The 56,041-nt window shown below is 72.2% G+C and carries 55 protein-coding genes, 1 rRNA gene, 1 pseudogene and 1 riboswitch (1 of these 58 cut by a window edge); of the genes and pseudogenes, 37 read left to right on the top strand and 20 right to left on the bottom strand.

All coding sequences use genetic code 11. The annotated features are described in order from the left end of the window. Positions 1 to 157: 157 nt before the first annotated feature. The 11 genes and pseudogenes from rrf to ACF07N_RS00055 all read left to right on the top strand — a co-directional run bounded on the left by rrf (position 158) and on the right by ACF07N_RS00055 (position 10,806). A 5S ribosomal RNA gene (gene rrf, locus ACF07N_RS00005) occupies positions 158 to 274 on the top strand. Between the two features lie 109 nt (positions 275 to 383). Next, entirely contained in the window at positions 384 to 992 is a 609-nt protein-coding gene (locus ACF07N_RS00010; RefSeq protein ID WP_094057766.1) for a CDP-alcohol phosphatidyltransferase family protein, read from the top strand. Between the two features lie 115 nt (positions 993 to 1,107). Further along, the gene (locus ACF07N_RS00015; RefSeq protein ID WP_383333023.1) at positions 1,108 to 3,603 is read left to right on the top strand and encodes a sugar phosphate nucleotidyltransferase; all 2,496 of its coding nucleotides are present in this window, start codon (positions 1,108 to 1,110) and stop codon (positions 3,601 to 3,603) included. A 98-nt stretch (positions 3,604 to 3,701) separates the two neighbouring features. Continuing rightward, the gene (locus tag ACF07N_RS00020; RefSeq protein ID WP_392106337.1) at positions 3,702 to 4,616 is read left to right on the top strand and encodes a DUF881 domain-containing protein; all 915 of its coding nucleotides are present in this window, start codon (positions 3,702 to 3,704) and stop codon (positions 4,614 to 4,616) included. Continuing rightward, positions 4,613 to 4,945, top strand: coding sequence for a small basic family protein (locus ACF07N_RS00025; RefSeq protein ID WP_003988855.1), 333 nt, complete (start codon positions 4,613 to 4,615; stop codon positions 4,943 to 4,945). The genes ACF07N_RS00020 and ACF07N_RS00025 overlap by 4 nt, the downstream gene beginning before the upstream one ends. 5 nt (positions 4,946 to 4,950) lie before the next feature. Then, complete coding sequence (locus ACF07N_RS00030) at positions 4,951 to 5,883, top strand: DUF881 domain-containing protein (RefSeq protein WP_392106340.1); 933 nt, start codon at positions 4,951 to 4,953, stop codon at positions 5,881 to 5,883. A 61-nt stretch (positions 5,884 to 5,944) separates the two neighbouring features. Further along, positions 5,945 to 6,898: an FHA domain-containing protein gene (locus ACF07N_RS00035; RefSeq protein ID WP_383333017.1), complete on the top strand. Its 954-nt coding sequence runs from the start codon at positions 5,945 to 5,947 to the stop codon at positions 6,896 to 6,898. Between the two features lie 51 nt (positions 6,899 to 6,949). Continuing rightward, positions 6,950 to 7,696, top strand: coding sequence for a MerR family transcriptional regulator (locus ACF07N_RS00040; protein WP_392106344.1), 747 nt, complete (start codon positions 6,950 to 6,952; stop codon positions 7,694 to 7,696). 84 nt (positions 7,697 to 7,780) lie between these two features. Continuing rightward, the gene (locus ACF07N_RS00045; RefSeq protein ID WP_026253112.1) at positions 7,781 to 8,254 is read left to right on the top strand and encodes a bifunctional nuclease family protein; all 474 of its coding nucleotides are present in this window, start codon (positions 7,781 to 7,783) and stop codon (positions 8,252 to 8,254) included. 215 nt (positions 8,255 to 8,469) lie between these two features. Continuing rightward, entirely contained in the window at positions 8,470 to 9,153 is a 684-nt protein-coding gene (locus ACF07N_RS00050) for a MerR family transcriptional regulator (RefSeq protein WP_383333013.1), read from the top strand. Positions 9,154 to 9,243: 90 nt separating this feature from the next. Further along, positions 9,244 to 10,806: pseudogene (locus ACF07N_RS00055) on the top strand (DNA polymerase IV). Here ACF07N_RS00055 and ACF07N_RS00060 read toward each other — a convergent pair. Further along, positions 10,722 to 11,099: a PRC-barrel domain-containing protein gene (locus ACF07N_RS00060; RefSeq protein ID WP_383333009.1), complete on the bottom strand. Its 378-nt coding sequence runs from the start codon at positions 11,097 to 11,099 to the stop codon at positions 10,722 to 10,724. The pseudogene ACF07N_RS00055 and the gene ACF07N_RS00060 overlap by 85 nt on opposite strands. A gap of 113 nt (positions 11,100 to 11,212) precedes the next feature. Further along, positions 11,213 to 11,308, top strand: a riboswitch (glycine riboswitch). A gap of 177 nt (positions 11,309 to 11,485) precedes the next feature. Between ACF07N_RS00060 and gcvP the strand changes: the two genes are divergently transcribed. The 5 genes from gcvP (at position 11,486) to ACF07N_RS00085 (ending at position 18,937) form a co-directional block, all read left to right on the top strand. Beyond that, positions 11,486 to 14,371, top strand: coding sequence for an aminomethyl-transferring glycine dehydrogenase (gene gcvP / locus ACF07N_RS00065; protein ID WP_392106348.1), 2,886 nt, complete (start codon positions 11,486 to 11,488; stop codon positions 14,369 to 14,371). A gap of 308 nt (positions 14,372 to 14,679) precedes the next feature. Then, positions 14,680 to 15,972: an extracellular solute-binding protein gene (locus ACF07N_RS00070; protein ID WP_392106351.1), complete on the top strand. Its 1,293-nt coding sequence runs from the start codon at positions 14,680 to 14,682 to the stop codon at positions 15,970 to 15,972. 6 nt (positions 15,973 to 15,978) lie between these two features. Next, entirely contained in the window at positions 15,979 to 16,977 is a 999-nt protein-coding gene (locus ACF07N_RS00075; protein WP_383333003.1) for a carbohydrate ABC transporter permease, read from the top strand. A 74-nt stretch (positions 16,978 to 17,051) separates the two neighbouring features. Continuing rightward, complete coding sequence (locus ACF07N_RS00080; RefSeq protein ID WP_383333041.1) at positions 17,052 to 17,816, top strand: carbohydrate ABC transporter permease; 765 nt, start codon at positions 17,052 to 17,054, stop codon at positions 17,814 to 17,816. A gap of 56 nt (positions 17,817 to 17,872) precedes the next feature. Then, on the top strand, positions 17,873 to 18,937 hold the full coding sequence (locus ACF07N_RS00085) for an endo-1,4-beta-xylanase (protein ID WP_392106354.1): 1,065 nt from the start codon (positions 17,873 to 17,875) through the stop codon (positions 18,935 to 18,937). A 297-nt stretch (positions 18,938 to 19,234) separates the two neighbouring features. Here the strand turns inward: ACF07N_RS00085 and ACF07N_RS00090 are convergent, their stop codons facing one another. From ACF07N_RS00090 to ACF07N_RS00100, 3 genes are all read right to left on the bottom strand, one after another. Next, complete coding sequence (locus ACF07N_RS00090) at positions 19,235 to 20,269, bottom strand: LacI family DNA-binding transcriptional regulator (RefSeq protein WP_392106357.1); 1,035 nt, start codon at positions 20,267 to 20,269, stop codon at positions 19,235 to 19,237. Between the two features lie 209 nt (positions 20,270 to 20,478). Then, positions 20,479 to 20,685 (bottom strand): DUF5999 family protein, encoded by a 207-nt coding sequence (locus ACF07N_RS00095; protein ID WP_392106360.1) that lies wholly within the window; start codon positions 20,683 to 20,685, stop codon positions 20,479 to 20,481. A 399-nt stretch (positions 20,686 to 21,084) separates the two neighbouring features. Further along, on the bottom strand, positions 21,085 to 21,669 hold the full coding sequence (locus tag ACF07N_RS00100) for a hypothetical protein (RefSeq protein WP_383332995.1): 585 nt from the start codon (positions 21,667 to 21,669) through the stop codon (positions 21,085 to 21,087). A 549-nt stretch (positions 21,670 to 22,218) separates the two neighbouring features. Between ACF07N_RS00100 and ACF07N_RS00105 the strand changes: the two genes are divergently transcribed. Beyond that, a complete protein-coding gene (locus ACF07N_RS00105) occupies positions 22,219 to 23,736 on the top strand; it encodes a glutamate-cysteine ligase family protein (protein ID WP_392106363.1) in 1,518 nt (505 codons plus the stop codon). 68 nt (positions 23,737 to 23,804) lie between these two features. Further along, a complete protein-coding gene (locus tag ACF07N_RS00110) occupies positions 23,805 to 24,605 on the top strand; it encodes a CPBP family intramembrane glutamic endopeptidase (protein WP_392106365.1) in 801 nt (266 codons plus the stop codon). A 48-nt stretch (positions 24,606 to 24,653) separates the two neighbouring features. Here the strand turns inward: ACF07N_RS00110 and ACF07N_RS00115 are convergent, their stop codons facing one another. Beyond that, positions 24,654 to 25,472, bottom strand: a complete 819-nt coding sequence (locus tag ACF07N_RS00115; protein WP_392106368.1) for a PhzF family phenazine biosynthesis protein — start codon at positions 25,470 to 25,472, stop codon at positions 24,654 to 24,656. Between the two features lie 187 nt (positions 25,473 to 25,659). Here ACF07N_RS00115 and ACF07N_RS00120 point away from each other — a divergent pair, with 187 nt between their 5' ends. The 4 genes from ACF07N_RS00120 to ACF07N_RS00135 all read left to right on the top strand — a co-directional run bounded on the left by ACF07N_RS00120 (position 25,660) and on the right by ACF07N_RS00135 (position 29,241). Then, entirely contained in the window at positions 25,660 to 26,286 is a 627-nt protein-coding gene (locus ACF07N_RS00120; RefSeq protein ID WP_383332987.1) for a PadR family transcriptional regulator, read from the top strand. Positions 26,287 to 26,426: 140 nt separating this feature from the next. After that, positions 26,427 to 26,975, top strand: a complete 549-nt coding sequence (locus ACF07N_RS00125) for a Clp protease N-terminal domain-containing protein (protein WP_383343540.1) — start codon at positions 26,427 to 26,429, stop codon at positions 26,973 to 26,975. 88 nt (positions 26,976 to 27,063) lie between these two features. After that, positions 27,064 to 28,068, top strand: a complete 1,005-nt coding sequence (locus ACF07N_RS00130; RefSeq protein WP_392106373.1) for a DMT family transporter — start codon at positions 27,064 to 27,066, stop codon at positions 28,066 to 28,068. Positions 28,069 to 28,299: 231 nt separating this feature from the next. After that, complete coding sequence (locus tag ACF07N_RS00135) at positions 28,300 to 29,241, top strand: DMT family transporter (protein WP_392106376.1); 942 nt, start codon at positions 28,300 to 28,302, stop codon at positions 29,239 to 29,241. A 56-nt stretch (positions 29,242 to 29,297) separates the two neighbouring features. Here ACF07N_RS00135 and ACF07N_RS00140 read toward each other — a convergent pair whose 3' ends face one another. Beyond that, entirely contained in the window at positions 29,298 to 29,984 is a 687-nt protein-coding gene (locus ACF07N_RS00140) for a pyridoxamine 5'-phosphate oxidase family protein (RefSeq protein ID WP_392106379.1), read from the bottom strand. 37 nt (positions 29,985 to 30,021) lie between these two features. Between ACF07N_RS00140 and ACF07N_RS00145 the strand changes: the two genes are divergently transcribed. Further along, positions 30,022 to 31,353: an aminotransferase class I/II-fold pyridoxal phosphate-dependent enzyme gene (locus ACF07N_RS00145; protein WP_392106382.1), complete on the top strand. Its 1,332-nt coding sequence runs from the start codon at positions 30,022 to 30,024 to the stop codon at positions 31,351 to 31,353. On the opposite strand, the gene ACF07N_RS00150 is transcribed toward ACF07N_RS00145, so the two are convergent. Beyond that, positions 31,344 to 32,294 carry a DMT family transporter gene (locus tag ACF07N_RS00150; protein WP_392106384.1) on the bottom strand — a complete coding sequence of 317 codons (951 nt, stop codon included), beginning with the start codon at positions 32,292 to 32,294 and terminating at the stop codon, positions 31,344 to 31,346. The two genes, ACF07N_RS00145 and ACF07N_RS00150, sit on opposite strands and share 10 nt — an antisense overlap. Positions 32,295 to 32,368: 74 nt before the next feature. Here ACF07N_RS00150 and ACF07N_RS00155 point away from each other — a divergent pair, with 74 nt between their 5' ends. Then, complete coding sequence (locus ACF07N_RS00155; RefSeq protein ID WP_392106387.1) at positions 32,369 to 33,271, top strand: LysR family transcriptional regulator; 903 nt, start codon at positions 32,369 to 32,371, stop codon at positions 33,269 to 33,271. Positions 33,272 to 33,298: 27 nt separating this feature from the next. Here the strand turns inward: ACF07N_RS00155 and ACF07N_RS00160 are convergent, their stop codons facing one another. Further along, positions 33,299 to 33,769 carry a pyridoxamine 5'-phosphate oxidase family protein gene (locus ACF07N_RS00160; protein WP_383584401.1) on the bottom strand — a complete coding sequence of 157 codons (471 nt, stop codon included), beginning with the start codon at positions 33,767 to 33,769 and terminating at the stop codon, positions 33,299 to 33,301. Between the two features lie 207 nt (positions 33,770 to 33,976). Continuing rightward, entirely contained in the window at positions 33,977 to 34,468 is a 492-nt protein-coding gene (locus ACF07N_RS00165) for a Rieske (2Fe-2S) protein (RefSeq protein ID WP_392106390.1), read from the bottom strand. Between the two features lie 201 nt (positions 34,469 to 34,669). Between ACF07N_RS00165 and ACF07N_RS00170 the strand changes: the two genes are divergently transcribed. Continuing rightward, the gene (locus ACF07N_RS00170; RefSeq protein ID WP_392106393.1) at positions 34,670 to 35,425 is read left to right on the top strand and encodes a HipA family kinase; all 756 of its coding nucleotides are present in this window, start codon (positions 34,670 to 34,672) and stop codon (positions 35,423 to 35,425) included. Next, positions 35,422 to 35,835 carry a DUF3037 domain-containing protein gene (locus ACF07N_RS00175; protein ID WP_383332965.1) on the top strand — a complete coding sequence of 138 codons (414 nt, stop codon included), beginning with the start codon at positions 35,422 to 35,424 and terminating at the stop codon, positions 35,833 to 35,835. Before ACF07N_RS00170 ends, ACF07N_RS00175 begins: the two co-directional genes overlap by 4 nt. Before the next feature lie 54 nt (positions 35,836 to 35,889). Here the strand turns inward: ACF07N_RS00175 and ACF07N_RS00180 are convergent, their stop codons facing one another. Beyond that, a complete protein-coding gene (locus ACF07N_RS00180; RefSeq protein WP_392108694.1) occupies positions 35,890 to 36,375 on the bottom strand; it encodes an excalibur calcium-binding protein in 486 nt (161 codons plus the stop codon). Between the two features lie 230 nt (positions 36,376 to 36,605). On the opposite strand from ACF07N_RS00180, the gene fabG reads away from it, so the two are divergent. The 5 genes from fabG to ACF07N_RS00205 all read left to right on the top strand — a co-directional run bounded on the left by fabG (position 36,606) and on the right by ACF07N_RS00205 (position 41,303). After that, complete coding sequence (gene fabG, locus ACF07N_RS00185; protein WP_392106397.1) at positions 36,606 to 37,367, top strand: 3-oxoacyl-ACP reductase FabG; 762 nt, start codon at positions 36,606 to 36,608, stop codon at positions 37,365 to 37,367. Between the two features lie 12 nt (positions 37,368 to 37,379). After that, positions 37,380 to 38,138, top strand: coding sequence for an SDR family oxidoreductase (locus ACF07N_RS00190; protein ID WP_383332960.1), 759 nt, complete (start codon positions 37,380 to 37,382; stop codon positions 38,136 to 38,138). A 191-nt stretch (positions 38,139 to 38,329) separates the two neighbouring features. Continuing rightward, entirely contained in the window at positions 38,330 to 39,925 is a 1,596-nt protein-coding gene (locus ACF07N_RS00195) for an ABC transporter substrate-binding protein (RefSeq protein ID WP_392106400.1), read from the top strand. A gap of 90 nt (positions 39,926 to 40,015) precedes the next feature. Next, positions 40,016 to 40,699: a uracil-DNA glycosylase gene (ung, locus tag ACF07N_RS00200; protein ID WP_392106403.1), complete on the top strand. Its 684-nt coding sequence runs from the start codon at positions 40,016 to 40,018 to the stop codon at positions 40,697 to 40,699. 112 nt (positions 40,700 to 40,811) lie between these two features. Then, positions 40,812 to 41,303, top strand: a complete 492-nt coding sequence (locus tag ACF07N_RS00205) for a hypothetical protein (RefSeq protein ID WP_383584412.1) — start codon at positions 40,812 to 40,814, stop codon at positions 41,301 to 41,303. Between the two features lie 17 nt (positions 41,304 to 41,320). Here ACF07N_RS00205 and ACF07N_RS00210 read toward each other — a convergent pair whose 3' ends face one another. The 3 genes from ACF07N_RS00210 to ACF07N_RS00220 form a co-directional block, all read right to left on the bottom strand. After that, the gene (locus ACF07N_RS00210; protein ID WP_392106407.1) at positions 41,321 to 41,854 is read right to left on the bottom strand and encodes a hypothetical protein; all 534 of its coding nucleotides are present in this window, start codon (positions 41,852 to 41,854) and stop codon (positions 41,321 to 41,323) included. A gap of 112 nt (positions 41,855 to 41,966) precedes the next feature. Next, the gene (locus tag ACF07N_RS00215; protein WP_392106410.1) at positions 41,967 to 42,479 is read right to left on the bottom strand and encodes a DinB family protein; all 513 of its coding nucleotides are present in this window, start codon (positions 42,477 to 42,479) and stop codon (positions 41,967 to 41,969) included. Positions 42,480 to 42,522: 43 nt separating this feature from the next. After that, positions 42,523 to 43,113: a TetR/AcrR family transcriptional regulator gene (locus ACF07N_RS00220; protein WP_392106413.1), complete on the bottom strand. Its 591-nt coding sequence runs from the start codon at positions 43,111 to 43,113 to the stop codon at positions 42,523 to 42,525. A gap of 81 nt (positions 43,114 to 43,194) precedes the next feature. Here ACF07N_RS00220 and ACF07N_RS00225 point away from each other — a divergent pair, with 81 nt between their 5' ends. Continuing rightward, positions 43,195 to 44,379 (top strand): FAD-dependent monooxygenase, encoded by a 1,185-nt coding sequence (locus ACF07N_RS00225; protein WP_392106416.1) that lies wholly within the window; start codon positions 43,195 to 43,197, stop codon positions 44,377 to 44,379. 13 nt (positions 44,380 to 44,392) lie between these two features. After that, positions 44,393 to 45,298, top strand: coding sequence for a Gfo/Idh/MocA family protein (locus tag ACF07N_RS00230; RefSeq protein ID WP_392106419.1), 906 nt, complete (start codon positions 44,393 to 44,395; stop codon positions 45,296 to 45,298). Here the strand turns inward: ACF07N_RS00230 and lnt are convergent. Further along, positions 45,222 to 46,796: an apolipoprotein N-acyltransferase gene (lnt, locus tag ACF07N_RS00235; protein ID WP_392106422.1), complete on the bottom strand. Its 1,575-nt coding sequence runs from the start codon at positions 46,794 to 46,796 to the stop codon at positions 45,222 to 45,224. The genes ACF07N_RS00230 and lnt overlap by 77 nt on opposite strands. Before the next feature lie 231 nt (positions 46,797 to 47,027). On the opposite strand from lnt, the gene ACF07N_RS00240 reads away from it, so the two are divergent. Continuing rightward, a complete protein-coding gene (locus tag ACF07N_RS00240) occupies positions 47,028 to 47,630 on the top strand; it encodes a DUF4291 domain-containing protein (RefSeq protein ID WP_392106425.1) in 603 nt (200 codons plus the stop codon). Positions 47,631 to 47,655: 25 nt separating this feature from the next. On the opposite strand, the gene ACF07N_RS00245 is transcribed toward ACF07N_RS00240, so the two are convergent. From ACF07N_RS00245 to ACF07N_RS00255, 3 genes are all read right to left on the bottom strand, one after another. Then, positions 47,656 to 47,835, bottom strand: a complete 180-nt coding sequence (locus ACF07N_RS00245; RefSeq protein ID WP_392106428.1) for a hypothetical protein — start codon at positions 47,833 to 47,835, stop codon at positions 47,656 to 47,658. A gap of 96 nt (positions 47,836 to 47,931) precedes the next feature. Then, positions 47,932 to 48,807 (bottom strand): undecaprenyl-diphosphate phosphatase, encoded by an 876-nt coding sequence (locus tag ACF07N_RS00250; RefSeq protein WP_383343493.1) that lies wholly within the window; start codon positions 48,805 to 48,807, stop codon positions 47,932 to 47,934. Positions 48,808 to 48,966: 159 nt separating this feature from the next. Beyond that, on the bottom strand, positions 48,967 to 49,437 hold the full coding sequence (locus ACF07N_RS00255) for a winged helix-turn-helix transcriptional regulator (protein WP_383332935.1): 471 nt from the start codon (positions 49,435 to 49,437) through the stop codon (positions 48,967 to 48,969). A 93-nt stretch (positions 49,438 to 49,530) separates the two neighbouring features. Between ACF07N_RS00255 and ACF07N_RS00260 the strand changes: the two genes are divergently transcribed. Then, positions 49,531 to 50,700, top strand: a complete 1,170-nt coding sequence (locus ACF07N_RS00260) for a thiolase family protein (RefSeq protein WP_392106430.1) — start codon at positions 49,531 to 49,533, stop codon at positions 50,698 to 50,700. A 21-nt stretch (positions 50,701 to 50,721) separates the two neighbouring features. Here ACF07N_RS00260 and ACF07N_RS00265 read toward each other — a convergent pair whose 3' ends face one another. After that, positions 50,722 to 51,513 (bottom strand): TVP38/TMEM64 family protein, encoded by a 792-nt coding sequence (locus ACF07N_RS00265; protein WP_383343487.1) that lies wholly within the window; start codon positions 51,511 to 51,513, stop codon positions 50,722 to 50,724. Positions 51,514 to 51,847: 334 nt separating this feature from the next. Between ACF07N_RS00265 and tuf the strand changes: the two genes are divergently transcribed. After that, positions 51,848 to 53,017 (top strand): elongation factor Tu, encoded by a 1,170-nt coding sequence (tuf, locus tag ACF07N_RS00270; protein ID WP_392106433.1) that lies wholly within the window; start codon positions 51,848 to 51,850, stop codon positions 53,015 to 53,017. 85 nt (positions 53,018 to 53,102) lie between these two features. Then, positions 53,103 to 53,948 carry a spermidine synthase gene (locus tag ACF07N_RS00275; RefSeq protein ID WP_392106435.1) on the top strand — a complete coding sequence of 282 codons (846 nt, stop codon included), beginning with the start codon at positions 53,103 to 53,105 and terminating at the stop codon, positions 53,946 to 53,948. Here ACF07N_RS00275 and ACF07N_RS00280 read toward each other — a convergent pair. Both ACF07N_RS00280 and ACF07N_RS00285 read right to left on the bottom strand, forming a co-directional pair. Then, positions 53,910 to 55,235: an MFS transporter gene (locus ACF07N_RS00280; protein WP_392106438.1), complete on the bottom strand. Its 1,326-nt coding sequence runs from the start codon at positions 55,233 to 55,235 to the stop codon at positions 53,910 to 53,912. The genes ACF07N_RS00275 and ACF07N_RS00280 overlap by 39 nt on opposite strands. 25 nt (positions 55,236 to 55,260) lie before the next feature. Further along, positions 55,261 to 56,041: the 3' portion of a hypothetical protein gene (locus ACF07N_RS00285; protein ID WP_392106440.1), read on the bottom strand. 230 nt of this gene lie beyond the right edge of the window; the window shows 781 of its 1,011 coding nt (coding positions 231–1,011); its start codon lies off the right edge, out of view — the gene reads right to left on this strand; the stop codon is at positions 55,261 to 55,263.

Here is a 56,041-nt window from a genome sequence, read left to right on the forward strand (position 1 = left end):
GTTGATAGGCCGGATCTGGAAGCCAGGTAACTGGTGGAGGTGACCGGTACTAATAGGCCGAGGGCTTGTCCTCAGTTGCTCGCGTCCACTGTGTTGGTTCTGAAACCACGAACAGCCCCACGTGCCACACGTGGTGCGGCTGACAGTTTCATAGTGTTTCGGTGGTTATAGCGTAGGGGAAACGCCCGGTTACATTCCGAACCCGGAAGCTAAGCCTTACAGCGCCGATGGTACTGCAGGGGGGACCCTGTGGGAGAGTAGGACGCCGCCGAACTCCTTTTAGAGCTCCGGCTCTTGGGCATCACAGCCCGAGAGCCGGAGCTTTTTTGCGTTGAGGTAAGGTCAGGGGGCATCGTTGGCACGTTCCCCCAGGAGGCACCCGGGTGGAGGTTCAGGAGACTCGCGTCCAGACGGACCGTGTGCTCACCATCCCGAACATCCTCAGCATGGCGCGGCTCGTCGGCGTGCCCCTTTTCCTGTGGCTGATCCTGAGGCCTGAGTTCGGTGGGCCCAAGAGTGACGGCTGGGCTCTCCTGGTGCTCGCCCTGAGCGGCATCAGCGACTACCTGGACGGCAAGCTGGCGCGGCGCTGGAACCAGATCAGCAGCCTCGGCCGGCTTCTCGACCCCGCGGCCGACCGGCTGTACATTCTCTCGACATTGGTCGGCCTCACATGGCGTGAGATCCTGCCTCTCTGGTTGACCGGTGTACTTCTCGCGAGGGAGCTGGTCCTGCTGGTGATGGTGGGCATCCTCCGCCGGCACGGCTATCCGCCGCCCCAGGTGAACTTCCTGGGCAAGGCCGCCACCTTCAACCTGATGTATGCCTTCCCCCTGCTCCTGCTCAGTGACGGAAGTGGTTGGATCTCGTCACTGGCTGCTATTTTCGGATGGGCGTTCGCCGGATGGGGTACAACGCTGTATTGGTGGGCAGGAGTCCTCTACGTAGTACAAGTCCGCCGCCTTGTCCGTGCGGACGCCATGACCGATTGAACTCGCGGATTCCTCCGCCCAGCGCGGTGCGATGGCCCGTGGTCGAAAAGTGCGGGAGAATCCTCGCGGGGGAAGTCGGCTAGACCGTCGTCTCTTCGAGGAGGACGCTTCCGACATGAAGGCCGTCGTGATGGCCGGAGGCGAAGGCACACGCCTTCGTCCCATGACCTCTAGCATGCCCAAGCCGCTCCTGCCCGTGGCCAACCGCCCGATCATGGAGCACGTGCTGCGGCTGCTGAAAAGGCATGGGCTCAATGAAACAGTCGTGACTGTCCAGTTCCTGGCCTCGCTCGTCAAGAACTACTTCGGTGACGGCGAAGAGCTCGGGATGGAGCTCACCTATGCCAATGAGGAGAAGCCACTCGGTACCGCCGGAAGCGTCAAGAACGCCGAAGAGGCGTTGAAGGACGATGCCTTCCTCGTCATCTCCGGCGATGCGCTGACCGATTTCGACCTCACCGAGCTCATCAATTTCCACAAGGAAAAGGGCGCGCTGGTCACGGTCTGTCTGACCCGTGTGCCCAATCCCCTGGAGTTCGGCATCACCATTGTCGACGAGGAAGGCAAGGTGGAGCGCTTCCTCGAGAAGCCCACCTGGGGCCAGGTCTTCTCCGACACGGTGAACACCGGCATCTACGTGATGGAGCCCGAGGTCTTCGACTACGTCGAGGCCGATGTGCCGGTCGACTGGTCCGGTGACGTCTTCCCGCAGCTGATGAAGGAAGGCAAGCCCATCTACGGCTACGTCGCCGAGGGCTACTGGGAGGACGTCGGCACGCACGAGAGCTATGTGAAGGCCCAGGCCGACGTGCTCGAGGGCAAGGTCGACGTCGACATCGACGGATTCGAGATCTCGCCCGGTGTGTGGGTGGCCGAGGGTGCCGAGGTGCATCCCGACGCCGTTCTGCGCGGGCCCGTCTATATCGGTGACTACGCCAAGGTCGAGGCCGGCGCCGAAATCCGCGAGCACACCGTCGTGGGCTCCAACGTCGTCGTCAAGAGCGGCGCTTTCCTGCACAAGGCCGTCGTTCACGACAACGTCTACGTAGGGCCGCACAGCAATCTGCGCGGCTGCGTGGTCGGGAAGAACACCGACATCATGCGCGCGGCGCGGATCGAGGACGGGGCGGTCATCGGTGATGAGTGCCTGATCGGTGAAGAATCGATCGTGCAGGGCAATGTGCGGGTCTATCCGTTCAAGACCATCGAGGCCGGCGCCTTCGTCAACACCTCCGTGATCTGGGAGTCGAGGGGGCAGGCACACCTCTTCGGTGCCCGTGGTGTCTCCGGCATCCTGAACGTGGAGATCACGCCGGAGCTCGCGGTGCGTCTGGCGGGCGCCTACGCCACGACCTTGAAGAAGGGCTCGACCGTCACCACGGCCCGGGACCACTCGCGAGGTGCGCGGGCGCTGAAGCGGGCGGTGATCTCCGCCCTGCAGGCCAGTGCCATCGACGTACGGGACCTGGAGAACGTGCCGCTGCCCGTGGCGCGGCAGCAGACCGCGCGCGGCAGCGCCGGCGGCATCATGATCCGCACCACGCCTGGGGTGCCGGACTCCGTCGACATCATGTTCTTCGACAGCCAGGGCGCCGACCTGTCCCAGGGCAGCCAGCGCAAGCTGGACCGGGTGTTCGCACGGCAGGAGTACCGGCGTGCCTTCCCCGGCGAGATCGGTGACCTGCACTTCCCGGCCAGCGTCTTCGACTCGTACACCGGGTCCCTGCTGCGGAACGTCGACACGACCGGCATCGCGGACTCCGGGTTGAAGGTCGTCGTGGACGCCTCCAACGGAAGCGCCGGTCTGGTGCTGCCGAGTCTGCTCGGGAAGCTCGGGGTCGACTCGCTGACCATCAACCCCGGTCTCGACGAGTCCCGGCCGACTGAGACGGCCGACGTGCGGCGCTCGGGCCTGATGCGGCTCGGGGAGATCGTGGCGTCCTCGGGGGCCGCGTTCGGCGTGCGGTTCGACCCCGTCGGCGAGCGGCTGTCGCTCGTCGACGAGAAGGGCCGGATCATCGAGGACGACCGGGCGCTGCTGGTGATGCTGGACCTGGTCGCCGCCGAGCGGCGCAGCGGCCGGGTCGCGCTGCCGGTGACCACGACCCGGATCGCCGAGCAGGTGGCGGCGTACCACGGGACCCAGGTCGAGTGGACGACGACCTCTCCGGACGACCTCACGCGCGTGGGCGGTGAGGAAGGGACGATCTTCGGCGGCGACGGCAAGGGCGGTTTCATCGTCCCCGAGTTCAGCAGCGTGTACGACGCCACCGCGGCCTTCGTCCGGCTCATCGGTCTGGTCGCGCGGACGCAGCTCACGCTGAGCCAGATCGACGCGCGGATCCCGCGTGCTCACGTCCTCAAGCGGGACCTGGCGACCCCGTGGGCCGTCAAGGGGCTCGTCATGCGACGGGTCGTCGAGGCGGCCGGGGACCGTTTCGTGGACACCACGGACGGTGTGCGGGTCGTGGAGACCGACGGGCGCTGGGTGATGGTGCTGCCCGACCCGGCCGAAGCCGTCACCCACCTGTGGGCCGAGGGGCCGGACGACGCTTCCGCCCAGGCCCTGCTGGACGAGTGGTCGGCGGTCGTGGACAGCGCCGGCCGGTAGAACCGCCTGCACGCGTGCGTGCCGGACAAGTGTCCCCAACGGGGCCTGTCCGGCACGCCGGTGGGGCCGTTCGGAGGTAGTGGCCGCGACGTGCGACGATGTGCGGCATGCCGCAGCAACCCCCCATTCGGAGCACACCCACGCGGCCCCGGCGCCCGGACGCGTCCATGTCGTTGATCACCAACGTCATGGACCACAGCCTCGACGACGGCTACGCCGAGGCCGCCGCGCGGAAGAAGGCCGCGGGCGACGGCGGGATGCCGAAGACGCTCCGGGCGAAGCTGGGTCTCGCCGCCGGTCTGGTGCTCGCGGCCCTGGTCGTGACCGTGGGAGCCGCCCAGGCCCGGGTCGCGGCCCCTGTCGTCGCGAAGGAGCGCGAGGAGCTGATCGACCGCATCGACCGGGAGAGCGAGGCGGCCGACAAGCTGGAGGACACCGTCGACGAGCTGCGCGAGGACGTCAGCGCGCGGCAGCGCGAGGCACTCAAGCACAGTGGCGGAAGCGCTCGCTCGGAGCTCGTGGGCATCCTGTCGGGATCCGTCGCCGTGCACGGTCCCGGTGTGAAACTCGTGGTCAACGACGCCAAGGAGGCCGGCACCGGCGGTGACGGCGATCCGCGTGGCAGCTCCGGGTTCTCCGACACGGGCCGGGTGCGTGACCGGGACATGCAGCGCGTGGTTAACGGGCTGTGGGAGTCGGGGGCCGAGGCGATCTCGATCAACGGGCAGCGGCTGACGGCGCTGTCCGCGATCAGGGCCGCGGGAGACGCGATACTGGTCGACAACAAGCCGCTGGTGCCGCCGTACACGGTGCTCGCGGTGGGGGACGGGCAGCGGCTGAGCACACGGTTCCAGGACAGTGCGGACGGGTTGTACCTGGCCGCGCTGCAGGAGAGCTACGGCATCAGGACAGGCATCTCCGTGGAGGACGACCTCCGGCTGCCCGCCGCGCCGAGCGTGATCGTACGTACAGCACAGCCGAGCACTGAGAAGAGCGAGAAGGGCACATCGTGATCGCCGTACTGGGCCTCGTCGTGGGAGTCGTGGCCGGCCTGTTGGTCCGGCCTGAGGTTCCGGCGGTGGTCGAGCCTTACCTGCCGATCGCCGTCGTGGCGGCTCTGGACGCTGTCTTCGGAGGGCTGCGGGCCATGCTCGACGGGATCTTCGACGACAAGGTCTTCGTGGTGTCGTTCCTGTCGAACGTGGTCGTGGCCGCGCTGATCGTGTTCCTGGGCGACAAGCTGGGCGTGGGGGCCCAGCTGTCCACCGGTGTGGTGGTCGTCCTCGGCATCCGGATCTTCTCCAACGCCGCGGCGATCCGCCGGCACGTGTTCCGGGCGTGAGGCCGATGAGCGAGCACGACGGGAAGCGCCCCGAGGAGCAGGGCGACACGCGCGCGGAGCGGCCCGAGGGGAGCGGTGACTCCGGGAACGGGCTGCGCAAGGAACTGCCGCAGGAGGTGCCCGTCCCGGTGCCCGCCGCCCGGGCGACGCCGCGGACCGAGCCCGGGACCGGCCCGGAACCGGCACCCGCGGCACAGGCGGAGCCCGGGCCGCGGCTGACCGGCCGGCAGCGCCTGGTGCAGGGGTTGTGGCCGCCGCGGGTCACGCGAGCCCAACTGATCGTCGCCCTGCTGCTGTTCGGACTCGGCTTCGGCCTGGCCGTGCAGGTGGCGTCTAACAGTGACGGCGACAGCGCCCTGCGCGGGGCGCGGCAGGAGGATCTGGTGCGCATCCTCGATGAACTGGATGACCGCACTCAGCGTCTTGAGGACGAGAAGCAGGGTCTCGAGAAGCAGCGGGACGAGCTGGAGAACAGCTCGGACCAGGCCGAGGAGGCCCGGAAGCAGACGATCGAGAAGGAACGGCAACTCGGCATCCTCGCGGGCACGGTGGCCGCGCAGGGGCCCGGCATCACCATGACCATCGGAGACACGAAGGGGACGGTCGAGGCGGACATGCTGCTCGACGCGATCCAGGAGCTGCGGGCGGCGGGTGCCGAGGCGATCCAGGTGAACGGCGTACGTGTGGTCGCCGGCACCTATCTCGCGGATTCCGGCAGGGGTGTGAGCGTGGACGGGAACAAGATCAACGCGCCCTATCGTTTCAAGGTCATCGGCAAACCGCAGGACCTCGAGCCGGCGCTGAACATCCCCGGAGGCGTGGTGCAGACTCTCGAGAAGGAACAGGCCACCGTGACCGTCGAGCGGTCGACCAAGATCGTCGTTGACGCCTTGCGAGCGGCGAAGCGGCCTGACTACGCTCGGTCGTCCTCGCAGTGAACCGGGGGTGCATGGGCGACGTCCGGCGAGGGCATGAGGTTGCGGGGGGTCGGCGCACCGATTGGGTGGTGCGTGGTGGAAACTGTCTGGTGCAGACGGACGTTGTCAGGATGTCCGGGTCGGCCAGAGTGTTCAGTCAGGGTTCGTCCTGCCCCACGGGCGGGTCTGTTTCGGTCAAGGGGAATCGCCCGTGAAGTTGTTTGCGAAGTTGTTCGGCAAGAGCGCGCGAGAAGGCAGCGACAACGCCACCGCTCGTCATCGCGCACAGCCTGACGCGGAAGGCCAGCGGCCGCTCTTCCGCGACCAGGTCGCTGGTCCGGGTGGTGACGTTTCCGGAGGTCAGGGCGCGCCGTCGGTTGACCCTGCGCAGTCCGGCGGCATAGGTTTCGGCCAACCGTCAGCCTCGGGTGCGGGTGGAGGATTCTCCGGCTCGTACGCGTCCCACGCTCCCGGTGAGCAGCCGCGGCAGGAGGATCCGATGTCGGCCCTGGTGTGTACGAGGTGCGGTAACCGCAACGCGGAGAACAGCCGCTTCTGCTCCAACTGCGGCGCGCCCCTGCGGGCCGGCGCGGCACCGGAGCGTCCGTCCGAGACGACGTCGACGATCTCCATCTCCGGTCTCGAGGCCTACGACAGTGAGAGCACCGGCCAGACGCCGATGCCGACGCTGTCCCCCGAGGCGCAGGCGGCCGTCGACGCGCTGCCGCTCGGCTCCGCGCTCCTGGTGGTGCGCCGCGGGCCGAACTCGGGCAGCCGCTTCCTGCTCGACGGGGATCTGACCACGGCGGGCCGGCACCCGCAGAGCGACATCTTCCTCGACGACGTGACGGTCTCCCGCCGGCACGTGGAGTTCCGGCGTGGTCAGGACGGCTCGTTCACGGTGGCCGACGTGGGCAGTCTGAACGGCACGTACGTGAACCGCGAGCGGATCGACCAGGTCGCGCTGAACAACGGCGACGAGGTCCAGATCGGCAAGTACCGGCTGGTCTTCTACGCGAGCCAGCGGGCCTACTGACCCGGGCTCGTCCGGAAGGCCCAGCGAAGGCCCGTCCGTCAGGGAAGGTCCATGCTTCGAACACCGAGCGGCGGTGCCGGACACGGCGCCGCCGCCACGGACAGTGGGCTGATGAGCATCGGCACGGTGCTGAACGTGCTGCGTGACGAGTTCCCGGAAGTCACCATCTCCAAGATCCGTTTCCTGGAGGCGGAGGGGCTCATCGAGCCGCAGCGGACCCCCTCGGGGTATCGCAAGTTCAGTGCCCACGACGTCGAGCGTCTCGGGCACGTCCTGAGGATGCAGCGGGACCACTACCTGCCCCTGAAGGTCATCCGCGAGCATCTGGAGGCCATGGAGCGCGGTGAGGCCGTCCCGCTGCCCCTGGTGGGCCGGCAGCGCGACGGCGAACCCCTGCCTGAGGCTCCCGAGGCGCCTGAGGGGCCCACGGCGGCACGGATCGGGCGTGCGGAGCTGCTCGCCGCCGCCGGCATCGACGAGCGCGAGCTCGGGGAGTGGGAGTCGTACGGGCTGCTCACTCCACTGGAGGACGGGGTGTACGGCGCCGAGGCGGTCACGGTGGCCTCGCTCGTCGTCGAGCTCGGGCGGTTCGGGATCGAGCCACGGCACCTGAGGGCGATGAAGGCGGCCGCCGATCGCGAGGCCGGGCTGGTCGACCAGGTGGTGGCCCCGCTCAGGCGGCACCGGAACCCGCAGACCAGGGCGCATGCCGAGGCGCGTGCGAAGGAGCTGGCGGCGCTCACGGTGCGGCTGCACGCCGCTCTGGTGCGGACGGCGCTCGGGGTGCGGCCGCCCTGACGGGGGGACCGTGCGGGGGCCGGATCGGGCGCCCGATCCGGGCCCGACTACCCAAACATCCCGAGCACGGCCTAGGGTTGCTGTGTGAACGAGCTCGATGTCGTAGGTGTCCGGGTCGAAATGCCCTCCAACCAACCGATCGTGCTGCTGCGTGAAGTGGGAGGCGACCGCTACCTTCCCATCTGGATCGGACCGGGGGAGGCGACGGCGATCGCCTTCGCCCAGCAGGGCATGGCTCCCGCGCGGCCGCTGACCCACGACCTGTTCAAGGACGTGCTGGAGGCCGTCGGCCAGGAGCTCACGGAAGTGCGCATCACGGACCTGCGTGAGGGCGTCTTCTACGCGGAGCTGGTCTTCGCCAGTGGCGTCGAGGTGAGTGCCCGCCCGTCCGACGCCATAGCGCTCGCGCTGCGCACCGGGACGCCGATCTACGGCAGTGACACGGTGCTCGACGACGCCGGTATCGCGATCCCGGACGAGCAGGAGGACGAGGTGGAGAAGTTCCGCGAGTTCCTCGACCAGATCTCCCCGGAGGACTTCGGCACCAGCAGCCAGTGAGCCCGCGGCTCCGCTGAAATCGCCCGCATGTGCCGCCGGCGAGTGAGAGCGTCACACGGCCCTCACCGAGCTCATTCGGCTAGCCTTTCCCCGCGGTGGGGCACGGGAAACCACTCTTAGGGTGATTATCACTCGGCGTGGCGAGTGTGGCGATCGTTGACGCACCCCTGGTGACTGCCTACCGTCGAGAAGGCAGGTCAAGGACGGAGGTCGGCGTGAGAAGCAGCGGCGACGGTACGGCTGGGGGCGGCCCCGAGCGCAGTCTCAGGGCGAGCGGTCCGTACCCTCCCCCCGGCTCACGGCTCCGCGCCAGCGGGGGATGTTCCCAGCCCGGTGACGCGGCCGATCACGCTCCGCAGCGGCCGACGGCCGTGCCGAGCAGCGGAGGGACGACGTCCATGGCGTCCGAGCAGATCGGCTACCGCGGTCCGACGGCCTGTGCGGCCGCCGGTATCACCTACCGGCAACTCGACTACTGGGCCCGCACAGGCCTCGTCGAGCCGAGCGTTCGGCCCGCCTACGGGTCGGGGACGCAGCGGCTGTACAGCTTCCGGGACGTGGTCGTCCTGAAGATCGTCAAGCGGTTCCTCGACACCGGGGTGTCCCTGCAGAACATCCGCACGGCCGTGCAGCATCTCAGGGAGCGCGGGTTCCGTGATCTGGAGCGGATGACCCTGATGAGCGATGGTGCCACGGTCTACGAGTGCACCTCGCCGGACGAGGTCCACGCCCTGCTCCAAGGCGGGCAGGGGGTATTCGGGATCGCCGTGGGCGTGGTGTGGCGGGACGTCGAGAGCGCGCTGTCCCAGCTGCACGGGGAGCGCGTCGACACGGGCGAGACGCTGGTCGGACCCAACCCGGCGGACGAGCTGGCGAGGCGGCGGAACCGGGCTGTCTGAGCCCTCCCGGGGACGCCTGCGCCGTCGGGCGAAGCAGGCGGGACGTTTCCGCGCTCCTGGTTGTCAGTGGCATGGGGGAGCATCGGAGATGTGAGAACCGCGCCCACGATCCTGCATCTGGACATGGATGCCTTCTTTGCCTCGGTGGAGCAGGCGTCCAAGCCGAGTCTGCGCGGGAAGGCCGTGGTCGTGGGCGGTCTCGGGCCCCGGGGCGTGGTGGCCACGGCGTCGTACGAGGCGCGGGTCTTCGGGGTGCACTCGGCGATGCCCATGGGGCAGGCCAGGCGGCTCGCGCCGAACGCCGCGTACCTCGTGCCGCGGTTCGGGCTCTACAAGGCGATCAGCGAGCGCGTCATGGAGCTCCTGCGGGCGCTGTCGCCGCTCGTGGAGCCGCTGAGCCTGGACGAGGCGTTCGTGGACCTGGAGGCCGGGGGAGTGGCCTGGGACGAGAGCTCCGCGCGGCTGGTGGGTACTCAGCTGCGCGCCGACATCCGCGCGGCGACCGGGCTCACGGGGTCGGTCGGGCTCGCCGCGTCGAAGATGCTCGCGAAGATCGGCTCGGAGCAGGCCAAGCCCGACGGGCTGGTGGTGATCGAGCCGGGGACCGAGCGGGCGTTGCTGGCGCCGATGCCGGTGCGGACGCTGCCGGGGGTCGGGCCGGCGACGGGCGACCATCTGCGGCGGGCCGGGATCACCACGGTCGGGGAGATCGTCGAGGCGGGCGAGGACGAACTGGTCCGGCTGCTGGGCAAGGCGCACGGGCACGGGCTGTACGCGATGGCCCTGGCGCGGGACGACCGGCCCGTGGTGGCCGAGCGGGAGGCGAAGTCCGTGTCCGTGGAGGACACGTACGACGTGGACATCCACGACCGGGTGCGGGTCGGTCTCGAGGTGCAGCGGCTGGCCGACCGGTGCGTGCGGCGGCTGCGCGGGGCGGGTCTGTCCGGGCGGACGATCGTGCTCAAGGTGCGGCGGTACGACTTCTCCACGCTCACCCGGTCCGAGACGCTGCGGGGCCCGACGGACGACCCCGGGGTGATCGGGGAGGCGGCGGCCAGGCTGCTGGACTCGGTGGACACCACGGGCGGGGTGCGGCTGCTCGGGGTGGGCGTCAGCGGACTCGCCGACTACACCCAGGAGGACCTGTTCGCGCAGGCCGCGGGGGAGCGGGCGGGGGTGGCTCCGGGGCCGGTGGAGGAGCTCGCGGTGGCTCGGGCCGAGGAGCAGCCGCCGCCGGCCGAGCGGCGCTGGCCCGCGGGGCACGACGTGCGGCACGCCGAGTTCGGGCACGGGTGGGTGCAGGGCAGCGGGCTGGGGCGGGTCACGGTCCGGTTCGAGACGCCGGGTTCGCCGCCCGGGCGGGTGCGGACGTTCCGGGTCGACGACCCCGCGCTGGAGCCGGCGGAGCCGCTGCCGCTGGTGTTACGAAGACCCGGGCAGGCCGGGGACGGGGCGGCAGGCCCGGTCGGGGCGCCGTCGGGGGCCGCGCCGGGCTAGGCGTGTCCGGACGGGTTGCGCCTGCCCGTGCGTCGCCGTGCGTTCCCCGGTGACTTCCGCGTGGGGCGGTGTCAGGTCGTCTGCTCGTCCGAGCCCGCCAGTCTGCCGAACTCGTGGTCCGGGAGCGGGGGCGGGGCGGCGATGTCCAGGCCGTAGTGGTGGTACAGCTGGAGTTCCTGCTCGGGGGAGAGGTGGCGGCCCACGCCGAAGTCGGGGGCGTCCTTGATCAGGGCGCGTTCGAACGGGACGTGGAGGGCGCCGTCGATCAGCTCGCTGGGCTCCAGGGGGACGAAGGCGTCCCTGCTGAAGAGGCCGGTCCGTATGGCAGCCCACTCCGGCTCGCCGGTGGCGTCGTCGAGGTAGACCTCGTCGATGGTGCCGATCCTGGTTCCGTTGCGGTCGAATGCCTTGCGGCCGATCAGGTTGCGCGGATCGATGTCGGTACGCACGGGACCTCCACAGGCTCGCAACACATCCGTAAGCACTACAAAACGGCACAATCGAGGAGGCGGCCACTCGAAGGTTCGTGCGTTGACCTCGCTGGTACTCTGGCAACGGCTGCTGACCCCGTGCGGGAGAGTCCTCCGGACACCATCGGAGGCGCCGAAGGAGCAAATCCTCCCCGGAATCTCTCAGGCACACGTACCGCACGGACGAGGTCACTCTGGAAAGCAGAGCGGGTGTCGACGGCTTCCGCTCTCACCGACGGTGAAAGCCGGGACCCTTCGGGCGATCCGGTGAAGCTCTCAGGTTGAGATGACAGAGGGGGAGGCCGTCCGGGTACCCGCGCCGTGGTGCCCCTCGAAGGTCGTGTCAGACCAGGAGGCCTCCGCCCATGACCGCCCATCGCATTCCGCTCTCCGCACTCGAAGAGGCAGTGCCCTTCGAGCAGCGCCACATCGGTCCCGACCACGAGGCCCGGGCCAAGATGCTCGCGCAGGTCGGCTACGGCTCGCTGGACGAGCTCACCGCCGCCGCGGTCCCGGCCGTCATCAAGAGCGCCGAGGCCCTCGACCTGCCCGGTGCGCGCAGCGAGGCCGAGGTGCTCGCCGAGCTGCGCTCGCTCGCCGACCGCAACCAGGTCCTCGGCTCCATGATCGGGCTCGGCTACTACGGCACGTTCACCCCGCCGGTCATCCTGCGCAACGTCATGGAGAACCCGGCCTGGTACACCGCCTACACGCCGTACCAGCCGGAGATCTCGCAGGGGCGGCTGGAGGCGCTGCTGAACTTCCAGACCATGGTCGCCGACCTCACCGGGCTGCCGACCTCCGGGGCCTCCCTGCTCGACGAGGGCACCGCGGCCGCCGAGGCCATGGCGCTGTCGCGGCGGATGGGCAAGAACAAGAAGGGCCTGTTCCTGGTCGACGCGGACGCGCTGCCGCAGACCATCGCCGTGATCCAGACCCGGGCGGAGCCGACCGGCGTCGAGGTCGTCGTCGCCGACCTCTCCGGCGGCATCCCGGCCGACGTCGCCGAGCGCGAGATCAACGGCGTGCTGATCCAGTACCCGGGCGCCTCCGGTGCCGTGCGGGACATCAAGCCGGTCATCGACCGGGCCCACGAACTCGGCGCGGTCGTCACCGTCGCCGCCGACCTGCTCGCGCTGACGCTGCTGAAGTCGCCCGGCGAGCTCGGCGCTGACATCGCGGTCGGCACGACCCAGCGCTTCGGCGTGCCGATGGGCTTCGGCGGACCGCACGCCGGCTACATGGCGGTCAAGGAGAAGATGGCGCGCAGCCTGCCCGGGCGGCTCGTCGGCGTTTCCGTGGACGCCGACGGGAACAAGGCCTACCGGCTGGCGCTGCAGACGCGTGAGCAGCACATCCGCCGCGAGAAGGCGACCAGCAACATCTGCACCGCGCAGGTGCTGCTCGCCGTGATGGCCGGCATGTACGCCGTCTACCACGGTCCGGACGGCCTGCAGGGCATCGCGCGGCGCACCCACCGGTACGCCACCGTCCTCGCCGCGGGGCTCGCGAACGGCGGCGTCGAGGTCGTGCACGGCTCGTTCTTCGACACCGTGACCGCGCGTGTCGCGGGCCGGGCCGCCGAGGTCGTGGCCGCCGCCCGGGACAACGGCGTCAACCTGCGTCTCGTCGACGCCGACCACGTCTCGATCGCCTGCGACGAGACCACCACCCGGGCCCAGGTGCGGGCCGTATGGGCCGCCTTCGGTGTCGAGGGCGTCATCGAGGCCCTGGACGCCGCCACGGAGGACGGGCTTCCGGACGCGCTGCTGCGCACCGACGACTACCTGACGCACCCGGTCTTCCACCAGCACCGTTCCGAGACGGCCATGCTGCGCTACCTGCGCCGGCTGGCCGACCGGGACTACGCGCTCGACCGCGGCATGATCCCGCTGGGCTCCTGCACCATGAAGCTCAACGCGACCACCGAGATGGAGCCGGTGACCTGGCCCGAGTTCGGGCAGCTGCACCCCTTCGCGCCCGCCGAGCAGGCCCAGGGCTACCTCACGCTCATCCACGAGCTGGAGGACCGCCTCGCCGAGGTCACCGGGTACGACAAGGTCTCCCTCCAGCCGAACGCCGGGTCCCAGGGCGAGCTGGCCGGTCTGCTCGCGGTGCGCGGGTACCACCGGGCCAACGGCGACGAGCAGCGGACCGTGTGCCTGATCCCGTCGTCCGCGCACGGCACCAACGCCGCGAGCGCGGTGATGGCGGGCATGAAGGTCGTCGTCGTGAAGACCGCCGAGGACGGCGAGATCGACGTCGAGGACCTGCGCGCCAAGATCGAGCAGCACCGCGACGAGCTGGCCGTGCTGATGATCACCTACCCGTCCACGCACGGCGTGTTCGAGGAGCACGTCGCCGACATCTGCGCCCAGGTGCACGAGGCCGGCGGACAGGTCTACGTCGACGGCGCCAACCTCAACGCGCTGGTCGGGCTCGCCAAGCCGGGTCACTTCGGCGGCGACGTCTCGCACCTGAACCTGCACAAGACCTTCTGCATCCCGCACGGCGGCGGCGGTCCCGGCGTCGGCCCGGTGGCCGTGCGCGAGCACCTCGCGCCCTACCTGCCCAACCACCCGCTGCAGCCCGAGGCCGGCCCGGAGACGGGCGTCGGGCCCATCTCGGCGGCGCCCTGGGGCTCGGCCGGCATCCTGCCCATCTCGTGGGCGTACGTCCGGCTCATGGGCGGCGAGGGGCTGAAGCGGGCCACGCAGGTGGCGGTGCTCAGCGCCAACTACGTGGCCAAGCGGCTGGAGCCGCACTACCCGGTGCTCTACACGGGCCCCGGCGGGCTCGTCGCGCACGAGTGCATCATCGACCTGCGGCCGCTGACCAAGGCGACCGGCGTGAGCGTCGACGACGTCGCCAAGCGGCTCATCGACTACGGCTTCCACGCGCCGACGATGTCGTTCCCGGTGGCCGGGACGCTGATGATCGAGCCAACCGAGTCGGAGGACCTGGCCGAACTGGACCGGTTCTGCGACGCGATGATCGCCATCCGGGCGGAGATCGAGAAGGTCGGGTCCGGTGAGTGGCCCGCCGAGGACAACCCGCTGCGCAGCGCGCCGCACACCGCCGGCGCGCTCGCCGGGGAGTGGGAGCACGCCTACAGCCGCGAGGAGGCGGTCTTCCCGGGCGGGGTCTCGGTCGCCGACAAGTACTGGCCGCCGGTGCGCCGTATCGACCAGGCCTTCGGTGACCGGAACCTGGTCTGTTCCTGCCCGCCGCTGGACGCCTACGAAGACTGATCCGGCGGTCCGGCCGACCGAAGGGGCTCCGCTTTGCGGGGCCCCTTTCGCATGGCCGGGAAGGAAACGCCTGGTGAGAGACCCGGGACGGTATCGGTCGTCCGGGCTGCCGGTCGTGGGTCCGCAAGGTGATCCACGGCTCCGTAAAGTTCGCCTCACCTCCCGAATGTTTCGGTCTAGTCCTGTCCACCCCGGGTCAGGAAAAGATTCACCGTGTACAAGGGGTTGCCACCGTTTACCCGCTGTCTCTAGGGTGCGGCATCAACGCAGCTTTCTGGATCTCATTCGAAACTTTCGAGGAGCGCATGATGGGCGACCCGGCACTGTCCCGCCGCAGCTTCCTGGCGGCCTCCGCCGCGGCCGGCCTGGGGACGACGGCACTGACCGCATGCGGCGGGGACTCGGACGGGGGGTCGTCCGGGACGACCACGATCGAATGGTGGAACATCTCCACCACCGAACCCACCAAGAGCGTCTGGGCCGCCCTGGCCCGCAAGTTCGAGGCACAGAACCCCAAGGTCAAAGTCAAGATCGTTCAGTTGGAGAACGACGCCTACAAGTCGAAGATGACAGCCCTGACCTCCTCCGGGAAGCTGCCTGACATCTTCCACACGTGGGGCGGCGGGGTCCTGCGGCAGCAGGTCGACGCCGGGCTCGTCGAGGACCTCACCGACCGCACCAAGCCCTGGGGAGACGCCCTCCTGCCGGTCGCCCGGGAGCCGTACCTGATCGACGACAAGGCGTACGGCATTCCCTTCGACATCGGCATGATCGGCTTCTGGTACAACAAGGCGCACTTCGAGAAGGCCGGCATCGGCGAGCCCCCGACGACCTGGAGCGGCTTCCTGGACGCCGTGCGCAAGCTCAAGGCTGCCCGGATCACCCCCCTCGCCCTGGCCGGCAAGGAGAAGTGGCCCGGCATGTACTACTGGGCCTACCTGGCGATGCGCACCGCAGGTGCCGAAGCGCTGCAGAAGGCCTACGAGGACAAGGACTTCACCGGCGAGCCCTTCGTCGAGGCGGGCGAGCACCTGCAGGAGCTCGTCGGCCTCCAGCCGTTCCAGAAGGGCTTCCTCGGGGCCGCCTACTCCAGCCCCACCGGCCAGGCCGCCAGCGTCGGCAACGGCAAGGCGGCCATGGAGCTCATGGGCCAGTGGGCGCCCGTGGTCCAGGCCGACGCCGGCAAGGGCCTCGGCAAGGACCTCGGCTTCTTCCCGTTCCCCGCGATCGAGGGCGGCCGGGGCGCCATCACCGAGGTGTTCGGCGGGGGCGGCGGGCACGCGCTGCGCCGGGGCGCCCCTCAGGCGGCCGTCGACTTCCTGAAGTTCTTCGCGTCCGAGGCCACCGACCGGGAGCTGGTGAAGAAGACCGGGGTCCTGCCCGTGGTCCCGGCGGCCGAGAGCGCCATCGCCGACCCCAACATCAAGGCCGTGCAGGCCGAGCTGAAGAAGGCGACCGGCTTCCAGCTCTACCTCGACCAGGCGTACGCGCCGGCCGTCGGCCAGGAGGTCAACGACAGCGTCGCCGCGCTCATATCGGGCTCCAAGTCGCCCGGGCAGGTCGCGCAGTCGGTCACGAAGACCGCGAAGGAAGAGCAGTAGCCGGCGATGACGTCCACGTTCCTGCCGGACGAGCGGACCGGCTCCGACACCGGTCCGCCGCCCCCGGCCGCCGACCGCGCCCGGGGCCGGTCCCGGCGACGCGCCCTGAACTGGCTGACCGCCACCGGCTTCCAGCTGCCCGCCCTGGTGCTGTTCATCGGGCTCGTGCTGCTGCCGATGCTGTTCGCCCTGTACGCCGCCTTCTTCCGGTGGGGCGGCTTCGGCATGCCCTCCGACTACGTCGGCGGCGAGAACTTCACCCGGCTGTTCGAGGACGACGTGTTCCTCGGCGACCTGTGGCGCTGCCTGGTGCTGGTGGTGCTGTCGCTGGCCCTGCAGCTGCCGTTCGCGCTCGCCATGGCCGTGCTGCTCAACCAGCGCATGCGCGGCCGGGCGGTCTACCGGATGCTGTTCTTCGCCCCCTACGTCCTGTCCGAGGCGATCACCGGGATCCTGTTCGGCATGATCTTCGCCCCGGACGACGGCTTCGCCGACCAGGTCCTCGGGCGGATCGGGCTGGAGGGTGTGGGCGGGGAGTGGTTCGCCGATCCGTCCACGGTCATGGCGACCCTGTTCCTGGTCATGATGTGGAAGTACTTCGGCTTCCACATGATGCTCTACCTGGCCGGGCTCCAGGCCGTGCCCAAGGAGCTCACCGAGGCGGCGCTGATCGACGGGGCGGGTCCCTGGCAGCGGTTCCGCAACGTCACCCTGCCGTTGCTGGCACCCACCCTGCGCATCAGCGTCTTCCTGTCGGTCATCGGGTCGATCCAGCTCTTCGACCTGGTGTGGGTCACCACCGCGGGCGGCCCCGACCACCACTCCGAGACGATGGCCGTGACCATGTTCCAGTACGGCTTCAAGCGCTACCAGGTCGGCTACGCCAGCGCGATCAGCGTCGTCATGTTCGCCATCAGCCTCGTCTTCGCCCTCGCCTACCAGCGGTTCGTGCTGCGGCGCGACCTCGAAGGAGCCACCACCACCATGCGGGGTGACGGAAAGTGACGGTGAGTCGCAAGTCCCGCGGGGGCGGGAAGCTGTGGAGCCTGCACCTCGTCCTGGTCGTCGTCGGCGCGGTCATGGCCGTGCCCCTGCTCTACGCCGCGCTGTCCGGGTTCAAGTCGACGGACGAACTGTCCCGCAACCCGGTCGGGCTGCCCGAGTCGTGGGTGACGTCCAACTACACGGGCATCCTCGCCTCGGGCGACTTCTGGCGGCTGATCGGCAACAGCACGCTGATCGCCGTCGGGACGACCGTCCTCGTGGTCGCCGTCTCGGCGCTGTCGGCCTTCTCCTTCGCGCGGTTCGCCTTCCGCGGCCGGGAGCTGCTGTTCACGCTGTTCACCATGGGGCTGATGTTCCCGTTCGCGGTCGCCGCGCTGCCGTTGTTCCTGCTGCTGCGGTCCCTGGGACTGCTGGACAACCCGCTCGGGGTGATCCTGCCGCAGGCGGCCTTCGGACTGCCGATGACCATCATCATCCTGCGCGGCTTCTTCCGGCAGATCCCCGGCGAGCTGGAGGAGGCGGCCACGCTCGACGGGTGCAGTCCCCTCGGCTTCTTCTGGCGGGTGCTGCTGCCCATGGCGCGGCCCGCTCTCGGCACCGTCTCGGTGCTCGCCGTCGTCACCAGCTGGAACAACTTCTTCCTGCCGCTGCTGGTGTTCACCGACGCGACGTGGTGGACGCTGCCGATCGGCGTCCAGCAGTTCCAGGGGCAGTACTCGGCGGACTACGCCAAGGTCTTCGCCTACCTGGTCCTGGCCATGGTCCCGGCCCTCGCCTTCTACTCGGTCGCCGAGCGCCAGCTCGTCGGCGGCCTCACCGCCGGCGCCACGAAGGGCTGACCAGCGCCGCGGACGTACGGCTCTGCCCACCCAACCGTCGTGAGGAGTCGCACCACATGCGCAAGAACCGTCTCAGACTCGCCGGTGCCGCCGCCGCGTTCCTGGTCGCGGCCGGGCTCGCGGCCGGCTCGCCCGCCCGGGCCGACGACCGGCAGGCCGGTGACCGGCAGCCCACCCTGGCCGAACTGGCCCAGCGGCACGGCCGGTACTTCGGCAGCGCCACCGACAACCCCGAGCTGACCGACCAGCCGTACACGGCCCTGCTCGGCAGCGAGTTCGACCAGATCACCCCCGGCAACGGCATGAAGTGGTACGCGACCGAGCCCCAGCAGGGCGTGTTCGACTTCTCCCAGGGCGACGAGATCGTGAACCTCGCGCGTGCCAACCGGCAGAAGGTGCGCGGCCACACCCTGGTCTGGCACAGCCAGCTGCCCGGCTGGCTCACCGAGCGGGAGTGGACGGCCCCGGAGCTGAGGGCCGTGCTGAAGAAGCACATCCAGACGGAGGTACGGCACTACCGGGGCAAGGTCTTCGCCTGGGACGTCGTGAACGAGGCGTTCAACGAGGACGGGACCTACCGCGAGTCGGTGTTCTACAAGACCCTCGGCCCCGGCTACATCGCCGACGCCCTGCGCTGGGCGCACGAGGCCGATCCCCGCGTGAAGCTGTACCTCAACGACTACAACATCGAGGGGATAGGCCCCAAGAGCGACGCCTACTACCGGCTGGCCAAGGAGCTGAAGGCACAGCGCGTCCCGCTGCACGGCATCGGCTTCCAGGCCCATCTGGCCCTCCAGTACGGCTATCCCACGACCCTGGAGGACAACCTGCGCCGCTTCTCCCGGCTCGGCCTCGACACCACGCTCACCGAGGTCGACGTGCGGATGCAGCTGCCGGCGACCGAGGAGAAGCTGGCGGAGCAGGCCGAGTGGTACCGGGACCTGACCGAGGCGTGCCTCGCGGTACGCCGGTGCGTCGGAATCACCCTCTGGGACTACACGGACAAGTACTCGTGGATCCCGGCGTTCTTCCCGGGTGAGGGCGCGGCCCTGCCGTGGGACGAGGAGCTGCGCCCGAAGCCGGCGTACTTCGCGCTGCGGGAGGCGCTCGGGGGGAGGTAGCCGGGCCACGCGGGTCCGGCAGCCGGGTGCCCCTCGGGTACGCGGTCGCCGGTCCGTGCCGTACGAACGGACGGTCGCGCCCGCCGGGGCGGCGGCGTGATCACCGGAGCACGGCCGGGACGTGACGGGGGACGGCCGGGGGCGTGACCGGGCTGGGGTGAGTCCGCCGGGAGGGGGGCGGGCGCACCCGGCCCGGTCGTGCTCCGTGTGGCGTCGTTCCGGGGCGGTGCGATGCGATGCGGTGCGATGCGATGCGATGCGGTGCGGTGAACCGACGGCCCGGTCCGGCCGGGCCGGTCAGCGCCGTGCCGCCGGTGGGGCCGTGCTGGATCTGATGACCAGGTGCGTGCCCAGCTCCACCCGGGGCGGGTCCGGGTGTTCGTCGTGGGTGAGGCGCAGCACCGTGCGGGCGGCCAGTTTGCCCATGTCGGTGAGGGGCTGGTGGATCGTCGTCAGGGGCGGGGACGACCAGCGGACCTCCGGGAGGTCGTCGAAACCGACCACGCTCATGTCCTGCGGCACCCGCAGCCCTCGCCGGCGCAGCGCCTCGAAGGCGCCCAGGGCCATCCGGTCGCCTGCCGCGAACACCGCGGTCGGCGGCTCGGGCAGGTCGAGCAGGAGGTTGCAGGCGGCGAAGCCGGACTCGGGGCGGAAGTCGCCGGGGGCGACGAGGGAGCTGTCGGGCGGCACGCCGGCGCCCTCCAGTGCCGCGCGGTAGCCGTCCAGCCGGGCCCGGGAGCACAGCAGTCGCGGCGGGCCGGCGATCAGCCCGATCCGGCGGTGCCCGAGGGACAGCAGATGCTCGGTGGCCGCCAGGCCTCCGGACCAGTTCGCCGCGCCGATGGTGGGCACGTCCAGGGCCGGGGAGCCCGCCGGGTCGACGACGACCAGCGGCACGCCGAGGATCCGCAGTTCCTCGTGGAGCGTGGGTTCCAGGGCCGAGGTGACGAGGACGACGCCGTCGGAGGCCCGCGCCCGCAGGTTGCGCATCCACTCGCGGGCGTCCCCCGACCGTCCGTGGAGGGCGGAGACCACCGTGCCCACCCCGGCCGCGTGCGCGACCTCCTCCACCCCGCGGATGATCTCCACGGCCCAGGGGCTGTCGAGGGTGTTGAAGACCAGGTCGATCAGGCCGGCCCGGACGCCCGGGGCCGCCGGGCGCTTGCGGTAGCCGTGGCGGCGCAGCAGGTCCTCGACGCGGGCCCGGGTCTGCGGTGAGACGTCGGAGCGGCCGTTGACGACCCGGGACACGGTCGGCACGGACACGCCCGCCCGCCGGGCGATCTCCGTGATCGTGACTCTGCCCCCGGCGTCCGCCTCGCGTGCCGGCACTGCCCCCACCTCCGTCGACGTGACCGCGCGAACTGCCAGGAGTCTTCCGGACAGTGGGCGGTCGTGGGAAGCCACCCGGCCTGGGACAGGGGTGTCACCGCCGATGACCGAGGGTGACCGGCCCCGGACACGCGTCGGGGCCGGTGCGCAGCGTCTCCTGCGGCCGGCCCCTCATGTCCACGGGCGGGCTCGTCCCGCCCCGGCTGCCCTCAGGCCGCCGTCACCACCTGGCTGCCCGCCGACGGGCGGTGCGGGGCGATGATCCTGCCGTCCGGCAGGAGCTCACCGGTGTCCTCGAAGAGCAGCACGCCGTTGCACAGCAGGCTCCAGCCCTGCTCCGGGTGGTGCGCCACGAGGCGGGCGGATTCCCGGTCGGCGGATTCGGCGGACGGGCACGGTGTCTGGTGCTGGCACATGGGTGGGATCTTTCGCTCTGTCATGGTGGACGAGGAGAGGGAGTTCGATGAGTCGGTCGTGGTGTCTGTCGCGCGGCTGGACGTGTCGTTCATGGCCGCCCCCGTTGTGATAAGTCGTCGGAACCCAGTGTTGCCCCACGGGCGTCGATCCGCAGGGATTTCGCCGCACCGCTTCTCACAGGTTCATGACGCATCACCCGCGCGGACGGTTCAGCCCAACTGGACTGTCACTTCGGGTGGTTCGCCGTGGTCGGATGGGGCTAGTCCGGTCGGGGCGGTCGCGCCACCGGCTCGTAGGAGCTGCACCGCGCTCGGAGGAGCGGACAGGTGGCGGTGACGCGCCGACCCCGCCGCCGATGGCCGGCGACGGGGTCGGTGAGGTGGTTCCGGCGGGGTGCCTCAGGCGGGTGAGCCGAGCAGCCGGGTGGGTGTCGCCCGGTGGGTCAGCACCGGGAGGAGTTCGGCGACGCGGTGCGGGCGGTGGGCCGCGATGCCGGGAGGCGCGGGGGCCAGCGGGACGAGCAGGTCGGTGGCGGCGGGGTGGCCGGCGGCACCGTCGGCGGTGCTGTCCTCGTGCAGCCAGAGCGTCAGCATGTACAGGCTGGGTACCGACAGCAGGCGGGGCTGGTAGGCCTGCGGCATGGTCTCGGCCTGGCGCAGGGCGCGCTCGGTGGAGGCGATGTACGGGCCCTCGAAGAAGTGCGAGAAGGCCCAGCCGTCGGGGGTCAGCATGGTCTCCGCGGCGGCCAGGGACCGGTCGCCGCAACGGATCAGGAAGCGCCACCCGGCCAGCCGGGTGGCGGACACGCCCTCGGCGGTGACCCGGTCGAGGACGTGGACGGGCAGGGGGAGCTCGGGTGTGGCGGGCCCCTGGCTGCGCAGGAGGGCGGGAGTTCGGGCTTCACGGACCGCGGTGGGAGAGGAGAGCGCAGTCAGGACGGAACGGAGTGCGGGCGCGGGAGCCGGAGGGACATGCAGCGGCATGGTGGGTCGCCTCACATTCAAAGGCACGGTGGCGCGAGGGCGGGGGCGGACGGCGCTGTCAGCTCACGAGGGTCAGAGAGGCAGGGGCCGGGGTCGTGAAAGAGAGGGGGGTGGAGTCCGCCGAACGTCGCCTCGACGGCAGGACCCGTCGACCGCGGGCGCCAACCTTCTGCCTTGTTCGCGGAGTTTATACGACACGGGTTCAGACTGTGTTTCGCCTAGCCGTTTCCGGTGAGTAGAACAAGGGTACATTCGGTCGGCGATACGCGAATATTATCCCGGTTCCAGGCGGTGGTGTGCGGCGATGACCTCGGGGAATGCGCGCGAACCGGTCGGCCCGTTCTCGTCGGCGTTTTTCACGAGTTCGCCGTACCCGATAGTGCTGCCGCGCGTCATGCCGGGTGAATGTGCCACCGGTCACAGAGGACCAGCGTAGCGGTCGTCACGGCCGTCCGGGACGTTATCGATCGCATTCGCTGGGCATCCTCCACCTGACCGGGAGCCCGGCGGCATGGATCCCGGCCCGCACCATCCGAGGAGGAAGCTTCCATGGGGGAGAAGGTCGTGGCAGGGCGGTTCGACCTGTCCGATCGCCAGCGCTACCGCGACAAGCTCCGTCAGTGTCTGACGGGCCTGGAGCGACTCCTGGCGGAGAAGCGGTTCGATCGTCCGAAGAACCTCATGGGGCTCGAGATCGAATTGAATCTGGCGGGCGCCGACGGCATGCCGAAAATGTTGAACGGGCAAGTCCTCGAACGGATCGCGAGCCGCGATTTCCAAACAGAGCTCGCCATGTTCAACCTCGAAGTGAACATCCCTCCCCATCGTCTGGGAGACCGGGTATTCGACCGGCTGGCGGAGGAACTCCGTACGTCGCTGGCATATGCCGACCGGAAAGCCGCGGAGGTCGACGCCGGAATCGTGATGATCGGCATCCTGCCGACGCTCGACCGGGACGACCTCGTGTCGTCGAACCTCTCCGACGTCGACCGCTACACCCTCCTCAACGACCAGATCGTGGCCGCCCGCGGTGAGGAGTTCACCCTCGACATCGACGGCGTCGAGCACCTCACCTGCACCTCGAAGTCGATCGCGCCGGAGGCCGCCTGCACCTCGGTGCAGCTGCATCTGCAGGTCACCCCGGGCCGGTTCGCCGACGTGTGGAACGCCGCCCAGGCGGTCGCCGCCGCGCAGATCGCCGTCGGCGCCAACTCGCCGTTCCTCTTCGGCCGCGAGCTGTGGCGCGAGTCGCGGCCCCCGCTGTTCCAGCAGTCGACCGACACCCGGCCGCCCGAGCTGCAGGCCCAGGGCGTCCGCCCGCGCACCTGGTTCGGGGAGCGCTGGGTGGAGTCGGCGTACGACCTGTTCGAGGAGAACCTGCGCTACTACCCGGCACTGCTGCCGATCTGCGACGACGAGGACCCGCTGGAGGTGATCGGCCGGGGCGGCACCCCGTCCCTGGCCGAACTCGTCCTGCACAACGGCACCATCTACCGCTGGAACCGCCCGGTCTACGGCGTCGCCGACGGCGTCCCGCACCTGCGCGTGGAGAACCGCGTGCTGCCCGCCGGCCCCACGGTCGTCGACATCGTCGCCAACGCCGCCTTCTACTACGGCGTCGTCCGCGCCCTCGCCGAGGAGGCCCGGCCGGTGTGGACCCGGCTGCCCTTCGAGGCGGCCGCCGCCAACTTCGACGCCGCGTGCAAGGACGGCATCGAGGCCCGCTTCACCTGGCCGCGGCGCGGCCGGCACGGCGGCACCACCGAGGTCGACGCCGTGAGCCTGGTGCGGGACGAACTGCTGCCCCTCGCCGAGGCCGGGCTGGACGCCTGGGGCGTCGAGCCGGCCGACCGGGACCTGTACCTGGGCGTGATCGAGGAGCGCTGCCGCCGCCGGACGAACGGGGCGACCTGGCAGTCCGCGACCTTCCACCAGGCCCTCGACGCGGGCCTCGCCCGGGAGGAGGCGCTGGCCGCCACCACCCGGCGCTACCGCGAGCTGATGCACAAGGGAGACCCGGTACACACCTGGCCGGTGGGGCTGCCCGAGCCGGTGTCGCTGGGCTGACCGCGCCCGCCGGGCGACCGCCCGCTGCCGCCATACTGATCCGACAGATCGGTGAAGTGGAGGCAGGTGTGCACGCGGAGGCGAGCCCGGTGGGCGGTCCCATCCCCGAGCAGGGGCTCTCGCGGCGGATGCTGCGCAACGAGACGCTGCTCGTCCTGGCCCTGTCCCTGGGGGCGAGCGGGGTCTCCGCGCTGATCAGCTTCGTCGGGTCGGTGACCAGGCCGGGCGGGCTGAAGGACCAGGCGGCGACGATGAACGCCTCCGCCGCTCCCGGCCGGCCCTGGCTCGACCTGGCCTGGCAGCTCTTCGGGATCACCACCGCCCTCGTGCCCGTGGCGCTCGTGGCGCACTTCCTGCTGCGCGAGCGGGCGAGTCTGCGCACGATCGGCTTCGACCGCACCCGGCCCTGGCCCGACCTCGGCCGCGGGGCGGCGATCGCGGCGGTCATCGGCAGCACGGGCATCGCCTTCTACCTGGCGGCCCGCGGGCTCGGCTTCAACCTCACCGTGGTGCCCGAGGCGCTGCCCGACGTGTGGTGGAAGTACCCGGTGCTGATCCTCTCCGCGATCCAGAACGCCGTCGTGGAGGAGGTCATCGTCGTCGGCTACCTGCTGCGCCGCCTGGGCCAGCTGGGCTGGACGCCGACGGCCGCGCTGATGGGCAGTTCCGTCCTGCGCGGCTCCTACCACCTCTACCAGGGCATCGGGGGGTTCGTCGGGAACCTCGTGATGGGCGTCGTCTTCGTCCATCTCTACCGCCGCTGGGGCCGCGTCGGCCCGCTCGTGGTCGCCCACTCGCTGCTCGACATCGGGGCGTTCGTGGGCTACGGGCTGCTGGCGGGCAAGGTGGGATGGCTGCCCACGGCGTGAGGCACCGGGCAGGGGCGTACGGCACCGCCGTACGCCCCTGTCTGCGTCTCAGGCCAGCAGGTCGCCGTCGATGACGGTGACCGCCCTGCCGGTCAGCAGGGTGCGGTCGCCGCGCAGCTCCGTGCGGACGCGGCCCGGGCGGGAGGACGCCTGGAGACCGGTGAGGGCGGGGCGGCCGAGGCGCGCGGACCAGAACGGGGCGAGCGCGGTGTGGGCGCTGCCGGTCACCGGGTCCTCGTCGATGCCGACGTTCGGGAAGAAGCAGCGCGAGACGAAGTCGTAGTCCTGCTCCGGGTCCTGCGCGCGGGCGGTGGCGATCACACCGCGTGCGGAGTGGTCGGCGAGGGCCCTGAGGTCGGGGCGCAGGGCGCGCACCGTCTTCTCGTCGGCGACCTCCACCAGCAGGTCACCCACATCGGGGCCGGTGTCGAGGACCGTGAGCGGCTCGGCGCCGAGCGCCTCGGCTAGACCGGCGGGAGGGTCGGCCGGGGTGAGCGGGGCCGTCGGGAAGTCCAGGGTGAGGGAGCCGTCGCCGGCCGGCGTGGCGACGAGGACACCGCTGCGGGTGGCGAAGCGCACCGGACCCGCGTGAGCGCCGGTGGTCCGCAGGACGTGGGCGGTGGCCAGGGTCGCGTGGCCGCACATCGCGACCTCGGTGGCCGGAGTGAACCAGCGCAGCGCCCAGTCGGCCTCGCCGCCCGGCGGGAGAGGGTGGGCGAAGGCCGTCTCGGCGTGGTTGACCTCCAGGGCGACGTTCTGCAGCCAGGTGTCGTCCGGGAAGGCGTCCGCGCCGTCCAGGAGCAGGACACCGGCCGGGTTGCCGGAGAAGGGGCGATCGGTGAAGGCGTCGACGATTCGGATCCGCATGCCCTGACGGTAGGGGCTCGACGAAGTCGCAGGCCAAGGCCAATCCGTGCGTGCTGGACCGGATCCGTCCCGGGATCGGCGGCGGACTTCGCGGGCGCGCGCCGGGCGGCCGGGTCTTGTCGAACACTCGTTACCGATATATCGTTGAAGCATCGCGACAGATCAACGATGGAATGGAGTGGTTGCGATGCGTACCCATGGATTCGAGCACGGCCACGGTCACGGCGGCCCGCGTCACGGCCGGGGCGGCTTCGAGAGCCTGCGCGCCGCCTTCGGTCCCTTCGGCCCCGGCGGCCCCGCCTGGGGAGGGCCCGGTGGTCCGGGCTTCGGCCCCGGCCCCTGGGGCGGCCGAGGGCGCGGCGGACCGCGGGGGAGGGCGCGGCGCGGCGATGTCCGGGCCTCGATCCTGGCCCTGCTCAAGGACCGGCCGATGCACGGCTACGAGATGATCCAGGAGATCGCCGAGCGCAGCGGCGGCGCGTGGAAGCCGAGCCCCGGCTCGGTGTACCCGACCTTGCAGCTGCTGGAGGACGAAGGCCTGATCCTCAGTGAGTCCGAGGGCGGCAAGAAGCTGTTCTCGCTCACCGAGGCGGGCCGCGCCGCCGCCGACGAGGGCCCCGAGGCGCCCTGGGAGGAGGCCTCCCGCGGGGTCGACTGGGAAGCCCTCGGCGAGATCCGGCAGGCCGGTTTCGGCCTCATGGAGGCCTTCGGCCAGGTCTGGAAGACCGGCAGCAAGGAGCAGCGCGACAAGGCGCTCGGCGTCATCAACGAGGCCCGCAAGAAGCTGTACCTGATCCTCGCCGACGAGGACTGAGGAGCTCGCCGTGCCGTCGCCATGGCCTGATCTCCTCCGTAGGGAGGAGATTCCGGCCATCGGCCTCCACTTCCCGTGGGACGCGAAGATGCTTCCCGCCGGGGATGCCCCGGGCCGCGGGGGCTGATGGGGTAGGGGATGTGCAACCCCGTATCCCCAGGCAGTCGGACCATGAGCACGGCATCCACCGCGCGGACAACGATGCCGGGCTCAGTGACGAGCTGGCCTCGGTGGTCGGCGGCGCCCGCCGCCGGGCGGTCAGGGACGGGGACCGGCAGGTCGACACGGCCCATCTGCTCCACTCGCTGCTGGAGTCCGACCCCGGGGTCCGGGCGGTCGTCGGCGACGGACCGCAGCTCGCGCGGCTCCTCGGTTATCTCGTGCAGCGCAGCATCGGCTACGGCCTGCGCTGGCAGAGCGGCGTCGAGGACTCCGGGACCGTCCCCGTGGTGAACGGCGGCACGGGATTCTCCCCGCTGGCCGCCGCCTCGATGGAGTACGCCCGCGCACGCGCCGCCGGACGCGGCGGACCGGCCCGCGGTACCGACCTGCTCGCGGCGATCGTCGTCGACCCGCAGGCCCGCGCCGTCGAGGTGCTCGAACGGGCCGGGATCGACCCGCGCGCGGTGTTCGCGCGCCTCGACGGCTGGTCCGGTGTCACCGAGGAGTGCGGCGAAGCCACGCGCTGACCGCCCCCGGGGCGCGGGGGCGTCCGGCCGTCCAGGCAGTGAGACAGGTGCCATAGGGGGTGACGCTCCTGTCATCGCCTGTCATCATGTGCCGGTGCGTACGTCTGAGAGCAGCCCGAGCGGGCGCGGCAGGGGCATGGGCCTCGGCCTCGCGCTCCTGTCCGCGGTCGCCTTCGGCGGATCCGGTGTCGCGGCCAAGCCGCTGATCGAGGCGGGCCTCGACCCGCTGCACGTGGTGTGGCTGAGGGTGGCCGGGGCGGCCCTGGTGATGCTTCCGCTCGCCGTGCGCCACCGCGGACTGCTGCGCCGCCGCCCCGGGCTCCTCGCCGGCTTCGGCCTGCTGGCCGTCGCGGGGGTCCAGGCCTGCTACTTCGCGGCGCTCTCCCGGATCCCCGTCGGCGTGGCGCTGCTCATCGAGTACCTGGCGCCCGCGCTGGTGCTGGGCTGGGTGCGGTTCGTGCAGCGGCGGCCCGTGACGCGTGCCGCCGCGGTCGGTGTCGTGCTCGCCGTCGGCGGACTCGCGTGCGTCGTCGAGGTGTGGTCGGGGCTGCGCTTCGACGCCCTGGGCCTGCTGCTCGCCCTCGGCGCGGCTTGCTGCCAGGTCGGCTACTTCGTCCTGTCCGACCAGGGCAGCGACGCCGGTGACGACGCGCCCGACCCGCTCGGCGTCATCGCCTACGGCCTGCTCGTCGGTGCCGCCGTGCTCACCGTCGTCGCCCGGCCGTGGGGCATGGACTGGTCCGTGCTCACGGGCACCGCGCGCATGGACGGCACGCCCGTCGCGGCCGTGTTCCTGCTGGCCTGGATCGTCCTGGTCGCGACGGTGGCCGCCTACGTCACCGGAGTGATCGCCGTGCGCCGGCTCTCCCCGCAGGTCGCCGGCGTCGTGGCCTGCCTGGAGGCGGTCATCGCCACGGTCCTGGCCTGGGTGCTGCTCGGCGAGCACCTGTCGGCGCCGCAGCTCGCCGGCGGCGCGATCGTGCTGGCGGGCGCCTTCATCGCGCAGTCCTCCACACCCGCGAAGGGCTCGGACCGGCCGGTGGCGAGCGGCGGCCCGGAAAGGGAATTGTCCCGGCGCGGGACCAGTGCGTAAGGTGACGATCATGCCGTCCGACGCGCTCGTTCTGCCGCCTCCGGCCGCCTGAGGCGGGCCCTCCGGAATCCGTGCCCGGTGCTCCGGCCCCCGGGCGGAACGGTGCTGCCCGCAGACGAAGTCCGCGGACCCCGCTGATCACGAACGATCCGGGGCCCTTCCCGAACTTCCGCGCACCCGCCGACGCCCCTTGGGGGCGCGGCGTGCCGAGCGCGTCTGCGGAGAGAACACGTGTCGAACACTGCCACCGGCCTGCCCCTCGGGCGAGGCCTCGTCTATCTGATCGTCGCCGGTGCCGCCTGGGGCACCGCGGGCGCGGCCGCCTCCCTGGTCTACCGGGCCAGTGACCTGGGGCCCGTCGCCCTGTCGTTCTGGCGCTGCGCCGCCGGTCTCGTGCTGCTGCTGGCCGTGCGTCCGGTGCGGCCGCGCGCCGCCACCGCCGTGCCGGAACCGCTCGGGCGCAGGGCGCTGCGGGCCGGGGCCACCGGGCTCGGGCTCGCGGTCTTCCAGACGGCCTACTTCGCGGCGGTCTCCGCCACCGGCCTCGCCGTCGCCACCGTCGTCACCCTGGGCGCCGGGCCGGTGTTCATCGCGCTCGGCGCGCGGCTGACCCTGGCCGAACGGCTGGGCCGGGGCGGGGCGGCGGCCGTCGCCGGCGCCCTCGCCGGGCTCGGGGTCCTGGTCCTGGGCGGCGGCGGGGCGACCGTACGCCCCTCGGGGGTGCTGCTGGCGCTGCTGTCCGCCGCCGGGTACAGCGTGATGACGCTGCTGACCCGGCGGTGGGGGCGCGACGGCGCGGCCGACGCCTCCCGGACGACCGTCGAGGCGTTCACCGTGACCAGCCTGTGCCTGCTGCCGTTCGCCCTCGCCGAGGGGCTGGTGCCGCACACCGCCGAGCCGGTGCGGCTGCTGGTCCTGCTGGCGTACGTCGCCGCCGTCCCCACCGCCCTCGCCTACGGCCTGTACTTCGCGGGCGCCGCCGTCGTGCGCTCCGCCACCGTCTCGGTGATCATGCTGCTGGAACCGGTGAGCGCGGCGGGTCTCGCCGTCGTGCTGCTCGGCGAGCGGCTGACCCCGGCGACGGTGGCCGGGACCCTGTTGCTGCTGGGGTCGGTGGCGGGACTCGCCGTGGGGGAGGCGCGGACGCCGCGGGAGCGGACGGTCCCCGCCTGACGGCTACCGCCGGCCGTCGCCGCCGGCCGCGCCGTCTTCCCCGGGCCCTTGCGGGGTCACCTGCCCGGGAGGTAGCCGGGAAGTGCCGTGTCCGCGGCCAGGCCGGGGTCGGGGATCGGTGTTCCGTACGTCCGGTGCACCGGCACGACCCCGGCCCAGTGGGGAAGGGCGAGGTCCTTCGGCTCGTCGTTGACCCCGCCGGTGCGGAGCTTGGCGGAGACCTCGTCGAGCTCCAGGCGGAGCACGGCGGTGGCGGCCAGTTCCTTCTTGTCGGCCGGCCGGGAGTCGGCGGAGCGGCCCGGGACGACATGGTCGACCAGGGCGTCCAGGGCCCGGCGCTTCTCCTCGGGGTCCGTCACGTCGCGGGCGACGCCGTGCACCATCACGGACCGGTAGTTGATCGAGTGGTGGAAGGCGGAGCGGGCCAGGACGAGGCCGTCGACGTGGGTGACGGTCAGGCAGACCGGCAGACCCGGGTCGGCCTGGCCGGCCGCCCGCAGCGGGCGCGAGCCCGTCGAGCCGTGCACGTAGAGCACCTCGCCGACCCGGGCGTACAGCGTGGGCAGCACGACCGGCGCCCCGTCGCGGACGAAGCCGAGGTGACAGACGTACGTCTCGTCGAGTATCGCGTGCACCAGTTCCCTGTCGTACGACGCCCGTTCGGCGGAGCGTGTCGGGACGGTGCGGTCGGTCGGCGTGTAGGCGGTCGCGGGCTGCGACGGCGTCCTGGCGGTCCCCTGCATGACGCGCTCCTTATTGCACTAGTGCATAATGGGCTTTGTGCTAGGAGAGTATCCGATCAGTGGGCGTCGTGCGGCGGACATTTCGGCGAGCGTGGAGCGGGCGGTGGGCGCCGGGGAGCTGCTGCCGGGTCAACTCCTGCCCCCCATGAGGGAGTTGGCGGACCGGCTGGGGGTGAATCCCAACACCGTCGCGGCCGCGTACCGGATCCTGCGCGAACGCGGTGTCATCGAGACCGCGGGCCGGCGCGGCAGCCGGGTGCGGCCCGCGCCGGCCACGACCGGGCGGGACCACATCCGGGTGGACGTCCCCGAGGGGGTGCGGGACGTGGCGAGCGGCAATCCGGACCCGGCCCTGCTGCCGCCGCTCGCGGGCGCCTTCGCGGCGGCGGCCGCCGAGAGCGACCGCGCACCGGTCCTGTACGGGTCGGAGCCGCTGGATCCGGAGCTGGCGCGGATCACCCGCGCCGCCTTCGACGAGGACGGCGTTCCGGACGGTCCGCTCGCCGTGGTCTCCGGGGCGCTGGACGGGGTGGAGCGGGTGTTCGCGGCCCACCTCAAGCCCGGGGACACCGTCGCCGTCGAGGATCCCGGCTGGGGCCGCACCCTCGATCTCGTGCCGGCGCTCGGGCTGCGGACCGCCCCGGTCGGCGTCGACGACGAAGGGCCGCGCCCGGACGACGTGCGCCGGGCGCTGGAGGCCGGGGCACGTGCCCTCATCGTCACCGGCCGGGCGCAGAACCCGACCGGAGCGGCGGTGAGCGGTGCCCGGGCGCGTGCCCTGCGGCCCCTGCTGCGCACCCATCGGGAGGTCCTGCTCGTCGAGGACGACCACGGCCACGGCATCGTCGACGTGCCCCTGCATCCGCTGGCCGGGGCCACCCGGCACTGGGCGTTCGTCCGCTCGGCCGCGAAGGCCTGCGGGCCCGATCTGCGCCTGGCCCTGCTCACCGGGGACGCCGTCACCGTCGACCGGGTGCGCGGCCGTCAGCGGCTCGGGCCCGGCTGGGTCAGCCTGCTGACGCAGCGGGCCCTGGTGCGGCTGTGGGCCGACGGCGCGGTCGATCCGCGCGAGGTGGCGGCCGCCTACGGGCGGCGGCGCGACGCCCTGATCGGCGCGCTCGCGCGGCGGGGTGTCGCGGCGCACGGGCGCAGCGGCATGAACGTGTGGGTGCCCGTACCGGACGAGACCGGGGTGGTCGCGCGGCTGCTGCACGCCGGCTGGGCCGTCGCCCCCGGCGCCCGCTTCCGGATGAGCGCGCCGCCCGGGATCCGGGTCACCGTCTCGACGCTCGGTGAGCGGGAGACCGAGGACCTGGCCGACGCGATCGCCTCGGCCCTCGGCCCGGCGCCGCGACGCGGCTACGTCTGAGCAGCCGGCCGGGGCTTCGGGCGCACCTGTGTCAGGGCCGCCCCGGCCAGGACGATCACCGCCCCGACCGGGGTCGACCAGGCGAGGGACTCGCCCAGGAGCGCCACACCCGCGGCCGTCGCGATGACGGGGACGAAGTAGGTGACCATCTGGGCGGTCGTCGGGCCGACCTCGTCGACCAGACCGTACTGGAGCAGCACCGCGAGACCGGTGCCCAGCGCGCCCAGCGCCGCGATCGCCAGCAGCGGCCCGACGGACAGGCTGCCGGGCAGGGTGGTGAACAGCGGGGTCACGACCGCCAGCTGGACCGTCGCGAGCAGCAGCTGCGCGCCGGTCATCGACAGGTGCGAGTGGCCCGTGCCCGCCAGCGTGCGGCGGACGTAGATCCAGCCGACCGGGTAGCTGAGGGAGGCCAGCAGGGCCAGCGCCGTGCCCCTGGCGTCCAGGCCGTGGAAGCCCTGCCAGGCGCCCAGCACGGTCAGCACGCCCAGGAAGCCGAGCCCGAGCCCCGCCACCCGCACCCGGGTGGGCCGGTCCTCCGACAGGGCGACGAGCGACAGGGCCATGCCCCACAGCGGCGAGGTCGCGTTGCAGATGCCCGCCAGCGTCGACGGGATCGTCAGCTCCGCGTAGGCGAAGAGGGAGAACGGCAGGGCGTTGAGCAGGAACGCGGCGACCGCGAGATGGCCCCAGGTGCGGGCGCCGCGCGGCAGCCGCTCGCGCCGGACCGCCATCGCGGCGGCCAGCACCGCCGTACCGAACGCCAGCCGGCCGAGCGTCACCTGGAACGGGGCGTAGCCCTGGTTGCCCACCTTGATCAGGAGGAAGCTGAAGCCCCAGATGGAGGACAGCGCGGCGAAGCGGAGCCGCCAGTCGAGGCGGCGGGACGGTGCGGGCGGGACGCTGGGGGCCCGTTCGGGCGAAGTGGCGACGGTGGTCATGAGCACCACGATGCGACCCGGAACCTCGTAGCACAATCGAGAATTCGCACGCGGTACTGCGTAGCATTGCTTACATGTTGAACCTGGAGCGCCTGCGCACCCTCGACGCCCTCGCCCGGCACGGCTCGGTCAGCGGTGCGGCCGAAGGCCTGCACATCACCACCTCGGCCGTCTCCCAGCAGCTGTCCAAGCTGGAGCGGGAGGTCGGCCAGCAGCTCCTCGCGAAGAACGGCAGGGGCGTGCGCCTCACCGACGCCGGACGGCTGCTCGCCGAACACGCGGCGCGGATCCTCTCCCAGGTCGAACTCGCGCAGTCCGACCTGGAGGCGCAGCGCGGGCAGGTGGTCGGCGAGCTCCGGCTGGCGGCGTTCCCGACCGCCGCCCGCGGCCTCTTCCCGCAGGCACTGTCCGCCCTGCGCGAGCGGCACCCCGGGCTCCGGCTGCGCTCCCGCGAGGTGGAACCGGAGCAGGGCATCGCCGGCGTCGTCCGCGGCGACCTGGACCTCGCCGTGGTGCTCGACTGGTACAACAAGCCGATGGCGCTGCCCGAGGGCCTGGTCAAGGCGTCGATCCTGGACGACCCGGCCGATGTGGCCCTGCCGGTGGACCACCGGCTCGCGGGGCGCGAGGAGGTGGACCTCGGCGAGTTCGCCGAGGACGAGTGGATCACCTGGGGGGACGGCGAGTTCTGCCACGAGTGGCTGATGTTCACGCTCCGCTCGAAGGGCATCGAGCCGATCGTCGGCCACCGCGCGGCCGAGACCCACACCCAGCTCGGGCTGGTCGCCGCCGGCCTCGGCGTGTGCATCGCGCCGCTGCTGGGCCGCCACCCGGTGCCCGAGGGGGTGGTCACCGTCCCGGTCACCCAGCGGGTCCGGCGCCACGTCTACGTGGTCTGGCGCGCGGACGCCGACCGCCGCCCCTCGATCCGGGCGGCGGTGGAGGCCCTGCGGGTGGCGGGGCAGAGCGTCGGCTGACGGCCGGCCGGGCGGGGCCGGCGGGCGTCACAGGCCGGCCAGCTTGCGGAAGTCCCAGGAGACGATCTTCTGCGGGGTCAGCCGCAGCCAGGCGTGCCGGCCGTCGTGCGGCATCTCCTCCAGGCCGAAGTTCTTCCGTGCGAACAGGGTCTCGGGGACGTCGAGTTCGGCGCGCAGCTCGCCCGTGCGCGGGATCTCGCCGACGAACTCGACCGTGCCCGACAGCTCGGCGCCGCGCAGCTCGCCGTACTCCTCGCCGGTGTCGACCACGATCGCCACACGCGGGTCGCGCCGCAGGTCGGTCCACCGCTTGCTGCGCACGACCGAGTACAGCCACATCGAGGTGCCGTCCCAGGCGAACCACAGAGTGCTCACGTGGGGGGCGCCGTCGGCCGAGACCGTGGCGACCCGGCAGGTGCGCTGTGTGGTGAGGAACTCGTCCAGCTCACCCGGCGTCATCATGATCTTCCGGCCCCGGCGCTGCTGCGTGGCGGTCATGCTCCCCCTCTTTCCTTCTCTCACGTCGTGTCAGAGGTGATCCTCTGGCATCACGTCGGAGAAAGCACCGGGTCTGCTCCGTCCGCGCGCAACGGCGGCCGCGGTCGCCCGGCCGGTCGCGGGCGACAGGGGGAGGCCGCGCCATCGCGGGGGTGCCGTCCGGCCGCACCCCCGCGATGATCCGCTCCACCCTCACGGCAGGCGGGCTCAGGCGAGCGTGATCGAGTCCCCGTCGACGGTGATCTTCATCTCGGGCAGCGGCTTGGTCGCCGGACCGCTCTTCACACTGCCGTCGGCGATCGAGAAGTTGCTGTTGTGGCAGGGGCAGTTGATGACACCGTCGGCGATGCTCTTCACCGCACAGCCCTGGTGGGTGCAGGTGGCCGAGAACGCCTTGAACTCACCGGCCGTCGGCTGCGTCACGACCACCTTCTGCTCGGCGAAGACCTTGCCTCCGCCCTCGGGGATGTCCGCGGTGGACGCGAGTGCGCCGCCGGCCCCGGCGCCCCCTCCGCTCGACGGGCTGCCGCCCGCCCCCTGGTCGCCCTGGGCGGTGCCGGAGGAGTCCGCAGAGCCGGACGAACCGTCGTCCGAGCCTCCGCACGCGGTCAGCGCGACGGCGAGACCCGCCGCTCCGGCCGCCGCCACGACGGTACGGCGGGCGGGACCCGATGCGGGCTGGAGCGATGCGCTGGTCATACTGGCGTTTCCCTTCGGGAGGGTTGCGATGATCTGCCGGGAGGTACGGGCCCGGCACACCGCCTGTTCAGACGATGGACAAATCCTGACCCGCGCGGCGGCGGCTGTGCACCGAACCGCGCTGTCGGTTCGCTGTCGGTTCGACGTCCACCGCGGCGGAGCCGGTGCGAGCGCCGGCCGCTGCGTCAGTAACCTGGGGCGATGCTCAAGGAAGTGATCGCGACCCGCTTCATCGCGCCGCTGCGCGAGGGCGGTTCGCTGCCTGGCCTGGTCGAGGCCGACGACTTCGGCGTGTACGTCCTGAAGTTCACCGGCGCGGGACAGGGCCGCAAGACGCTCGTCGCCGAGGTGGTCTGCGGGGAACTGGCTCGCCGTCTCGGGCTGCGGGTGCCGCGCCTGGTGACGGTCGACCTCGACCCGGACCTGGGGCTGGGCGAGCCCGACGAGCAGGTGCAGGGCCTGCTCAGGTCCAGCGGCGGCACCAACCTCGGCATGGACTTCCTCTCCGGCGCGCTCGGCTTCGACCCGCTCGCGTTCCGGGTGAGCCCCGAGGAGGCCGGGCGGATCGTCTGGTTCGACGCCCTGGTCAACAACGTCGACCGGTCCTGGCGCAACCCCAACCTGCTGATGTGGCGGGGCGACCTGTGGCTCGTCGACCACGGGGCGACCGTGATCTGGCACCACAACTGGCCCGGCGCCGAGGCCTCCGCCGGCCGCCCGTACGACGCCTCCGACCACGCGCTGGCGCGCTTCGCGCCGGACGTCGCCGCCGCGGCGGCCGCGCTGGCACCCCGGGTCACCGAGGAACTCCTCGCCGACGTCACCGCGTGCGTCCCGGACACCTGGCTCGCGGGCGAGCCCGGCTTCGACACCCCGGACGACCTGCGGCGGGCCTACGCACGGCCGCTGCTCGCCCGGGCCGCCGTCATCCACGAGCGCATCCGGGGGATCCAGTGAACGACCGGCACATCATCAGGGGCGGTCCGCGCGACCGTCAGGTCTACGAGTACGCCGTCCTGCGCGTCGTCCCGCGCGTCGAACGCGGCGAGTGCATCAACGCCGGGGTCCTCGTCTACTGCCGGGCCGAGGCCTACGTCGGCGCCCGCACCCACCTGGACGAGGCGCGCCTGCTCGCCCTGGACCCGGAGGCCGACGTGGCCGGGGTGCGGGCCGCCCTGCGCGCGGTGGAGGGTGTCTGCGCGGGTGGCGCCGCGGCCGGCCAGGCGGCGGGCGACGACCCCGGCCGCCGCTTCCGCTGGCTCGTCGCCCCCCGCTCCACGATCGTGCAGCCCGGCCCCGTGCACACGGGTCTGACCACGGACCCCGCGGCGGAGACGGAGCGGTTGCTGGACCTGCTGGTGCGGTAGGCGCGGTTGCTGGACCTGCTGGTGCGGTAGGCGCCGGTGTGCCGCGCCCGGCGGTCAGCGCCGGCGGTGGCGCCGGAGCAGGTACCCGGCCATGAGCGAGGCGCCCGCGGCGAACGTCAGGCCCAGGCCGACGTCCCAGTCGCTCGGCCCCGAGGCCACGGCGCCGCCCACCCCGCCGCGCACTCCCTGGGACGGGGTGGCGGCCGGCCTCGTGACGGTGGGTGTGGTGACCCCGGGCGTGCCGGTGGCGGGCGTGACGGGCGTGGCGGTCACGGACGCGGACGGCCGGGCCGGAGCCGTGGGGGAGATGACGCCCGGCGTGCGGCGCGGCAGGACTTCGCAGGCGATGCCGTCGTCCGGGCCGTCGTCCTCGTCCAGCCGGTGCGGGTCACTCGGATCCGCGTCGAACACGGCCTGCGCGTCCTCCTGGTAGGCGAAGTCGCGGCAGTCCAGGTCGGGCTGGGCATGGGCGGGGGCGGACAAGGGCACGATCGCGGCGATCGCGAACAGCGCGCCGATGACACCGGTGCGACGGCGTATGGGGCGCCTCCTTTCCGGCCACGAGTGGCTCGCGCTCCGACGCTAGGGCGGCGCGGACGGCGGCAGCCTGCGGTCTTGGGCCGTTCGGGTGTTCCGCCGGGCCTCGCCCGCCCGGTCGCAGGGGGTGATGGATCACATGCCGCGCCCGGCCGTTGACACCGCGTGCCAGGGCTTCTAGCGTCACACCCACTGAAGGTACTAAGCGGTCGCTCACCTGAGGAGAACGAGTCATGTCCACCACTGAGCAGCGGGTCGCCGTCGTCACCGGTGCCGCGCGCGGCATCGGCGCCGCCACCGCCGTACGACTGGCCGCCGAGGGCCGCGCGGTCGCCGTGCTCGACCTCGACGAGGCCGCCTGCAAGGACACCGTCGAGAAGATCACCGCCGCCGGTGGCAAGGCCGTCGCGATCGGCTGCGACGTCTCCGACGAGACACAGGTCGAGGCGGCCGTCGCCCGGGTCGCCGAGGAGCTCGGCGCGCCGACGATCCTGGTCAACAACGCGGGTGTGCTCCGCGACAACCTGCTGTTCAAGATGAGCGTCTCCGACTGGGACACCGTCATGAACGTGCACCTGCGCGGCGCCTTCCTGATGTCCAAGGCGTGCCAGAAGCACATGGTCGACGCGGGCTTCGGCCGGATCGTCAACCTGTCCTCGTCCTCCGCGCTCGGCAACCGCGGCCAGGTCAACTACTCGGCCGCCAAGGCCGGTCTGCAGGGCTTCACCAAGACCCTGGCCAAGGAGCTCGGCAAGTTCGGCGTCACCGCCAACGCCGTCGCCCCCGGGTTCATCGCCACCGAGATGACCAAGGCCACCGCCGAGCGCGTCGGCATGGGCTTCGAGGACTTCAAGGCCGCCGCCGCCACCCAGATCCCGGTCGCCCGGGTCGGCGAGCCGGAGGACATCGCCAACGCCATCGCCTTCTTCACCGGCGAGGCCGCCGGGTTCGTCTCCGGCCAGGTGCTGTACGTGGCCGGCGGACCGCTCGACTAAGGGACGAAGAACATGACTTCCGTGGAACTCTCCGGCAAGGTCGCCCTCGTCACGGGCGCCAGCCGCGGCATCGGCTACGGCGTCGCCGAGGCGCTCGTCGCGCGCGGCGACCGCGTCGTCATCACCGGCCGCAACGAGGACGCCCTCAAGGAGGCCGTCGAGCGCCTCGGCGCCGACCGCGCGGTCCACGTGGCCGGCAAGGCGCACGACGAGGCCCACCAGGCCGTCGCCGTCGAGCGGGCGATGGAGGCCTTCGGCCGCGTCGACTTCCTGGTCAACAACGCCGGCACCAACCCCGTGTTCGGCCCGATCGCCGACCTCGACCTGAACGTCGCCCGCAAGGTGTTCGAGACCAACGTCGTCTCGGCACTCGGCTTCGCGCAGAAGACCTGGCACGCCTGGCAGAAGGACAACGGCGGCGCGATCGTCAACATCGCCTCCGTCGCGGGCCTGTCGCCCTCGCCGTTCATCGGCGCCTACGGCGTCAGCAAGGCCGCGATGATCAACCTGACGGTGCAGCTCGCGCACGAGTTCGCGCCCCGGGTGCGGGTCAACGCGATCGCCCCGGCCGTGGTGAAGACCAAGTTCGCCCAGGCCCTGTACGAGGGCCGGGAGGAGGAGGCCGCGGCGGCCTACCCGCTCGGGCGGCTCGGCGTGCCCTCCGACATCGGCGGCGCGGCCGCGTTCCTCACCTCCGAGCAGTCCGACTGGGTCACCGGCCAGACGCTCGTCGTGGACGGCGGCATCTTCCTCAACGCCGGCACCGGCTGAGACGAGGCCCGGTCCGGGTGCCCGGTGGACGGCACAGGGCACCCGGATCCGTCGCCGGACGATCGCTCTCGGCGATGACAACGTCGTCAGATGTTTATCGATCAAGAAGTCGTGTCCGGGGGAGGGTCAGGGAGCGCGGCACTGCGGTATGGTCTGCCGACCCTTGGTATGGCAGATCGAGGAGCGTGCGCGTGTTCAACCGGAACCGATGCCTGCGGCGGGTGGCGGCCATCGCGTCCATCGCGTCCATATCGTCCCTGGTCGCCGGGTGTGGCGTGTTGTCGTCCGACACCCCGGACGACGCGGGGCCGATCGTCGTCGGCACCACGAGTGCTCCCAGCACGCTCGATCCTGCCGCCTCCTGGGACAGCTCCTGGGAACTGTTCCGCAACATCTACCAGACGCTGCTGAGCTACCCCACCGGTGCGACCGAGCCCCAGCCGGACGCCGCCGAGAAGTGCGCGTTCAGCGACGCCTCGAACCAGGTCTACCGCTGCGAACTGCGCGAGGGGCTCAAGTTCTCCAACGGCGAGGCGCTCGACGCCCGGGCCGTGAAGTACTCGTTCGACCGGATCCGCAAGATCAACGTCAACGGCGGTCCCGCCGGTCTGCTGGGCAGCCTCGAACGGGTCCAGGCGCCCAGCGACCGCGAGGTGATCTTCCACCTCAACACGCCCGACGCGACCTTCCCGTTCGTGCTGGCCACGCCCGCGATGTCCATCGTCTCCCCGAAGGACTACCCGGAGGGCAGCCTGCGCAAGAGCGCCGACGTCGTCGGCTCGGGGCCGTACACCCTGGACTCCTACGACGAGGGCGAGGAAGCGGTCCTCGTCAAGAACGACGCCTACCGGGGCTTCGCCGAGCGGCGCAACGACGCGGTGACCATCCGCTACTTCCAGGACTCCGGCGCCATGGTCGAGGCACTGCGGGCCAAGAAGATCGACGTGACCTACCGCGGCCTGGCCGCGGGCGACGTCGTCGACCTGCAGAGCAAGACCTCCACGGAGGAGGAGATCCAGCTCGTCGAGGGCACCGGCACGGACATCAACTACCTGGTGTTCAACCCGAAGGACACCTGGGCGAACAAGAAGCCCGTACGGCAGGCCATCGCGCAGGTCGTCGACCGCGCGGCGATCGCCCACAAGGTCTACAAGGACACCGTCGACCCGCTGTACTCCATGGTCCCCAAGGGTCTCACCGGCCACACCACCGGCTTCTTCGACGACTACGGCGACCCGGACGTCGCCAAGGCCCGCAAGATCCTCACCGAGGCCGGCATCAACCAGAAGGTCCCGCTCACCTTCTGGTACACCAGCGACCGCTACGGCTCCGAGACCGCCGCCGAGTTCAAGGAGCTGAAGCGCCAGCTGGAGGCCTCCGGCCTGTTCTCCATCAGCCTCAAGAGCCGCCCCTGGAAGACCTACGTCGAGGGCTACCAGAAGGGCGAGTACCCGGTGTTCGGGCGTGGCTGGTTCCCCGACTTCCCGGACGCCGAGAACTTCATCGCGCCGTTCGTCGGCGAGCAGAACGCCCTCGGCACGCCCTACCCGGCGCCCGAGATCACCGGTGACCTGCTGCCCCGCTCGCGCCGCGAGAGCGACCGCGCGAACGTGGAGAAGGAGTTCGAGGAGGCCCAGCGGATCCTGGTGGACGACGCGCGGCTGCTGCCGCTGTGGCAGGGCCGGCAGTATGTGGCCGCGAGCCGGGACGTCTCGGGCGCGGAGCGGGCCCTGGACCCGTCGACGATCATGATGATGTGGGAGCTGCACCGCAAGACCGCCTGGTAGCGGCGGCGGCCGGGGTTCCCGGTCGCGCTGTCAGTGGTCGCCGGTAGGTTCTGAGGCCTGCAAGTGACCGCACATCGTGAGGACGTTGACGTGACCGACATCGCCATGCTGCCCGAGTCCTGGCGCGGGGTTCTGGGTGACGAACTGCAGCAGCCCTGGTTCAAGGAGCTGACCGAGTTCGTCGAGGAGGAGCGGGCGAAGGGTCCCGTCTACCCGCCGCGCGAGGAGGTCTTCGCGGCGCTGGACGCCACGCCGTACGACCGGGTCAAGGTCCTGATCCTCGGTCAGGACCCCTACCACGGGGAGGGCCAGGGCCACGGGCTGTGCTTCTCGGTCCGGCCCGGGGTGCGGATCCCGCCGTCCCTGCGCAACATCTACAAGGAGATGCACGAGGAGCTCGGCACCCCGATCCCGGACAACGGCTATCTGATGCCCTGGGCCCGGCAGGGGGTGCTGCTGCTCAACGCGGTGCTCACGGTCCGCGCCGGCGAGGCCAACTCGCACAAGGGCCGGGGCTGGGAGAAGTTCACCGACGCCGTGATCCGGGCCGTGGCCGAGCGCCCCGACCCGGCGGTGTTCGTCCTGTGGGGCAACTACGCGCAGAAGAAGCTCCCGCTGATCGACGAGACCCGGCACGCCGTGGTCAAGGGTGCGCACCCCTCGCCCCTGTCGGCGAAGAAGTTCTTCGGCTCCCGGCCGTTCACGCAGATCAACGCGGCGGTGGCCGCGCAGGGCCACGAGCCGGTCGACTGGACGATCCCGGACCTGGGCTGAGGACGGACCCGCCGGGGGTGTCCGCCGAAGGCGTGCGGAGCCGCCTGAGCCGGATCGCCCGCCGCTGCGGCTAGCGTCGGCACGAACAGCCGGCGAGCGCGCGGAGGGCGTCGTGGCGGAACGACAGGGGCAGGCGGCGCCGGACGCCGTGCTGACACGGATCGGGCAGGTCGTCATGCTGCACCACGCGGGGGACCGGGAGGAGGCGCGCCACCGTCTCCTCCACCTGTGGACGGAGATCGGCGAGCACGGCGACCCACTCCACCGCTGCACCCTCGCCCACTACCTGGCCGACACGCAGGACGATCCCGCGGACGAACTGGCCTGGGACCTCAGGGCGTTGACGGCGGCGCAGGAGGCCGGGGAGGAAGCCCCGGCCGTGATCGCGCTCTATCCCTCCCTGCACCTGAACCTGGCGGACGACTACGCCGGACTCGGCCGGTTCGACGCCGCCCGCACCCATCTGCGGTGGGCCCGGGAAGCCGCAGGCGCCCTCGCCGACGACCGCTACGGCGAGGGCGTACGGGCCGCCATCGGACGGCTTCAGGCCCGGCTCGGCGAGGGCGGGGGCGCGGCCTGGACGCCGCCGCGGCAGCGGCCCTGAAGGGCGGGTGCGACGGGTCAACGCCCGTAGGTGTCACGGCAGATCGTCGCCTCCGGGCTGTCCGCCCGCCATCCGCCGTAGCGGCGGCCCAGCGCGCACACGTCCGCGCTGTCCGGGGCCTGCTCACGGACGTCCTGCCGCGCCGGATCGGGGACGCCGGGCGGGTCGGCGCGCGGGCGCTGGGGGCTGCGGCGGGCGGGCTCGGGGCGGTCCGGGCGGCCGGGCCGGGCCGCGCCGCCCGGACCGGCCGGCGGCGGCTGCCGCCGGGACGCCTCCGCCGGGGGAGCGGCCGGGCGGGTCGTGGACGGGCCGCCGTCCCCTCCGGTGGCCGGCTGCGGGCGGCGGGAGGCCTCCTCGATGAGCTGCAGGGCCTCACGGGCGGGCGCCTGCACGATCTGGGTCTGCGTCTGCCCCTCGGGCCGGGGCAGCGGCGGCCGGGACGGTGCCGCCGAGGGGCCGGGCGCGGGCGGATGCCGGACCGTCGTACAGCCGGCGAGGGCCGAGACAGCCACGGTCACCAGGAGCGTCGCGGTGGTCGTCGTTCGATGCACCCGCGCCACTCTGGTGCGTCCGGCCCGTGCCCGGGCGGCGGACAGGCGCAGGATGCCCCGCACGGGTGATGTCCGGCCCCGTACGGAGGGCGGGGGCCGGCCGGCGCTGACGTCAGTCTCCCCGCGCGCCGTCGATGCGCTCGCGGATCAGGTCGGCGTGGCCGTTGTGACGCGCGTACTCCTCGATCATGTGGAGGTAGAGCCACCGCAGGCTGAACCGCTCGCCCGTGCGCCGGTGCTTGCCCTCGGAGATGTCGTCCAGGCCGAAGCGGGCCGCGTTGCGGCGGGCCGTCCCGATCTCGGCCTGCCAGGCGGCGTGGGCGTCCGCCCAGGTGTCCGCCTCGGTGAGGTGGAAGTCGCCGTCCGCGTCCGCGTCGCTCCAGTGGATCGGCGGTGCGTCCTCGTTCGTCAGCACCCGGCGGAACCAGTGCCGTTCGACGTCCGTCATGTGCCGCACCAGGCCCATCAGGGACAACTCGGAGGGGGCGACGGAGGCGGCCCTGAGCTGCTCGTTGCTCAGCCCCTCGCACTTCCACGCGAGGGTCTGCCGGTGGTACTCCAGCCACCCCTCCAGCATGGTGCGTTCGTCGGCGGTCGTGGCGGGCTCATGGCGTTCGGTCGTCATGGACGGATCCTTTCCCGGCGCCCCCGGCCGCACCCCGCCCTTTTCAGCCACCGAGCATCCCGCGCAGCAGCTCCCGCAGTCCGGCCCTGACCTCCTCCAGGCTGGGCGCCGCGGCGCTGAACGACCCCGCCACGCAGCTGAACATCAGCCCGTCCGCCCAGGCGATCAGCGACAGCGTGTGCCGGTGCGGGTCGGTGGAGCCCAGACCGGTGACGAGGGCGGCGAGCTGGTCGCGGAAGCGGGCGCCGGTCGCGTCGAAGAAGGCCCGCAGCTCCGGGCGGCGCGTCGCCTCCAGGGCCAGTTCGTAGCGGGCCAGCGTGAGGGCGCGGTGACCCGTCAGGGCCCGGTGGGCCGCGAGGGCCAGGGCGTCCAGCAGCGACTCGGTGCCGGCCGCGGGGTCCGGCATCTCGTGCAGCGCGAGCACCCGCGCCTCGCGGTCGGCCAGCCGCCGCACCGCCAGCTCCAGCAGGGCCTGCCGGGTCCGCGCGAGGTTGGAGGTGGAGCCCTGGGGCAGTCCGGCGGCCTCGTCGACCGCCCGGTGGGTCAGGCCGCGCATCCCGCGCTCGGCGAGCAGGGCGAGGGCGGTGTCGGCGATCAGATCGGCGCGGGAGGGGCCGGCGGTGCGTTCGGACATGACCGTCACGCTACCCGTCTCACTACAGGTGTAGTAACGTCGAAGGTGTACTACACCTGTAGTGAGCGATGTGGAGGAGCCATGGCACAGTCGAGGCGGGCCGTCGTGATCGGCGGCGGGATCGGGGGCCTGACCGCGGCGGCGGCCCTGCACGCACGGGGCTGGCGGGTCACCGTGCTGGAGAAGGCCCGGCGTCTGGAACCGGTCGGCGCGGCCATCTCCCTCGCCCCCAACTCCCTGCGCGCCCTGGACGTCATCGGGCTCGGCGACGAGATCCGCGACCTCGCCGCCTGGGCCGGGGACGGAGGGCTGCGCGCCCCGGACGGACGGTGGCTCTCCCGCACCTCGGCCGAGACCGCCGCCGCGCGCTTCGGCGGCCCGCTCGTGCTGCTGCACCGCGCCACCCTCGTCGCGAGCCTCGCCTCCCGGCTCCCGGCGGACGCCGTGCGCACGGCCGCGGCCGCCACCCTCGCCGACCCGGGCGGCCCCGGCCGGGCGGCCCGCGTCACCACGCCCGACGGCGAGCTGGAGGCCGACCTCGTGGTGGGCGCGGACGGCATCCACTCCGCCGTACGCCGCGCGCTCTTTCCCGCCCACCCGGGGCCCGTGTACTCCGGCTTCACCACCTGGCGGGTCGTGATTGCCGTGCCCGGCGTCGAGTTCGCCTCGCACGAGACCTGGGGCCGGGGCCGCATCTGGGGCACGCACCCGCTCAAGGACGGCCGTGTCTACGCCTACGCCGCCGCGGTGACCCCGCCCGGGGAACGCGCGCCGGACGACGAGAGGGCCGAGCTGCTGCGCCGCTTCGGCGACTGGCACCAGCCCGTCCCGGCCGTCCTCGCCGCCGCCCGCCCCGCCGACGTGCTGCGCCACGACGTGCACCACATCGCCGACCCCCTGCCCGCCCACCACCTCGGCCGGGTCGCCCTGGTCGGCGACGCCGCGCACGCCATGCCGCCGACGCTGGGCCAGGGCGGCAACCAGGCCATCGAGGACGCCGTCGTGCTCGCGCACCACTGCGACGACCTCGCCGCCTACACCGCCGCCCGGCTGCCCCGCACGACAGCCGTCGCACGCCGGGCCGTACGGGTCGCCCGCGTGAACCTCATGACCGGCCGCGCCGGGACCGCCGTACGGGACACCGCCATGACCGCGCTGTCCAAGGTCGCGCCGGGCCTGTTCCTGCGGGGCTTCGACGACATCGCCGGCTGGCGTCCGCCGCAGCAGCCGTATGCTTCCCAGCAGGCCCCGGCAGGCAACCACTAGAGGAGAGCACCAGGTGAAGGTCGGCTGCATCGGACTCGGCGACATCGCGCAGAAGGCCTACCTCCCGGTCCTCGCCTTCCAGCCCGGGATCGAGCTGCACCTGCAGACCCGCACGCCCGCCACGCTCGGCCGGGTGGCCGACGGCCTCCACCTGCCGCGCGAGCGGCGGCACACCACCCTCGACTCCCTGCTGGCCGCCGGTCTCGACGCCGCGTTCGTGCACGCGCCGACCCTGGCCCACCCGGAGATCGTGACGCGGCTGCTGCAGGCCGGCGTGCCCACCTACGTCGACAAGCCGCTCGCCTACGAACTCGGCGACTCCGCGCGGCTGGTGGAGCTCGCCGAGGAGCGGGGCACGAGCCTCGCCGTGGGCTTCAACCGGCGCCATGCCCCCGGTTACACCCAGTGCGCCGACCACCCGCGCGAGCTGATCCTCATGCAGAAGAACCGCGTCGGGCTGCCCGAGGACCCGCGCACGATGATCCTCGACGACTTCATCCACGTCGTCGACACCCTCCGGTTCCTCGTGCCCGGCGCGATCGACGACGTGACCGTGCGCGCCCGGGTCGAGGACGGGCTGCTGCACCACGTGGTGCTCCAGCTCGCCGGGGACGGCTTCACCGCGCTCGGCGTGATGAACCGGCTCAGCGGCTCCGCCGAGGAGATCCTGGAGGTGTCCGGGCAGGACACCAAGCGGCAGGTGGTCAACCTCGCCGAGGTCGTCGACCACAAGGGCCAGCCGACCGTGCGGCGGCGGGGCGACTGGGTGCCGGTCGCCCGGCAGCGCGGGATCGAGCAGGCGGTGCTGGCGTTCCTGGACGCGGTCCGGGCCGGCCGGGTGCTCAGCGCCCGGGACGCGCTGGAGACCCATGAGCTGTGCGAACGGGTGGTACGCGCGGTTCGGGAGCGGACCGCCTGACCCGCAGCGTCCGCACGGCCTCGCCGGCCGCCCACGCGGCGAGGATCAGCAGCGCGGTGTGCACGGTCCAGTCGCCGTGGCGGACGTAGGGCGTGGTGCCGTGGGCGAGAGGGATCTCGTAGACCCGCGTGGCGGAGGCGTCCGTGCCGAGCCGTGAGCCGACGCGCTCCCCGGCCGGGCCGTAGACGGCCGACACACCCGTCAGGGTGGCGTGCACCATGGGGCGGCCGGTCTCGGCGGCGCGCAGGGCGGCGAGCGAGGCGTGCTGCCCGGGCGCCCAGCTGTACTGGAACGTGGACGTCGCGGACTGGCCGATGAGCACGTCCACCCCCTCCCGCGTGAGGTGGCGGGTCATGTCGGGGAAGGCCGTCTCGAAGCACACCATCGGCCCGAGGCGCAGGCCGTCGCCCGCCGTCATCACGACCGGCTGGGAGCCGCGCCGCCGGTCCTCCCCGGCGGCCTTGCCGACGGAGGTGGCCCAGCCGAGCAGCGAACGGGCCGGGACGTACTCGCCGAAGGGGACCAGGCGCATCTTGTCGTAGCGCTGCCCGGTCAGGCCGTCCGGTCCCACGAGGACCGAGCTCTTGTAGATGCCGGGCTTGTCGGAGCGCCGGGCGTCGACGTTGACCAGGATTCCGGCGCCCGTGGCGCGGGACAGGCCCGCGAGCCGCCGGGCGAGGTCGGGCCGGTCACCGAGGTCGAAACCGACGCTGCTCTCGCCCCAGACCACCAGGTCGGCGCCCTGCCCGGCGAGCTGGCGGGTGAGCTGTTCCTCGCGGTCGAACCGGCGGTCCCCGCTGTCGGGCCCGCCGATCACGCCCGGCTGGACGACGGCGATCCTGACCTGCCCGTCGACGGCGGGGCGGGGCGCGAAGGCCCAGGCGGCGGAGGTGGCGGCGGCCGTCACGACGAGCCCGGCGACCGCCGGCACGCGCGCCCGGCGCACCGCGACGAGGACGGCGACGGCCACGTTCAGGGCCACCAGCAGGAAGCTCAGCAGCCACACCCCGCCGACCGAGGCGAGCCGCAGCGCGGGTGCGACCTGCCACTGGCTGCTGCCGAGCATGCCCCAGGGGCCGCCGAGCCCCTGCCAGGAGCGGACCAGCTCGGCGGCCAGCCAGCCCGAGGGCAGCACCAGGAGCGCCAGCGCGACCCGGCGCCGCGAGGGAACCCCACCCAGGAGACGGCGCACCAGCCATCCCCAGGGGGCCCACAGGGCGCCGAGCAGGGCCGCGATGACGAAGGTGAACACGTGCAGGCTCGGCAGCAGCCAGTGGTGCATGGCCAGCATGAAGCCGAAGCCGCCGCACCAGCCGTCGTACATCGCCCGCTTCGCGGTCGGCGCCGTGCGCAGCAGCAGGAGCCAGGGGACCAGCGCGACGTAGGCCCACCACCACAGGGAGGGGGCCGGAAAGGCGAGGACCGGGAGGGCACCCGCGACCGCCGCGGCGGCCGAGCGCCGCCAGGGGGAGGCGAACCAGTGGCCGAGCGTCTTCATAGGCGCCTCCTACCCGCAGGTGCCTCCAGTGTGCTCCCTGCGGACGATCTAGGACAGGGGAGGCCGGGCCAGTTGACCACAGATGCGCTCCGCGGCCCGGGAAGGCACCGCCGCTTCTCGCGTACGGCCACCTCGCTCAGCCGCCGGCGGCCGTACGCGCGCGTCGGGCGGCGCGGGCCGGGCGGGATATTCGGTGGCCGTCGGGGGCCCGGAGCGGTCAGCCTGTCCCTCGTGAACGACCAGAACGAGCCGCGCTTGCGCATACGCGCCCGCCACACCGAGTCCACGATCACCGTCTACCAGGCCTACCGCCCGGAGATCGGCGGCCCCGCCGTCCGCTCCGGCCGCTTCCCCTCCACCTGGAAGCGCGACCGCATGACCTGGATCAAGCCGTCGTTCCTGTGGATGATGTACCGCTGCGGCTGGGGCACCAAGGAGGGCCAGGAGACGGTCCTGGCCGTCGAGATCCGGCGGGACGGCTTCCTGTGGGCGCTGCGCCACGCCTGCCTGTCCCACCACGTGCCCGCCCTGCACGGCGACCGGGCGGCCTGGCAACGGCAGCTGAAGCGGGCGCCGGCGCGGGTGCAGTGGGATCCGGAGCGGGACCTGCGGCTGCGGCCGCTGCCGCACCGGTCGCTCCAGCTGGGGCTCGCGGGGGAGGCCGCCGCGCGCTACGCGGACGAGTGGATCGTGGGGATCGAGGACGTCACACCGCTCGCCGCGGAGATCCACGCGAGGGTGCGGGCGGGTGAACTCGGGGCGGCCGCCGGGCTGTTGCCCGAGGAGCGGCCGTATCCGGTGGACGACGAGGTGCTGGCGCGGCTGGGCGCCTGAGGACGGGACGGACGGCGCGGACCGGTCAGGCCGCCTTGACGACGGCGCCGCGCATCGCGGCCGCCCACTCGACGACGAGCAGCTCGTACTCCGCGCGCTCCTCGGCCGACAGGGTGCCACCCGTGCGCCGCCACAGCGCACGGATCTCGTCGTTGACCTCGGCAGCGGACCGCACGGAACCAGGGGTCACGAAATCGGGGGACATGCGGACAAGCCTAGGGGCAGCCACTGACAGGCCGCTACCGGACGGCTACCGGATCGCTATGCGGTTGGTCACGAGACGGGGGTCACAGGGGCCGCGTCAGTGGGCCGGCTCCCCCGCGTGCGGGCTGATGGCACCCGTGCTGACCAGGGCGATGATGACGATGCCGAGTGCGATGCGGTACCAGACGAACGGCATGAAGCTCTTGGTCGAGATGAACTTCATGAACCAGGCGATCACCGCGTACCCGACGCCGAAGGCGATCACTGTGGCGAAGATCGTCGGCCCCCACGAGACGTGGCCGCTCTCCGTCGCGTCCTTCAGCTCGAACAGGCCGGAGGCCAGCACGGCGGGGATGGCGAGCAGGAACGAGTAGCGGGCCGCGGCCTCGCGCCGGTACCCCATGAACAGGCCGCCGCTGATGGTCGCGCCCGAGCGGGAGACGCCCGGGATCAGCGCCATGGCCTGGCAGAGGCCGTAGATCAGGCCGTCCCGGACGCCCAGGTCCTCCAGGGCCTTGCGCTGCTTGGGCGCGCGGTGCTTGCCGCCGCTCTCGTCGCGCGCGGCGAGCCGGTCGGCGACGCCCAGGACGATGCCCATGCCGATCAGCATCGTCGCGGTGATCCTGAGGTCACGGAAGGGGCCCTCGATCTGGTCCTTCAGCGTCACGCCGAGCACGCCGATCGGGATGGAGCCGACGATGACCAGCCAGCCCATCCGGGCGTCGGGGTCGCTGCGCAGCGCCTTGTTCGTGAGGGAGCGCGTCCACGCCGAGATGATCCGCCCGATGTCCTTGCGGAAGTAGATCAGCACGGCGGCCTCGGTGCCGATCTGCGTGATCGCCGTGAAGGCCGCGCCCGGGTCCTCCCAGCCCGAGAAGGCCGCCGTCAGGCGCAGGTGCGCGCTGGAGGAGACGGGGAGGAACTCGGTCAGCCCCTGGACGAGTCCGAGGATGAGTGATTCGAACCAAGACATGAGGTAGCGGAGTCCAAGTGCCGATCGTGGGACGGACGACGGGCACACCGGGCCGCCGTTGCGACGAACGGGGGATCATGTGTGCCGAGGGGGAAGCGTAGCGTCCCCGGGAGGCCGCGCGGACACAGGGGTTTGCAACCGGGCCGGCAGTGGGGCGGTTCAGGCCGCCGTCGGCCCGGTCACCGTCCAGCCGGGGGCCTGCGGGCGGGCCGTGAGGTCCTCGTGGCGCACCTCGTCGCCGCAGGCCCGGCAGGTGACGACCGGGGCGAGCTCCCCGCCGCAGGAGTGCTCCACGACCATCGGGCGGTCGCCGTCCGCCCGCAGGTGGCGGTCGCCCCAGGCCATGAGGGTCAGCAGCACCGGTTCCAGTTCCAGCCCGGCCCGGGTCGGCCGGTACTCGAAGCGCTGCGGGCGCTCGCTGTAGAGGTGCTTGGCGAGGATCCCGGCGTCCACGAGCCGGCGCAGCCGGGTGGCGAGGATGTCCCGCGGCGCGCCGGTGTTGCGCACCAGCTGGTCGAAGCGGCCGTTGCCCAGGCACACCTCGCGCAGCACGAGCAGCGAGTACTTCTCGCCGACCAGCGCCAGGGTGTCGGCGATGGAGCAGGGGCGCGGATCTCTGCGGGCGGCCATGCGGGCCAGTCTACGAGAGGGTTGGATTTTCCAACCCATGGGGATACCGTGAGTTCGGATTTCCTACTCACCGGTAGTCGTGGAGGCCCGCACATGCGTGACGCAGTCATCGTCGAAGCCGTACGCACGCCGATCGGCAAGGGCAAGCCGAACGGCGCCCTCGCGCACGTCCACCCCGTGGAGCTCCTGGCCCACACCCTGCGCACCCTCGTCGAGCGGTCCGGCGTCGACCCGGAGCTGATCGACGACGTCATCGGCGGCACCGTCGACCAGGTCGGCGAACAGGCCATGAACACCACCCGCTACGCCGTGCTGTCCGCGGGCTTCCCGGAGTCGGTGCCCGCGACCACGGTCGACCGGCAGTGCGGCTCCTCCCAGCAGGCCGTGCACTTCGCCGCCCAGGGCGTCCTCTCGGGTGCCTACGACCTCGTCGTGGCCTGCGGAGTCGAGTCGATGAGCCGGGTGCCCATGTGGTCGAACGTGCCGCCGGGCGCGGACCCCTTCGGGCCCGGAGTGGCCGCGCGCTACCCCGAGGGGCTCGTCCCGCAGGGCATCAGCGCCGAGCTCATCGCCGCCAAGTGGTCGATCGGGCGCGAGCAGATGGACGCCTTCGCGGTCTCCTCGCACCACAAGGCCGCCGCGGCCTGGGAGGCGGGGCTCTTCGACGCCGAGGTCGCGCCCCTGGAGGGGGTGACGCGCGATGAGTGCGTCCGCCCGGGCAGCACCCCGGAGGTTCTCGCCGGGCTCAGGCCCGCCTACCACGACCCCGGCTTCGCCGAACGGTTCCCGCAGATCGAGTGGAACGTCACGGCGGGCAACGCCAGCCCGATCAACGACGGCGCCTCGGCGGTGCTCATCACCTCCAGCGAGACGGCGGCCCGGCTCGGGCTGAGGCCCCTCGCCCGGCTGCACAGCTTCGCCGTCACCGGCTCCGATCCGCTGCTGATGCTCACGGGCGTGATCCCGGCGACCGAGAAGGTGCTGCGCAGGGCGTCGCTCACCCTCGACGACATCGATCTCTTCGAGGTCAACGAGGCGTTCTCCAGCGTCGTCCTGGCCTGGCAGCAGGAGACCGGCGTGGACCTGGAGCGGGTCAACGTGCACGGCGGCGCCATCGCGCTCGGCCACCCGCTGGGCGCGAGCGGCGCCCGGCTCACGACCACGCTCGTGCACGCGATGCGGGAGCGGGGCGCCCGCTACGCGCTGCAGACCATGTGCGAGGCGGGCGGGCTCGCCAACGCGATGGTGCTGGAACGGGTCTGAGCCGCAGAACCTGACGATCCGTCAGAGGCGGCGCAGCTGGTGCCGCTTGCGCCAGGCCACCACCACGCCCGCCAGCGCGGGCAGCGCGATGCAGGCCAGGGCGATCAGGAAGGCGGGGGACGTCGGCGTCGAGGCGCGGGCGCCGGCGACCACGTAGGCGGCCGTGTTCGGGATGGATCCGAGGGCCGTGGCGAGCAGGAACGGCAGCAGGCCCATGCGCGAGACGGACGCGCAGTAGTTCGCGGCCCAGAACGGCACGCCGGGGAACAGCCGCACCGCCAGCATCGAACGGAAGCCGTGCCGGCTGAGCTGGCCGTCCGCCGCCTTCAGCCAGCGCCCCCGCAGCAGCGGCCGCAGCGCCTCCTGGCCCAGCGCCCGGCCCAGGCAGAAGGCGATCCCGGCGCCCAGCACCGTACCCGCCAGGGCCACGCCGAGACCGACCTGCGAACCGAACAGCGCTCCGCCCGCCAGATTCAGCAGCGGCCTCGGCACGAACGCCACGGTGCACACCCCGTACGCGACCGCGAACACCAGCGCCGCGGCGGCACCGCTCAGCTGGGGCGGCCAGCCCTGGGTCAGCAGCCGCTGCGGTTCGAACAGCAGCATCGTGCAGGCCGCTCCCGCGAGCAGGGCGACGAGCAGGGACAGCCGCGACCACGGGGAGAGCAGCACTCTCGTGCAGCGGGCGGCGAAACCGGTGGAGACGGCGGGCGAGGCGGTCGTTGCCGGGGAAGCGGCGACGGCGAGCTCCGCGGTGGTGGCCCGGGGAGAGGCCGTGGCGGTGCCCCCAGAGCGGGTGGTGGCATCGAGCATCCGGTGACACTAACCGACAAATGTGTGTGATCGCCGTATGGTTCGTCTCACCAGCGTCACAGGAACCCGGTCGCACCCCCGCTACGCAGGCGGGACGAAAACCATTCGACGTGTGACGAGACGTCGGCGATGATCGGCCTCATGTTCCGGCACGCCTTCGCCCTCGCAGCATCCGCAGTCGCGGATGCGCCGAAGGCTGCCGTCTCCGTTCTCCCGGCCGCCGTCGACGGCGCCCGAAGCTGACCCTCTCCGGATCGTCCGGCGGACCCCGCAGGGGGAGGGTCGGCGAGTCCTCGGGGTCCCAGTTCCTGCGAAGAGGCTTCGAGGTACCGCCATGCCCAAGACGGCATACGTACGCACCAAACCACACCTGAACATCGGCACGATGGGCCATGTCGACCACGGCAAGACCACCCTCACCGCCGCCATCACCAAGGTCCTCGCCGACCGCGGCACCGGCGCGTTCGTGCCGTTCGACCGGATCGACCGGGCGCCCGAGGAGGCGGCGCGCGGCATCACCATCAACATTGCGCACGTCGAGTACGAGACCGACACCCGGCACTACGCGCACGTCGACATGCCGGGCCACGCCGACTACGTCAAGAACATGGTCACCGGCGCCGCGCAGCTGGACGGGGCGATCCTGGTCGTCTCCGCGCTCGACGGGATCATGCCGCAGACCGCCGAGCACGTCCTGCTCGCCCGCCAGGTGGGCGTCGACCACATCGTCGTCGCGCTCAACAAGGCCGACGCCGGGGACGAGGAGCTCACCGACCTGGTGGAGCTGGAGGTCCGCGACCTGCTCACGGCGCACGGCTACGGCGGCGACTCCGTACCCGTCGTGCGCGTCTCCGGGCTGAAGGCGCTGGAGGGCGACCCGCGGTGGACGGCGTCGATCGAGGCCCTGCTCGACGCGGTGGACACGTACGTGCCGATGCCCGAGCGGTACCTGGACGCGCCGTTCCTGATGCCGGTGGAGAACGTGCTGACCATCACCGGGCGCGGGACCGTGGTCACCGGCGCGGTGGAGCGGGGTGTGGTGCGGGCCGGGGACCGGGTGGAGGTGCTCGGGGCCGCCGTCGAGACGGTGGTCACGGGTCTCGAGACCTTCGGCAAGCCGATGGAGGAGGCGCAGGCCGGGGACAACGTGGCGTTGCTGCTGCGCGGGGTCCCCCGGGACGCCGTCCGGCGGGGGCACGTGGTGGCCGCGCCGGGGAGCGTCGTCCCCAGCCGGCGTTTCACCGCGCGGGTCTACGTGCTGTCCGCGCGTGAGGGCGGGCGCACGACGGCTGTCTCCAGTGGCTACCGTCCGCAGTTCTACATCCGGACGGCGGACGTGGTGGGCGACGTCGACCTCGGTGAGGTGGCGGTGGCCCGGCCCGGGGACACGGTGGTCATGACCGTCGAGCTGGGCCGGGAGGTGCCGTTGGAGGCGGGGCTCGGGTTCGCCATCCGTGAGGGCGGGCGCACGGTGGGGGCCGGGACCGTGACCGCGGTGGGGTGAGACAGCGGGGGGCTGCCGGCCGTCCGGGCCGGTCGCGCGGCTCCCCGCGCCCCTCGCCGGGCGCCGTCCCCCGCACAATGGAGGGGTGAAGGAAGCCCTCCCCGTCGCCCGGCCCGTCGATCACGGGTTCGCCAAGCTCATGCCCGACGTCGACCGGGAGCGGGCCTGGCTGCTGACCGTCGACGGGGCGCCGCAGTCGTACGTCGACCTGGACGACCCGACGCACCTGGAGTTCGAGTACGCGCGGCGGCTCGGGCACGTGCTGGACGTCGTGGCCGAGCCGGGGCGGGCGCTGGACGTGCTGCACCTCGGGGGCGGGGCGCTCACGCTGCCCCGCTACGTGGCCGTGACGCGGCCGGGCTCCCGGCAGGACGTCGTCGAGGCCGACCGGGGGCTACTGGCGCTGGTCGCCGAGCACCTGCCGCTGCCCGCGACGGCCCGGGTCGCGCTGCACGCGGCGGACGCGCGGACCTGGGTGGAGAACGCCCCCGCGGACTCGGCCGACGTGATCGTCGCCGACGTGTTCGGCGGTTCGCGGGTGCCGGCGCACCTGACGTCCGCCGCCTACGTGCGGGAGGCCGCTCGGGTGCTCCGGGGGAGCGGCGTGTACCTCGCCAACCTGCCGGACGCGGCGCCGTTCGGCTTCCTGCGGTCGCAACTCGCCACCCTGGCGACCGTGTTCGAGGAGCTCGTGCTGATCGCCGAACCGGGGGTGCTGCGGGGGCGCCGGTTCGGCAACGCCGTGCTCGTGGCCGGGCACCGGGCGGTCGACGTCGCCGCCCTGACCCGGCGCACGGCCGCCGACGCGTTCCCGGCGCGGGTGGAACACGACGCCGGGCTGCGGGAGTTCATCGGCGGGGCGCGGGCGGTGCGGGACGAGGAGGCGGTGCCGTCACCCGAGCCCCCCGACGGGGCGTTCGGCATCGGCTGACGGCTGCTCGGCGACGCCCTTGGCCACCTCGGTGGTCCTGCGGCGCAGGTTGCGCACGTCCGGGACGCACAGCACGGCCGCCGTCACCACGACCACCAGCCCGGCGCAGCCCCACAGGGCCGCCGTGCGGCCGAAGGCGTCCTCAGCGGGGCCGGCCGCAGCCGTGGCGAGCGGCACGAACGCCACGGAGCCGAACCAGTCGTAGGCCGTGACGCGGGAGAGCTTCGCCTCGGGGATCTCCTGATGCAGGGCCGTCATCCAGGAGACGCCGAACACCTCGACCGTCGCCCCCGCGACGAACATCACCACGAACAAAACGCCGATCGGCACCGGGACGGCGAGCGCGGCCGAGGGCAGGGCCAGCGGGAACACGCACAGGGTGCCGGCGAGCAGCAGCCGGCGGGGCTTCCAGCGGGTCATCAGCAGGGCGCCCGCGACGGTGCCCGCTCCGAACGCGCCCAGGGCGAGCCCCCAGGGGCCCGCGCCGCCGAGGTGGTCACGGGCCACCAGCGGGCCGTAGACGGCGTCGGCCGCCGCGACGACCGCGTTGGCGACGGAGAACTGCACGACGATGCCCCACAGCCAGGGGCGGCCGGCGAACTCCCGCCAGCCCTCGCGCAGATCGGCGAGCAGTCCGCCGCCCGGTTCCCGGGGCGGGATGTGGCCGACGTCGAGGAAGGCGCGCAGGGCGCCCGCGACGGCGAAGGCCGCCGCGTCCGCGGCCAGCACCCAGCCGGGACCCATCGCGGCGACCATGGCACCGCCCAGCGCGGCACCGCCCAGGCCCGCGCCCGACATCGCCATCCGGAACAGCGCGAAGGCGCGGCCCGCCTGCTCGCCCTGGACCGACGACATCAGCATGCCCTCGGCGGCCGGGCCGAAGAAGGCCTGGCCGGTGCCGCCGAGCGCGGCCAGCAGCATCATCTGCCACAGCAGTGGGTCACCGGTCAGCACGAGCGCGGCGAACAGGGCCTGGGACACGCAGTTCAGGACATTGGCCGCCACCATCACGTGATGCCGGGGGAGCCGGTCGGCGACGGCGCCGCCGATGAGCAGGAAGAGCACCAGGGGCAGGGTCCGGGCCGCCGCCACCAGGCCGACGTCGCCGCCGTCGCCACCCGCCTCCAGAACGGCGAACGCCGCCGCGACGAGCGCGCCGTTGCTGCCCAGGTTGGTGACGACCGCGGCGGCGGTCAGCAGGGAGTAGTTGCGGCCCGCCCAGGCGGGTCTGCGGGAGGTCGATATCGGCACCCGGTGACTATCGCCGGGCCGGGGCCGACTTGCCAAACGCCGCGTGGGCGGTCCGCGCCGGTCAGGAGTCCGTGGGTGGCTCGTCGGTGAGGCGCACGGTGCTCAGGATCTTCTGGACGGTCGCCTCGGGCACCTCGTCCTTGACGCCCTTGGCGCCGAACAGGTTCCAGGTGACGAAGTCGCCCGCGCCGTTCTTGAAGGCGAAGGTGATCGCCTTGCCCTCGCTGTCGCACTTGCCGTTCTGCGGCGTGTTCTCCGAGTGCGCCGTGGCGACACTGCCCTTGATGCCCGACTTGGTGGTGTACGGCTTGGGCTTGGTGAACTTGACGCTCTTCTTGTCCGGCTGGGTGTACCCGCCGAAGATCCACCACGGCACGCGCGTCTCGGCCGCCATGTCCGCGTTCTTCGCGCCGTTCTCGCCGCGGGTGCCGGCGGTGGCGAGGGCGGTGTCCTCCTCGCGGCCGTCCTTGTTGTCGTCGCTCGTGCACCACTTGGACTTCAGGTAGGCCGGGGCCGTGACCGTGGTGCGGTCCAGCTCGCCGTCCTTCTTCTCCCACTCGAAGCCCACGCTCGTGTCCTGGGAGTCGATCTCCCAGTCGGCCGGGACGTCGAACTTGGTGCCGAAGCGCGTGTTGACGACGACCTTCCAGCCCGGGACGGTCGCCTTCTCACCCGGGCCGCCCCGCGGGTTGTCGCCCGAGGCGGAGACGCTCGGCTCCGGCTCGGACTCCTTGGTGGCGGTCGGGGCGGGCTTCTTGTCCGTCTTCCCGTCCGCGGTGTCGTCCGAGTCGCCGCCCAGCACCAGGAAGCCGGTGACTCCGGCCGCCACGACCACCGCCGTG

The sequence above is a fragment of the Streptomyces sp. NPDC015242 genome (assembly GCF_043079125.1).
Classification (GTDB): domain Bacteria; phylum Actinomycetota; class Actinomycetes; order Streptomycetales; family Streptomycetaceae; genus Streptomyces.

Coding starts and splice junctions, on each gene's coding strand:
- ACF07N_RS00040 (WP_392106344.1), top strand. CDS start 6,950: ATGCTTCGAACACCGAGCGGCGGTGCCGGACACGGCGCCGCCGCCACG.
- ACF07N_RS00165 (WP_392106390.1), bottom strand. CDS start 34,468: ATGACCAGCGCATCGCTCCAGCCCGCATCGGGTCCCGCCCGCCGTACC.
- tuf (WP_392106433.1), top strand. CDS start 51,848: ATGCCCAAGACGGCATACGTACGCACCAAACCACACCTGAACATCGGC.
- ACF07N_RS00100 (WP_383332995.1), bottom strand. CDS start 21,669: ATGCCGCTGCATGTCCCTCCGGCTCCCGCGCCCGCACTCCGTTCCGTC.
- ACF07N_RS00225 (WP_392106416.1), top strand. CDS start 43,195: ATGGCACAGTCGAGGCGGGCCGTCGTGATCGGCGGCGGGATCGGGGGC.
- ACF07N_RS00155 (WP_392106387.1), top strand. CDS start 32,369: ATGTTGAACCTGGAGCGCCTGCGCACCCTCGACGCCCTCGCCCGGCAC.
- ACF07N_RS00115 (WP_392106368.1), bottom strand. CDS start 25,472: ATGCGGATCCGAATCGTCGACGCCTTCACCGATCGCCCCTTCTCCGGC.
- ACF07N_RS00215 (WP_392106410.1), bottom strand. CDS start 42,479: ATGACGACCGAACGCCATGAGCCCGCCACGACCGCCGACGAACGCACC.
- ACF07N_RS00095 (WP_392106360.1), bottom strand. CDS start 20,685: ATGTGCCAGCACCAGACACCGTGCCCGTCCGCCGAATCCGCCGACCGG.
- ACF07N_RS00255 (WP_383332935.1), bottom strand. CDS start 49,437: ATGGCCGCCCGCAGAGATCCGCGCCCCTGCTCCATCGCCGACACCCTG.
- ACF07N_RS00140 (WP_392106379.1), bottom strand. CDS start 29,984: ATGCAGGGGACCGCCAGGACGCCGTCGCAGCCCGCGACCGCCTACACG.
- ACF07N_RS00015 (WP_383333023.1), top strand. CDS start 1,108: ATGAAGGCCGTCGTGATGGCCGGAGGCGAAGGCACACGCCTTCGTCCC.
- ACF07N_RS00150 (WP_392106384.1), bottom strand. CDS start 32,294: ATGACCACCGTCGCCACTTCGCCCGAACGGGCCCCCAGCGTCCCGCCC.
- ACF07N_RS00265 (WP_383343487.1), bottom strand. CDS start 51,513: ATGCTCGATGCCACCACCCGCTCTGGGGGCACCGCCACGGCCTCTCCC.
- ACF07N_RS00190 (WP_383332960.1), top strand. CDS start 37,380: ATGACTTCCGTGGAACTCTCCGGCAAGGTCGCCCTCGTCACGGGCGCC.
- ACF07N_RS00160 (WP_383584401.1), bottom strand. CDS start 33,769: ATGACCGCCACGCAGCAGCGCCGGGGCCGGAAGATCATGATGACGCCG.
- ACF07N_RS00170 (WP_392106393.1), top strand. CDS start 34,670: ATGCTCAAGGAAGTGATCGCGACCCGCTTCATCGCGCCGCTGCGCGAG.
- fabG (WP_392106397.1), top strand. CDS start 36,606: ATGTCCACCACTGAGCAGCGGGTCGCCGTCGTCACCGGTGCCGCGCGC.
- ACF07N_RS00105 (WP_392106363.1), top strand. CDS start 22,219: ATGGGGGAGAAGGTCGTGGCAGGGCGGTTCGACCTGTCCGATCGCCAG.
- ACF07N_RS00070 (WP_392106351.1), top strand. CDS start 14,680: ATGGGCGACCCGGCACTGTCCCGCCGCAGCTTCCTGGCGGCCTCCGCC.
- ACF07N_RS00020 (WP_392106337.1), top strand. CDS start 3,702: ATGTGCGGCATGCCGCAGCAACCCCCCATTCGGAGCACACCCACGCGG.
- gcvP (WP_392106348.1), top strand. CDS start 11,486: ATGACCGCCCATCGCATTCCGCTCTCCGCACTCGAAGAGGCAGTGCCC.
- ACF07N_RS00120 (WP_383332987.1), top strand. CDS start 25,660: ATGCGTACCCATGGATTCGAGCACGGCCACGGTCACGGCGGCCCGCGT.
- ACF07N_RS00260 (WP_392106430.1), top strand. CDS start 49,531: ATGCGTGACGCAGTCATCGTCGAAGCCGTACGCACGCCGATCGGCAAG.
- lnt (WP_392106422.1), bottom strand. CDS start 46,796: ATGAAGACGCTCGGCCACTGGTTCGCCTCCCCCTGGCGGCGCTCGGCC.
- ACF07N_RS00085 (WP_392106354.1), top strand. CDS start 17,873: ATGCGCAAGAACCGTCTCAGACTCGCCGGTGCCGCCGCCGCGTTCCTG.
- ACF07N_RS00250 (WP_383343493.1), bottom strand. CDS start 48,807: ATGTCTTGGTTCGAATCACTCATCCTCGGACTCGTCCAGGGGCTGACC.
- ACF07N_RS00245 (WP_392106428.1), bottom strand. CDS start 47,835: ATGTCCCCCGATTTCGTGACCCCTGGTTCCGTGCGGTCCGCTGCCGAG.
- ACF07N_RS00075 (WP_383333003.1), top strand. CDS start 15,979: ATGACGTCCACGTTCCTGCCGGACGAGCGGACCGGCTCCGACACCGGT.
- ACF07N_RS00220 (WP_392106413.1), bottom strand. CDS start 43,113: ATGTCCGAACGCACCGCCGGCCCCTCCCGCGCCGATCTGATCGCCGAC.
- ACF07N_RS00080 (WP_383333041.1), top strand. CDS start 17,052: ATGGCCGTGCCCCTGCTCTACGCCGCGCTGTCCGGGTTCAAGTCGACG.
- ACF07N_RS00030 (WP_392106340.1), top strand. CDS start 4,951: ATGAGCGAGCACGACGGGAAGCGCCCCGAGGAGCAGGGCGACACGCGC.